The 57671-nt window shown below is 61.8% G+C and carries 52 protein-coding genes and 2 tRNA genes (1 of these 54 running past the window's edge); 35 read left to right on the top strand and 19 right to left on the bottom strand.

The genetic code is table 11. The features are described 5' to 3' along the window. The 8 genes from EAY64_RS03810 to rimP all read right to left on the bottom strand — a co-directional run. A protein-coding gene (locus EAY64_RS03810; RefSeq protein WP_103523463.1) for an aspartate aminotransferase family protein crosses the window boundary here: on the bottom strand, positions 1 to 686 show its 5' portion. It extends 529 nt beyond the left edge of the window; 686 of the gene's 1215 nt are visible here — the first part of the coding sequence; it begins with the start codon at positions 684 to 686; its stop codon lies beyond the left edge, outside the window. Between the two features lie 380 nt (positions 687 to 1066). Beyond that, a complete protein-coding gene (gene pnp, locus EAY64_RS03805; RefSeq protein WP_103523462.1) occupies positions 1067 to 3214 on the bottom strand; it encodes a polyribonucleotide nucleotidyltransferase in 2148 nt (715 codons plus the stop codon). A gap of 183 nt (positions 3215 to 3397) precedes the next feature. After that, entirely contained in the window at positions 3398 to 3667 is a 270-nt protein-coding gene (gene rpsO / locus EAY64_RS03800) for a 30S ribosomal protein S15 (RefSeq protein WP_103523461.1), read from the bottom strand. Positions 3668 to 3747: 80 nt separating this feature from the next. Further along, a complete protein-coding gene (truB, locus tag EAY64_RS03795) occupies positions 3748 to 4671 on the bottom strand; it encodes a tRNA pseudouridine(55) synthase TruB (protein WP_103523460.1) in 924 nt (307 codons plus the stop codon). Further along, the gene (gene rbfA, locus EAY64_RS03790) at positions 4668 to 5096 is read right to left on the bottom strand and encodes a 30S ribosome-binding factor RbfA (protein ID WP_103523484.1); all 429 of its coding nucleotides are present in this window, start codon (positions 5094 to 5096) and stop codon (positions 4668 to 4670) included. The genes truB and rbfA overlap by 4 nt, the downstream gene beginning before the upstream one ends. 135 nt (positions 5097 to 5231) lie before the next feature. Next, on the bottom strand, positions 5232 to 8174 hold the full coding sequence (gene infB, locus EAY64_RS03785) for a translation initiation factor IF-2 (protein ID WP_103523459.1): 2943 nt from the start codon (positions 8172 to 8174) through the stop codon (positions 5232 to 5234). 39 nt (positions 8175 to 8213) lie between these two features. Further along, positions 8214 to 9692 carry a transcription termination factor NusA gene (nusA, locus tag EAY64_RS03780; RefSeq protein WP_103523458.1) on the bottom strand — a complete coding sequence of 493 codons (1479 nt, stop codon included), beginning with the start codon at positions 9690 to 9692 and terminating at the stop codon, positions 8214 to 8216. Positions 9693 to 9743: 51 nt separating this feature from the next. Next, a complete protein-coding gene (rimP, locus tag EAY64_RS03775) occupies positions 9744 to 10172 on the bottom strand; it encodes a ribosome maturation factor RimP (RefSeq protein WP_103523457.1) in 429 nt (142 codons plus the stop codon). 307 nt (positions 10173 to 10479) lie between these two features. On the opposite strand from rimP, the gene EAY64_RS03770 reads away from it, so the two are divergent. The 4 genes from EAY64_RS03770 (at position 10480) to dapE (ending at position 14945) form a co-directional block, all read left to right on the top strand. Beyond that, a complete protein-coding gene (locus tag EAY64_RS03770; protein WP_103523456.1) occupies positions 10480 to 12159 on the top strand; it encodes a long-chain-fatty-acid--CoA ligase in 1680 nt (559 codons plus the stop codon). A 135-nt stretch (positions 12160 to 12294) separates the two neighbouring features. Then, positions 12295 to 13452 (top strand): PilT/PilU family type 4a pilus ATPase, encoded by a 1158-nt coding sequence (locus tag EAY64_RS03765; protein WP_103523455.1) that lies wholly within the window; start codon positions 12295 to 12297, stop codon positions 13450 to 13452. Positions 13453 to 13467: 15 nt separating this feature from the next. Beyond that, positions 13468 to 13818: an ArsC family reductase gene (locus EAY64_RS03760; RefSeq protein ID WP_103523454.1), complete on the top strand. Its 351-nt coding sequence runs from the start codon at positions 13468 to 13470 to the stop codon at positions 13816 to 13818. Then, positions 13815 to 14945 (top strand): succinyl-diaminopimelate desuccinylase, encoded by a 1131-nt coding sequence (dapE, locus tag EAY64_RS03755; protein WP_103523453.1) that lies wholly within the window; start codon positions 13815 to 13817, stop codon positions 14943 to 14945. The genes EAY64_RS03760 and dapE overlap by 4 nt, the downstream gene beginning before the upstream one ends. Positions 14946 to 14968: 23 nt before the next feature. Here the strand turns inward: dapE and EAY64_RS03750 are convergent, their stop codons facing one another. After that, a complete protein-coding gene (locus EAY64_RS03750; RefSeq protein ID WP_103523452.1) occupies positions 14969 to 15214 on the bottom strand; it encodes a hypothetical protein in 246 nt (81 codons plus the stop codon). A gap of 89 nt (positions 15215 to 15303) precedes the next feature. On the opposite strand from EAY64_RS03750, the gene EAY64_RS03745 reads away from it, so the two are divergent. The 7 genes from EAY64_RS03745 to EAY64_RS03715 all read left to right on the top strand — a co-directional run bounded on the left by EAY64_RS03745 (position 15304) and on the right by EAY64_RS03715 (position 24930). Next, on the top strand, positions 15304 to 17283 hold the full coding sequence (locus EAY64_RS03745) for an SPFH domain-containing protein (RefSeq protein ID WP_103523451.1): 1980 nt from the start codon (positions 15304 to 15306) through the stop codon (positions 17281 to 17283). A 10-nt stretch (positions 17284 to 17293) separates the two neighbouring features. Next, entirely contained in the window at positions 17294 to 18274 is a 981-nt protein-coding gene (locus tag EAY64_RS03740; RefSeq protein ID WP_199734380.1) for an SPFH domain-containing protein, read from the top strand. After that, positions 18274 to 19314 carry an SPFH domain-containing protein gene (locus EAY64_RS03735; protein WP_103523450.1) on the top strand — a complete coding sequence of 347 codons (1041 nt, stop codon included), beginning with the start codon at positions 18274 to 18276 and terminating at the stop codon, positions 19312 to 19314. Before EAY64_RS03740 ends, EAY64_RS03735 begins: the two co-directional genes overlap by 1 nt. Then, positions 19311 to 21236: a heavy metal translocating P-type ATPase gene (locus tag EAY64_RS03730; protein WP_103523449.1), complete on the top strand. Its 1926-nt coding sequence runs from the start codon at positions 19311 to 19313 to the stop codon at positions 21234 to 21236. The genes EAY64_RS03735 and EAY64_RS03730 overlap by 4 nt, the downstream gene beginning before the upstream one ends. A 92-nt stretch (positions 21237 to 21328) precedes the next feature. Beyond that, complete coding sequence (locus EAY64_RS03725; RefSeq protein WP_103523482.1) at positions 21329 to 21958, top strand: MarC family protein; 630 nt, start codon at positions 21329 to 21331, stop codon at positions 21956 to 21958. A 224-nt stretch (positions 21959 to 22182) separates the two neighbouring features. Further along, positions 22183 to 23523, top strand: a complete 1341-nt coding sequence (gene ccoG, locus EAY64_RS03720) for a cytochrome c oxidase accessory protein CcoG (protein WP_103523448.1) — start codon at positions 22183 to 22185, stop codon at positions 23521 to 23523. A gap of 27 nt (positions 23524 to 23550) precedes the next feature. Further along, the gene (locus EAY64_RS03715) at positions 23551 to 24930 is read left to right on the top strand and encodes an aminotransferase-like domain-containing protein (RefSeq protein WP_103523447.1); all 1380 of its coding nucleotides are present in this window, start codon (positions 23551 to 23553) and stop codon (positions 24928 to 24930) included. A gap of 5 nt (positions 24931 to 24935) precedes the next feature. Here the strand turns inward: EAY64_RS03715 and recR are convergent, their stop codons facing one another. The 6 genes from recR to hrcA form a co-directional block, all read right to left on the bottom strand. Next, positions 24936 to 25565, bottom strand: coding sequence for a recombination mediator RecR (gene recR / locus EAY64_RS03710; RefSeq protein ID WP_103523446.1), 630 nt, complete (start codon positions 25563 to 25565; stop codon positions 24936 to 24938). A 41-nt stretch (positions 25566 to 25606) separates the two neighbouring features. Then, positions 25607 to 26008, bottom strand: coding sequence for a GFA family protein (locus EAY64_RS03705; protein ID WP_103523445.1), 402 nt, complete (start codon positions 26006 to 26008; stop codon positions 25607 to 25609). 84 nt (positions 26009 to 26092) lie between these two features. Beyond that, positions 26093 to 26431 carry a YbaB/EbfC family nucleoid-associated protein gene (locus EAY64_RS03700; RefSeq protein ID WP_103523444.1) on the bottom strand — a complete coding sequence of 113 codons (339 nt, stop codon included), beginning with the start codon at positions 26429 to 26431 and terminating at the stop codon, positions 26093 to 26095. Position 26432: 1 nt separating this feature from the next. Continuing rightward, positions 26433 to 28409: a DNA polymerase III subunit gamma/tau gene (dnaX, locus tag EAY64_RS03695; RefSeq protein ID WP_103523443.1), complete on the bottom strand. Its 1977-nt coding sequence runs from the start codon at positions 28407 to 28409 to the stop codon at positions 26433 to 26435. Between the two features lie 75 nt (positions 28410 to 28484). After that, on the bottom strand, positions 28485 to 29534 hold the full coding sequence (gene mltB / locus EAY64_RS03690; protein ID WP_103523442.1) for a lytic murein transglycosylase B: 1050 nt from the start codon (positions 29532 to 29534) through the stop codon (positions 28485 to 28487). Between the two features lie 32 nt (positions 29535 to 29566). After that, a complete protein-coding gene (gene hrcA / locus EAY64_RS03685) occupies positions 29567 to 30580 on the bottom strand; it encodes a heat-inducible transcriptional repressor HrcA (RefSeq protein WP_324255871.1) in 1014 nt (337 codons plus the stop codon). A 163-nt stretch (positions 30581 to 30743) separates the two neighbouring features. On the opposite strand from hrcA, the gene recA reads away from it, so the two are divergent. The 19 genes from recA (at position 30744) to EAY64_RS03590 (ending at position 49744) form a co-directional block, all read left to right on the top strand. After that, positions 30744 to 31790, top strand: coding sequence for a recombinase RecA (recA, locus tag EAY64_RS03680; protein ID WP_103523440.1), 1047 nt, complete (start codon positions 30744 to 30746; stop codon positions 31788 to 31790). Beyond that, on the top strand, positions 31787 to 32269 hold the full coding sequence (recX, locus tag EAY64_RS03675) for a recombination regulator RecX (RefSeq protein WP_226034158.1): 483 nt from the start codon (positions 31787 to 31789) through the stop codon (positions 32267 to 32269). The genes recA and recX overlap by 4 nt, the downstream gene beginning before the upstream one ends. Before the next feature lie 112 nt (positions 32270 to 32381). Continuing rightward, positions 32382 to 35015, top strand: a complete 2634-nt coding sequence (gene alaS / locus EAY64_RS03670; protein ID WP_103523480.1) for an alanine--tRNA ligase — start codon at positions 32382 to 32384, stop codon at positions 35013 to 35015. A 195-nt stretch (positions 35016 to 35210) separates the two neighbouring features. Continuing rightward, positions 35211 to 35948 (top strand): substrate-binding periplasmic protein, encoded by a 738-nt coding sequence (locus tag EAY64_RS03665; protein ID WP_103523439.1) that lies wholly within the window; start codon positions 35211 to 35213, stop codon positions 35946 to 35948. A gap of 335 nt (positions 35949 to 36283) precedes the next feature. Beyond that, positions 36284 to 37051, top strand: a complete 768-nt coding sequence (locus EAY64_RS03660) for an oxygen-binding di-iron domain-containing protein (RefSeq protein WP_103523438.1) — start codon at positions 36284 to 36286, stop codon at positions 37049 to 37051. Between the two features lie 12 nt (positions 37052 to 37063). Further along, a complete protein-coding gene (locus EAY64_RS03655; protein WP_103523437.1) occupies positions 37064 to 38551 on the top strand; it encodes a hypothetical protein in 1488 nt (495 codons plus the stop codon). 11 nt (positions 38552 to 38562) lie between these two features. Then, the gene (locus tag EAY64_RS03650) at positions 38563 to 39981 is read left to right on the top strand and encodes a hypothetical protein (RefSeq protein WP_103523436.1); all 1419 of its coding nucleotides are present in this window, start codon (positions 38563 to 38565) and stop codon (positions 39979 to 39981) included. 18 nt (positions 39982 to 39999) lie between these two features. Beyond that, positions 40000 to 40542 carry a GTP-binding protein gene (locus EAY64_RS03645; RefSeq protein ID WP_103523435.1) on the top strand — a complete coding sequence of 181 codons (543 nt, stop codon included), beginning with the start codon at positions 40000 to 40002 and terminating at the stop codon, positions 40540 to 40542. Positions 40543 to 40544: 2 nt separating this feature from the next. Beyond that, on the top strand, positions 40545 to 41177 hold the full coding sequence (locus EAY64_RS03640; protein WP_103523434.1) for a hypothetical protein: 633 nt from the start codon (positions 40545 to 40547) through the stop codon (positions 41175 to 41177). Between the two features lie 49 nt (positions 41178 to 41226). After that, complete coding sequence (locus EAY64_RS03635) at positions 41227 to 41589, top strand: roadblock/LC7 domain-containing protein (protein ID WP_059284502.1); 363 nt, start codon at positions 41227 to 41229, stop codon at positions 41587 to 41589. 357 nt (positions 41590 to 41946) lie between these two features. Next, positions 41947 to 43392, top strand: a complete 1446-nt coding sequence (locus tag EAY64_RS03630) for a circularly permuted type 2 ATP-grasp protein (protein ID WP_103523433.1) — start codon at positions 41947 to 41949, stop codon at positions 43390 to 43392. Then, the gene (locus EAY64_RS03625; RefSeq protein WP_103523432.1) at positions 43386 to 44318 is read left to right on the top strand and encodes an alpha-E domain-containing protein; all 933 of its coding nucleotides are present in this window, start codon (positions 43386 to 43388) and stop codon (positions 44316 to 44318) included. The genes EAY64_RS03630 and EAY64_RS03625 overlap by 7 nt, the downstream gene beginning before the upstream one ends. 27 nt (positions 44319 to 44345) lie before the next feature. Then, on the top strand, positions 44346 to 45134 hold the full coding sequence (locus EAY64_RS03620; RefSeq protein WP_103523431.1) for a transglutaminase family protein: 789 nt from the start codon (positions 44346 to 44348) through the stop codon (positions 45132 to 45134). Positions 45135 to 45181: 47 nt separating this feature from the next. Continuing rightward, on the top strand, positions 45182 to 45916 hold the full coding sequence (locus EAY64_RS03615; RefSeq protein WP_103523430.1) for a proteasome-type protease: 735 nt from the start codon (positions 45182 to 45184) through the stop codon (positions 45914 to 45916). 76 nt (positions 45917 to 45992) lie between these two features. Further along, a complete protein-coding gene (locus EAY64_RS03610; protein WP_103523429.1) occupies positions 45993 to 46616 on the top strand; it encodes a YecA/YgfB family protein in 624 nt (207 codons plus the stop codon). 146 nt (positions 46617 to 46762) lie between these two features. Next, positions 46763 to 47818 (top strand): alginate lyase family protein, encoded by a 1056-nt coding sequence (locus EAY64_RS03605; RefSeq protein ID WP_103523428.1) that lies wholly within the window; start codon positions 46763 to 46765, stop codon positions 47816 to 47818. Positions 47819 to 47903: 85 nt separating this feature from the next. Then, positions 47904 to 48731 carry an undecaprenyl-diphosphate phosphatase gene (locus EAY64_RS03600; RefSeq protein WP_103523427.1) on the top strand — a complete coding sequence of 276 codons (828 nt, stop codon included), beginning with the start codon at positions 47904 to 47906 and terminating at the stop codon, positions 48729 to 48731. Positions 48732 to 48908: 177 nt separating this feature from the next. Continuing rightward, positions 48909 to 49382, top strand: coding sequence for an NUDIX hydrolase (locus tag EAY64_RS03595; protein ID WP_059284509.1), 474 nt, complete (start codon positions 48909 to 48911; stop codon positions 49380 to 49382). Between the two features lie 8 nt (positions 49383 to 49390). Next, positions 49391 to 49744 carry a thioredoxin family protein gene (locus tag EAY64_RS03590; protein ID WP_103523426.1) on the top strand — a complete coding sequence of 118 codons (354 nt, stop codon included), beginning with the start codon at positions 49391 to 49393 and terminating at the stop codon, positions 49742 to 49744. 2 nt (positions 49745 to 49746) lie between these two features. On the opposite strand, the gene EAY64_RS03585 is transcribed toward EAY64_RS03590, so the two are convergent. Beyond that, positions 49747 to 50523 carry a helix-turn-helix transcriptional regulator gene (locus EAY64_RS03585; protein ID WP_103523425.1) on the bottom strand — a complete coding sequence of 259 codons (777 nt, stop codon included), beginning with the start codon at positions 50521 to 50523 and terminating at the stop codon, positions 49747 to 49749. Positions 50524 to 50644: 121 nt separating this feature from the next. Here EAY64_RS03585 and EAY64_RS03580 point away from each other — a divergent pair, with 121 nt between their 5' ends. From EAY64_RS03580 to EAY64_RS03570, 3 genes are read left to right on the top strand one after another with little or no spacing between them, the layout of a single operon-like run. Next, complete coding sequence (locus EAY64_RS03580) at positions 50645 to 51739, top strand: polyamine ABC transporter substrate-binding protein (RefSeq protein ID WP_103523424.1); 1095 nt, start codon at positions 50645 to 50647, stop codon at positions 51737 to 51739. Positions 51740 to 51761: 22 nt separating this feature from the next. Further along, positions 51762 to 53165, top strand: a complete 1404-nt coding sequence (locus tag EAY64_RS03575) for a DUF3138 family protein (protein ID WP_103523423.1) — start codon at positions 51762 to 51764, stop codon at positions 53163 to 53165. Positions 53166 to 53182: 17 nt separating this feature from the next. Then, positions 53183 to 54616 (top strand): amidase, encoded by a 1434-nt coding sequence (locus tag EAY64_RS03570; protein WP_103523422.1) that lies wholly within the window; start codon positions 53183 to 53185, stop codon positions 54614 to 54616. A gap of 69 nt (positions 54617 to 54685) precedes the next feature. On the opposite strand, the gene EAY64_RS03565 is transcribed toward EAY64_RS03570, so the two are convergent. From EAY64_RS03565 to folD, 3 genes are all read right to left on the bottom strand, one after another. Next, a complete protein-coding gene (locus EAY64_RS03565; RefSeq protein ID WP_103523421.1) occupies positions 54686 to 55288 on the bottom strand; it encodes a hypothetical protein in 603 nt (200 codons plus the stop codon). Between the two features lie 9 nt (positions 55289 to 55297). Next, positions 55298 to 56161, bottom strand: a complete 864-nt coding sequence (gene purU / locus EAY64_RS03560) for a formyltetrahydrofolate deformylase (RefSeq protein ID WP_103523420.1) — start codon at positions 56159 to 56161, stop codon at positions 55298 to 55300. 152 nt (positions 56162 to 56313) lie between these two features. Further along, positions 56314 to 57165 (bottom strand): bifunctional methylenetetrahydrofolate dehydrogenase/methenyltetrahydrofolate cyclohydrolase FolD, encoded by an 852-nt coding sequence (gene folD, locus EAY64_RS03555; protein ID WP_103523419.1) that lies wholly within the window; start codon positions 57163 to 57165, stop codon positions 56314 to 56316. A gap of 261 nt (positions 57166 to 57426) precedes the next feature. Between folD and EAY64_RS03550 the strand changes: the two genes are divergently transcribed. Both EAY64_RS03550 and EAY64_RS03545 read left to right on the top strand, forming a co-directional pair. Then, positions 57427 to 57503, top strand: a tRNA-Pro gene (locus EAY64_RS03550). A gap of 19 nt (positions 57504 to 57522) precedes the next feature. Beyond that, positions 57523 to 57599: transfer RNA gene (locus EAY64_RS03545), tRNA-Arg, on the top strand. Positions 57600 to 57671 lie beyond the last annotated feature (72 nt).

Genomic DNA, 57671 nt, shown 5'->3' with positions numbered 1-57671 from the left:
ACGCCGGTTTGCACTTCATCAAAAATCAGCAGGGCATTGTGCTGGTCGCACAGTTCACGCGCGGCTTGCAGGAAAGCCTTGTCGGCCGGCAATACGCCGCCCTCGCCCTGTACCGGCTCGATGACCACGGCACAGGTCTTGTCGTTGATGGCGGCCTTGAGCGAATCGATATTATTGAATTCGAAGTGGCTGATGCCGGCCGGTACCGGGGCAAAGCCCTCGGTGTACTTGGGCTGGCCACCCACGCTTACCGTGAACAGGGTACGGCCGTGGAAGGAGTTCTTGCAGGAAATGATTTCATTCTTTTCCGGGCCGAAATGATCGGCGGCGTATTTGCGGGCCAGCTTGAAGCAGGCTTCATTGGCTTCGGCACCGGAGTTGCAGAAGAAGGCGCGGTCGGCAAAGGTGGCAGAGGTCAGCGCATGCGCCAGTTTCAGTACCGGCTCGTTGGTGAACACATTGGACACATGCCACAGCTTGCCGGCCTGTTCGGTCAGCGCAGCCACCAGCTCAGGGTGGCAATGGCCCAGCGAATTCACGGCGATACCACCGGCCAGATCGATGAATTCGCGACCATCCTGATCCCAGACGCGGGAGCCCAGGCCCTTGACCGGAATAAAAGCCGCCGGGCCGTAGTTGGGTACCATGACCTGGTCGAAATCAGCGCGGGTGATCGAATTGCTCATCTTTATAGTTCCCTTCCTGCAGAGTCCTCCGCTCCTGCCTGTGGTGCTGGGCAGAAAACGGCATTGTTATGATTTAATACGCTTGAAATGATTCTAATCGAATCACCAAGCCAACCCATATCCGGTTTGCGACATCAGCTTATAAAATTACTTGACCTATCTCAAAGCAGACAAGCCAGAACAATTTCCATCTTATTCAAAGACTTGCAGCAGATTGTAGCGTCAACAGCGGTGCAAGCAGCCCAGAATAGTCAATTTTCCCAGCTGGCACTGCGGCAATGGCGACATGCAACAACAGCTTGCCTGCCGGCAGGCTGACACACTACAGGCGTAAAAAAGCCCGCATCGCTGCGGGCTTTCTTGTTTCCGGCAAAGCGGAATTACTGCTGGGTCTTCAGACCGAAGGAGTCGGCGGTTTCGCGCGCTACCTTGGATTCGTCTTCCAGCAGGGCCTTGATCGACAGGCGGATACGGCCGCGATCATCCATTTCGATGGCCTTGACCTTAACGATCTGACCTTCCTTCAGGTAGTCGGACACATTCTTGATACGCTCGTTGGCGATCTGCGAGATATGAACCAGACCATCCTTGCCCGGCAGAATGGATACGATGGCGCCGACATTGTTGTCGAGAATCTTCACCACGGTACCTTCGTAGATCTTGCCTACTTCGACTTCAACGGTGATTTCCTCGATACGCTTCTTGGCAGCTTCGGCACCTTCGCCGGAGATGGAAGCGATGGTGATGGTGCCATCTTCATCGATGTTGATTTCGGTACCGGTGTCCTTGGTGATGGAGCGGATGGTTTCGCCACCCTTGCCAATCACTTCACGGATTTTCTCCGGATTGATCTTCATCACGTACAGACGCGGAGCGTGGGCGGACAGCTCTTGCGGGCCATCCACGGCTTCCTTCATCAGACCCAGGATATGCTCGCGGCCTTCCTTGGCTTGCGCCAGGGCAACCTGCATGATTTCCTTGGTGATGCCCTGGATCTTGATGTCCATCTGCAGTGCGGTGATGCCTTCGGCAGTACCAGCCACCTTGAAATCCATGTCGCCCAGGTGATCTTCATCACCCAGGATGTCGGTCAGCACGGCGAAACGGTTGCCTTCCAGGATCAGACCCATGGCGATACCAGCCACGTGCGCCTTCAGCGGCACACCGGCGGACAGCAGCGACAGGCAGCCGCCACATACCGAAGCCATGGAGGACGAACCGTTGGACTCGGTGATTTCCGATACCACGCGCATGGAGTAACCGAATTCGGTTTCCGGCGGCAGAACGGCGATCAGCGCGCGCTTGGCCAGACGGCCGTGGCCGATTTCACGACGCTTCGGCGGGCCCATGCGGCCGGCTTCACCGGTGGAGTACGGCGGGAAGTTGTAATGCAGCATGAAGCGCTCGGTGTATTCACCAGCCAGCGCGTCGATGATTTGCTCATCCTGCTTGGTACCCAGCGTGGTAACCACCAGACCTTGGGTTTCGCCACGGGTAAACAGGGCGGAACCGTGGGTACGCGGCAGCACGTTGCTGCGGATGCTGATCGGGCGGACGGTACGGGTGTCGCGACCGTCGATACGCGGTTCGCCAGCCAGAATCTGGCCACGGACGATTTCCGCTTCCAGACCCTTGAAGATGCCCTTGATCTCGTTAGCCTTCAGGGTGTCGGTTTCTTCATTGATCAGCGCAGCCTTCACGTCGCTCCAGGCTTCGTTGATGGCCACGGTACGGGCTTGCTTCTGACGCAGGCGGAAGGCATCAGCCAGCTTGGCACCGGCAATGCCACGCACCTGGGCGATCAGCTCTTCGTTTTGTACCGGAGCAGCCCAGTCAAACATCACCGGGTTGACTTCGTCAGCCAGTTCGTTGATGGCCTTGATGGCGGACTGCATTTGTTCGTGACCGAACACTACAGCACCCAGCATCACGGCTTCGGACAGTTCCTTGGCTTCGGATTCCACCATCAGCACGGCACGTTCGGTACCGGCCACCACCAGATCCATGGCGGAAGTCGCCAGTTCGGTCTTGGTCGGGTTCAGGATGTATTCGCCATTGGCGTAGCCCACGCGGGCAGCGCCGATCGGGCCGGCAAACGGCAGGCCGGAGATGGCCAGTGCAGCAGAAGCACCAATCATGGCCGGGATGTCGGAATCCACTTCCGGATTCAGCGACAGCACGGTGGCCACGATCTGTACGTCGTGGTAGAAGCCTTCCGGGAACAGCGGGCGGATCGGACGGTCGATCAGGCGGCTGGTCAGCACTTCCTTCTCGGACTGCTTGCCTTCGCGCTTGAAGAAGCCACCCGGGATTTTACCGGCAGCGTAGGTACGCTCCAGGTAGTCCACGGTCAACGGGAAGAAGTCCTGGCCCGGCTTGACATTTTTGCCACCAACAACGGCCACCAGAACCACGGTTTCATCAACGGATACAATAACGGAGCCGGAAGCCTGGCGCGCTACTTCGCCGGTTTCCAGGGTAACAGTCTGGTTACCATACTGAAACGATTTGGTAATTTTATTGAACACAGGGTATCCCTTAGTCAAAATATGTTTTTTCAAGCTGAAAACACAACGGGAACCCCTAAAAATTCAGACCGACCGCGATCAAAATTTCTAGAGGCTCCCCCCGTTGTCACAGTAATACAGCGTGCTTGAAGGCCAGCGTGAAAAAGTCGCAGACTTGCTGCGACTTTTTCAAACCTGAACCAATTACTTGCGCAGACCCAGACGGGCAATCACGGCGCGGTAGCTGTCAGCATCGGTGCGCTTGAGGTAGTCAAGCAGACGACGACGACGGCTAACCATTTTCAACAGACCACGACGGCTGTGGTGATCCTTGGTGTTGGCCTTGAAGTGCGGGGTCAGATCGTTGATACGAGCGGTCAGCAGTGCGATTTGCACTTCGGACGAACCGGTATCGCCTTCCTTGTGTTGGAAGTTTTTAACGATTTCTGCTTTTTGGGTGGCGGTCATTGCCATTTTGGGTAACTCCAAATCAGGTAAGGATCTTGCGATCCGACAAGTGCAGCGAGCCGGTTGCCCAACCCATCCGCACTTCGCTAGCAGGCTGCCTGTTTGACAGCCAGCAGTCTGATCGGGTGCAGCATGTCATCATCACGCACCTCGGCCAGACCAAGAAACTCCGCGTTTGCATCGCTGTAAACCCGGAAGCGCGTCATTTTCTCACAGTTGCCGGCAAAACGCACGGCCTGCCCATGAATAAAACGCCCGGCCATGGCTTCATCCAGCGTAGTAGCGGGAAAATGTTGCACCAACACATCGGCAGGCAGTAGCAAAGCCTCGCGCCCGGCCATGTCCAGCGCCTCGACGGCGGCCAGCGCGTGCGCGTCGGACAATTGAAAACCACCAGTAGTCGTACGGCGCAGGCCGGTCAAATGGGCTGCACAATCCAGTGCAATGGCAATGTCTTCGGCCAGAGTACGGATATAAGTACCCTTGCTGCACAGCACGTCGATTACTGCTTCCACACCATCAAAGCTGATCAGCTTGAGCGAGTGAATGGTGATGCGGCGTGGCTCGCGATGGATTTCAATGCCTTCGCGAGCATATTCATACAGCGGTTTGCCCTGGTGCTTGAGCGCCGAATACATTGGCGGCACCTGGCTGATCTCGCCGACGAACTGCTGCATCACCTGCAGCAGGCCCGCCTCATCAAATGCAATCGGACATTCCCGAATGACATCGCCTTCGATGTCACCGGTGGTAGTCGCCGCACCAAAGCGCACCGTGGCACGATAGCCCTTGTCGGCATCCAGCAGGTAAGAGGAGAACTTGGTGGCCTCCCCCAGGCACATCGGCAACAGGCCGGTGGCCAGCGGATCCAGCACGCCGGTATGGCCTGCCTTGGCAGCGTTCAGCAACCAACGCGCCTTTTGCAACGCGTTATTGCTGGAAATATCATAGGGCTTGTCGATCAGCAGCACGCCATCGATCTGGCGGCGGTTGCTGCGCGGCTTGCTCATTCCTCGCTACCTTCCTGCTCTTGCGCGGCCGTTGCGCCCTCGCCTTCAGCAGCGCTGAATTTTTCAGCGTCTTCACGCGCCACCTGATTGATCAGGCTGGTCATGTGCATGCCGCGCGATACCGACTCGTCGTAGACAAAGTGCAGTTGCGGCGTGGTAAACATCTTGATGCTGCGACCCAGCTCGGAGCGCAGGAAACCGGCGGAGTGATCAAGCGCCTCCTGGCTGACTTCGCGGGTCTTTTCGTCCATCACGGTGTAGAACACCTTGGCGTGCGAGTAGTCACGCGTCACCTGCACGGCGGTAATGGTGATCCAGCCCACGCGCGGGTCTTTCAGACCAGTGCGGACCAGTTCGGCCAACTCGCGCTGAATCTGCTCAGCAATGCGGTCGGAGCGGGAGAAACCTTTTCTGGCTTTGGCCATGATTTCCATCCTGTCGGTATAAAAGCGGCCAACAGCCAGCCGGGCAGATACCCGGCCTTGTGTCAGCCGCCTTGAATGCAAAAGGCGAGCGCCTTCGAGCCTGAGCCCGAAGCGCGCCCGCCGGTGAGCTGCCGCTTACAGCGAGCGAGCCACTTCCACGATTTCGAAAGCTTCCAGTTGGTCGCCTTCCTGGATGTCGTTGAAGTTCTTCAGCATCAGGCCACATTCGTAACCTTGCTTCACTTCCTTCACGTCGTCCTTGAAGCGCTTCAGCGAGTCCAGTTCGCCGGTGTGCACCACCACGTGGTTGCGGATCAGACGGATCGAAGCAGTACGCTTGATCAGGCCGTCAGTCACCATACAACCCGCGATATTGCCTACCTTCGACACCGGGATCACCTGACGGATCTCGACGGTACCCAGGATTTGTTCCTTCTTCTCCGGAGCCAGCATGCCGGACAGGGCTGCTTTCACTTCGTCCACAGCATCGTAAATGATGCTGTAGTAACGAATGTCCACGCCTTCGTTCTCGGCCAGCTTGCGCGCAGCAGCGTCGGAGCGGGTGTTGAAACCGATCACGATAGCCTTGGAAGCAATCGCCAGGTTGATGTCCGATTCCGAGATACCACCCACGCCGGAGTGCAGGATGCTGACACGCACTTCGTCGGTGGACAGCTTCTGCAGGCTGCCAGCCAGGGCTTCGTAGGAACCCTGTACGTCGGCCTTGATGATGATGGACAAGGTTTGCACCTCGCCACTGCCATCGGCCATCTGGGCGAACATGTTTTCCAGCTTGGCGGCTTGCTGCTTGGCTAGGCGAACGTCACGGAACTTACCCGCACGGAACAGGGCGATTTCACGCGCCTTGCGTTCGTCGGTCAGCACCATGGCGTCTTCACCGGCTTGCGGCACGTCGGACAGACCCAGAATTTCTACCGGGATGGCCGGGCCAGCGGTGTCGATGGCCTTGCCGTTTTCGTCCATCATGGCGCGAACGCGACCAAATGCCGTACCAGCCAGCACCACGTCGCCCTTCTTCAGGGTGCCGGACTGAACCAGCAGGGTGGCTACCGGGCCACGACCCTTGTCCAGACGGGCTTCCACGATGATGCCCTTGGCCGGGGCTTCGATCGGTGCATTCAGCTCCAGTACTTCGGCTTGCAGCAAGATGGCTTCCAGCAGTGCATCGATGTTGGTGCCTTGCTTGGCAGAAACTTCGATGAACTGGGTATCGCCACCCCAGTCTTCCGGCACCACTTCGTGCGAAACCAGTTCCTGACGGATGCGTTCTACATTGGCACCCATCTTGTCGATCTTGTTGACTGCCACCACCATCGGCACCTTGGCAGCCTTGGCATGGTGAATGGCTTCAATCGTCTGCGGCATCACGCCGTCATCGGCAGCCACGACCAGCACCACAATGTCGGTCGCCTTGGCACCACGAGCACGCATGGCGGTAAACGCTTCGTGACCCGGGGTATCCAGGAAGGTGATCATGCCGCGCGGAGTTTCCACGTGGTAAGCACCGATATGCTGGGTAATGCCACCGGCTTCGCCCGCAGCCACTTTGGCGCGACGAATGTAGTCCAGCAGCGAGGTCTTGCCGTGGTCGACGTGACCCATCACGGTCACTACCGGCGGACGCGGCAACACAGCCACTTCCACTTCTTCGCCTTCCGGCTTTTCCAGATAGGCTTCCGGATCATCCGCCTGCGCCGCACGCGGCTTGTGGCCCATTTCTTCCACCACGATCATGGCGGTTTCCTGGTCCAGCACCTGGTTGATGGTCACCATCATGCCCATCTTCATCAGGACCTTGATCACCTCAACAGCCTTGACGGCCATGCGGTGAGCCAGATCGGCCACGGAGATGGTTTCCGGCACCAGCACTTCATGAATGATGGGCTCGGTCGGGGCCTGGAAAGCATGCTGGTTGTTCTGCTTGTGCTTGCCCTTGCCACCGCGGGATTTCCAGTCGCTGCCGGCATCGCCACCCTTGGTCTTCAGACCACGGCCCTTCTTGCCTTCTTCCCAGCGCTCGTTACCCTTCTTGGCGCCGCCCTTCTTGGCATCCGGACGACCGGCTACCGTAGCAGGAACGACCGGGGCACCCGGCGCTGCAGCCGGACGCGGGCCGCGATTGTCGGCACCAGCCGGACGCGGACCACGGTTGTCGGCACCAGCCGGGCGCGGACCACGGTTGTCACCAGCCGGACGCGGGCCACGGTTGTCGCCAGCCGGGCGCGGGCCACGGTTGTCGCCAGCCGGACGCGGGCCACGGTTATCGGCACCAGCCGGACGCGGACCGCGCTCATCGCGGCGCTCGTCGCTGCGCGCCTCAACCGGCTTCGGTGCTTCAACCGGCTTGGGAGCCGGCGCCGGTGCGGGTTGCTGGGCAGCCAGACGAGCTGCCTGACGGCGCTCTTCGCGTTCGATCTTTTCGCGCATCAGCTCTTGCTGACGGGCACGGAAAGCAGCCTGACGCTTTTCTTCCGCTTCGCGGGAGGCTACTTCTTCCGGCGACAGAATGGAGGCCACGGTGCGTACCGGAGCCGGAGCCGGCTTGGCAGCAGGTGCAGCTTCCTTGGCCGGGGCTTCCGCAACCGGAGCTACCGGTGCGGCGGGCTTGGATTCCACCTTGGGTTCAACCTTTACTTGCGGTTCCGGCTTTGCTTCCGGCTTGACTTCCGCCGGCTTGGTCTCTGCCGCCGGAGCGGGGGCAGAAACAGGTTCGGCGGCCTTGGCTACCGGGGCGGCAGCCGGCGCAACTTCTGCCGGTGCAGCTGCCGGAGTGTCTTCCGGACGAACCACGACACGCTTCTTGCGCGTCTCCACTTTTACCGTACTACCGTCAGCGGTCTTGATTTCACTGGTGGACTTGCGGGTCAGCGTAATACGCGACTCATCACGGGCGCCATGCGAACGCTTCAGGTAGTCAAGAAGCTGGGATTTATCCTGCTCGGAGAGCGTATCATCCGGCGCGCGCTTGGCCACACCCGCTGCACGAAGCTGTTCCAGCAATCGTTCAGGCGTGAGGTTCAGCTCACCGGCAAACTGTTTTACATTCGTCAATACCATGCGTCTTCCCAAATTCCGTAAATACTTCCCGAAGAAGCCTTACTGGTTGAACCAGTGTTCGCGCGCTTTCATGATGATTGCACGTGCAGCTTCAGCTTCAATGCCGGTCATGTCCACCAGATCGTCGACGGCCAGATCGGCCAGATCATCTCGCGTGGACACGCCGTTTTCGGCCAACTTGCGAACCAGCTCGGCATCCAGACCCTCGATATCCTTCAGGTCTTCGGACACACCTTCGACTTTCTCTTCGGACGCAATGGCCTGGGTGAGGATGGCGTCACGTGCACGGCTACGCAGCTCATTCACCAACTCCTCGTCAAAACCGTCGATCTCCAGCATCTCGGCGATCGGCACATATGCCACCTCTTCCAGGGTGGCGAAACCCTCTTGCACCAGAACAGTGGCAGTTGCTTCATCCACGCTCAGGCACTTGACGAACAGATCACGCAATTGCGCGTCTTCCGCCTGGTGTTTCTCTTCCGCTTCGGTAACCGTCATGATGTTGAGGTACCAGCCAGTCAGCTCGGCAGCGAGCTTCACGTTCTGGCCGCTACGACCGATAGCCAGAGCCAGCTGGTCTTCCTCGACCACCACATCCATGCTGTGGTTGTCTTCATCGATCATGATGCGGTTGACTTCAGCCGGGGACAGTGCGTTGATCACGAACTGTGCCGGTTCCGGTGCCCACAACACGATATCGATACGCTCGCCAGCCAGTTCCTGGGTAACGGCCTGAACGCGGGAGCCGCGCATGCCGATGCAGGTACCTTGCGGATCGATACGGGCATCGTTGGCCTTGACGGCGATCTTGGCGCGCAGACCGGCATCGCGGACCGCTTCCTTGATCTCCAGCAGGCCTTCTTCGATTTCCGGCACTTCCAGCTCGAACAGCTTGATGATGAACTGGCTGGAAGTACGCGACAACACCAGCTGCGGACCACGACCCATGCGGTCGATGCGCAGCAGGAAGGCCTTGACGCGGTCGCCCACGCGCAGGTTTTCCTTCGGAATCATCTGATCGCGGGGCAGTACGGCTTCCAGCTTGCCGCATTCGATGATGGCATTGCCACGTTCGATGCGCTTGATGGTGCCACTGACCAGATGCTCGCGGCGCTGCAGGAACTCGTTCAGCAGCTGTTCGCGCTCGGCATCGCGGATGCGTTGCAGGATGACCTGCTTGGCGGTCTGCGCACCAATACGGCCGAATTCCACGGCTTCCATCGGCTGTTCGATCACGGCACCCACCTCGATGCGCGGATCATCATCACGCGCGTCGGTGATGGTCAGTTCACGGCTTTCGTTTTCGATCAGCTCGTTCTGCACCACCGTCCAGCGGCGGAAAGTCTGGTACTGCCCGGTATGGCGGTCGATTTCGACACGCACATCCATTTCGTCATCGGTAAACTTCTTTTTGGTTGCCGAAGCAAGCGCCATTTCAAGGGCGGAAAAGACCACGTCCTTGCTGACGTTCTTTTCGCTTGCCAGGGCATCAACCAGCAACAAAATCTCGCGACTCATGCATTCCTCCGAATTTTTGTCCTTATGCGTGGCGTCAGAGCCCGCCTCCGCTCAAAACTCAGGCTCTAGCCTGGCTTTGTCGATATTGGTCAGGGCAATTGCCACGATGCGGCCGCCTTCCACTTCCAGCTTGACGGCGCCATTTTCAACCCCGGCAAGACGACCGGCAAACTTCTTTTGCTGCTCGACCGGCATGCGCGTCTTGATCTTGGCAAGCTGTCCGGCAAAGCGCACGAAGTCGGCCTCTTTCTTGAGAGGACGATCCAGCCCCGGGGAGGAAACCTCGAGCCGTTCGTAATTAACGTTTTCAACCGTAAACAGACGGGTCAGGTGGTTGCTTACCAGCACACAGTCTTCCACCGTGATACCACCGGGCTTGTCCATAAACACGCGATAACCGCCACCCTGGGTCATTTCGAAATCGACCAGCTCATAGCCTAGACCTGGCAGGGTGTTTTCCAGCAGCAAACGAACATCCATTGCTTCTTTCCACAAATAAAAAATGGGCGAAACGCCCATCCCTAAACATCGCGATTGTAACCCATTCCCGCGAAAAAGAAAACCGAAGCCTGTCAAGCCCCTACCCACCGCCGCCGCGCACAGGTTCTGCGCTTTGCGCGAGTTTTTCACATACTGTAAATTACCCGCAACCCGACGGAGTGCGGGTATATAAGAACGGGCGCAATGCCCGGTCGAAAATTCAGAAACAAATATATAGAAGACGCTCGCCAGCACGACCAGCGCCGGCGCGGCACTCTCGAATCAGCACGATGGAGAAACCCTAGATATGGAAAAGGTTTGGCTAAAGAATTACCAGCCGGGGGTAGCACACGAGATCGACATCAATCAGTTCCAGTCGATTGTCGAGGTGTTTGATCGCAGTGTAACGAAGTTCCGCGACCGGCCAGCCATGGCCAATATGGACAAGGTGCTGAGCTATGGCGAGCTGCAAGCGCTGACCGTGCAGTTTGCGTCCTTCCTGCAGAACACGCTGAAGCTGCAAAAGGGCGACCGCGTGGCCGTGATGATGCCCAATCTGCTGCAGTACCCGGTAGCGGTGTTCGGCACCCTGCGCGCCGGCGGTACCGTGGTCAACGTCAATCCGCTGTACACTCCGCGCGAACTGGAGCACCAGCTCAACGATTCCGGTGCCGAAACCATCGTCATCCTGGAGAATTTCGCCAATGTGCTGCAAGACGTGATTGGCCGCACCAAGGTCAAGAACGTCATCATTGCCTCGATTGGCGACATGCTGGGCTTCCCCAAGCGGCTGCTGGTGAACTTTGTGGTGCGCAACATCAAGAAGATGGTGCCCGCATGGCAACTACCCGGCCATATCCGCTTCAACGACGCCCTCGCAGCGGGTGCATCGCACAGCTTCAAGCCGGTAGAGATCGGCCATGAGGATATCGCCTTCCTGCAATACACCGGCGGCACCACCGGCATCTCCAAGGGGGCCATGCTGGTCCATCGCAACATCATTGCCAACATGCTGCAGGCCGGCAGCTGGGTGAAGGCGGTGGCGCGCGAGGGGCAGGAGGTCATCATCACCGCCCTGCCGCTGTACCATATCTTTTCACTGACGGCCAATCTGATGGTGTTCACCGAACTGGGGGCACTGAATATCCTGATCACCAATCCGCGCGACATCCCCGGCTTCGTCAAGGAAATCAAGAAATACCGTGTCACCGCCATGACCGGGGTGAATACCCTGTTCAACGCACTGCTGCATAATCCGGACTTCCTGACGGTCGACTTCTCCAGCTGGCGCCTGGCGCTGGGTGGCGGTATGGCGGTGCAGAAAGCCGTGGCCGACAAGTGGAAGCAGGTTACCGGCGTGACGCTGGCCGAAGCCTATGGCCTGACCGAAACCAGCCCGGCGGCCTGCATCAACCCGCTGGATATCAAGGCCTATAACGGCACCATCGGCCTGCCGGTTCCCTCCACCGACATCGAGATTCGCGGTGCGGATGGCCAGGCACTGCCGCAAGGTGAGCAGGGCGAGCTGTGCATCAAGGGCCCGCAAGTGATGAAGGGCTACTGGAACCGTCCGGACGAAACCGCCAAGGTCATCGACGAGCGCGGCTTCCTGGCCACCGGCGACATGGCCATGGTGACACCGGAAGGCTTCGTCAAGCTGGTGGACCGCAAGAAGGACATGATTCTGGTATCCGGCTTCAATGTTTACCCCAATGAAGTGGAAGACATCATCGCCAGCCACCCCGGCGTGCTGGAAGTCGCCTGCATCGGCGTGCCAGACGAGAAGTCCGGCGAGGTAGTCAAGGTATTCGTGGTGAAGAAAGACCCGGCCCTGACAGAAAAAGATGTCATCCACCATTGCCGCGAAAACCTGACCGGCTACAAGGTACCGAAGATGGTGGAGTTCCGCAGCGAACTGCCCAAGACCAATGTCGGCAAAATCCTGCGCCGCGCCCTGCGCGACCAGGAAGTCGGCAAACAGGCCTGAGCCAGCCAAGCCCGCGCAAGCGGGCTTTTTTCTTGCCTGCTGTCGCTCGGCGCCGACTGCAGGCACAATACGGCTATAACAAGGACAGCGTGCTGTCCGCCACAACAAATCTCTTGCATATCGGGAATACCAACCATGCTGATGCTGCCGTTCTTCAAGCTGATGGCCGACAAACAGGCCAGCGACATCTTTTTCACCGCTGACGCACCGCCACAGATCAAGATCGACGGCGTGACCCTGCCCATCAACGACAAGCCGCTGTCCGCCGACATCGTGCGCCAGCTGGCCTACAGCCTGATGAACGAGGTGGAAATCGCCACCTTCGAGCGCGAACTGGAAATGAACTTCGGCCGCCTGGTCGACACCCTGGGCAACTATCGCGTCAACATCTTCAAGCAACGCGGCACAGTAGCCATGGTGGTGCGCTTCATCCGCCCGAGGATTCCGTCGCTGGCCGAGCTGAACCTGCCGGATACACTGCAGGAACTGGTCCTGCAAAAGCGCGGCCTGATTATCGTGGTGGGTGCCACCGGCAGCGGTAAAAGCTCGACCGTGGCGTCCTTGCTGGAGCATCGCAACCAGACCCAGTCCGGCCACATCCTGACCGTGGAAGATCCGATCGAATTCGTCTACCGCCATCAGAAATCCATCGTCAACCAGCGTGAAATCGGCGTGGATACCTTCTCCTACCAGAACGCCCTGAAGAACGCCATGCGCGAGGCTCCGGACGTACTGATGATCGGTGAAGTACGTGATGCGGAGACCATGACCCACGCCATCAATTACGCACAGTCCGGCCACCTGTGCCTGAGCACCCTGCACGCCAACAACAGCTATCACATGCTCAACCGCGTCATCAGCATGTTCCCGACGGAAAGCCGCAATGCCTTGCTGATGGACCTGTCGGTCTCCTTGCGCGCGGTGATCTCCCAGCGGCTGATTCCCACCAAGGACGGCAAGCAGATTCCGGCACTGGAAATCCTGATCAATACCCCGCACATTGCCGAGTTGATCCGCAACGGCGAGGTGGACCAGATCAAGGAAGCCATCGAAAACAGCATGAGCGAAGGCGCGCAGACATTCGAACAATCCCTGTTCCGGCTCTACCAGCAAGACCGCATTCTGCTGGACGATGCCTTGAAAAATGCCGACTCGCCCACCAATCTGTACTGGCTGATCAACCATGCGCAGAACAAGCAGGCCGAAGCGCAAACCGCCAGCAAACAACAGCAGGAGCGGCAAGACAGCGACAAGACCGCCACCAGCTTTGACGGATTCACCCTGGATTTATAAAGCAAGCACACACACATGATCACCCTCTACGGCATCCCCAATTGCAATACGGTCAAGAAAGCCCGCCAGTGGCTGACCGAACAGCAGATCGACTACGTATTCCACGATTTCAAGAAACAGGGCGTCAGCGCTGCGCAATTACAAGGCTGGATAGACGCCATCGGCCTGGACAAGCTGATCAACCGCCAGGGCACCACCTGGCGTGGCCTGTCTGAAGAACTCAAAGCCCAGGCGGCCACGCCGGCCGGGGCCATCGCCGTGCTGCAGGCGCAGCCCTCCATCATCAAGCGTCCGGTGCTGGAGCGCCCGGACAGGGTCAGCGTAGGCTTCAACGAAGCGCAATGGGCCGAGGAGTTCGGCGCATGAGCAAGACACTGGACCTTACCTGCGAACTGATCCGCCGCGACTCGGTCACCCCGCGTGATGCCGGCTGCCAGCCACTGTTGGCCGAGCGCCTGCAGGCGCTGGGCTTTGTCATTGAAAACATGCGTTTTGGCGAGGTGGACAATCTGTGGGCACGCCGCGGCAGTAGCGGCCCGCTGCTGTGCTTTGCCGGCCATACCGACGTGGTGCCGAGCGGCCCGACCGAGCAGTGGGACAGCCCGCCATTCGAGCCGCGCCAACGCAACGGCCTGTTGTACGGCCGTGGCGCAGCTGACATGAAAGCCTCGCTGGCTGCCTTCATCACCGCCATCGAAGCCTTTGTGGCCGATCACCCGCAGCACAGCGGCAGCATTGCCCTGCTACTGACTTCGGATGAAGAAGGCGTGGCGACGGATGGTTCGGTCAAGGTGGTGGATACGCTGGAAGCACGCGGTGAGCTGATTGATTACTGCATCGTCGGTGAGCCCACCTCGGACCAGCAACTGGGCGACACCATCAAGAACGGCCGCCGTGGCTCCTTGTCCGGCCGGCTGGTAATCCACGGCATCCAGGGCCACATTGCCTACCCGCATCTGGCCAAGAATCCGGTGCACCTGATGGCCCCGGCACTGGCCGAGCTGGCCAGCACCGAATGGGACCAGGGCAATGCATTCTTCCCGCCCACCAGCTGGCAGGTGTCCAATATCCACGCCGGCACCGGCGCGGTGAACATCATTCCCGGCCTGTGTGAAATCCGCTTCAATTTCCGTTTCAGCCCGGAAAGTACGGTGGAATCGCTGAAAGACCGCGTGCACGCCATTCTGGATCGTCACGGTCTGGGCTATGAACTGCACTGGTCGCTGTCCGGCCTGCCCTTCATCACCGCCCCTGGTGCACTGACCGATGCCCTGAGCAGCGCCATCCATCAGGTCACCGGGCAGAGCGCAGTCCTCTCCACCACCGGAGGTACTTCGGATGGCCGCTTCATCAAGCGCATCGCGCGCGAGCTGGTGGAGTTCGGCCCGGTCAACGCCACCATTCACAAACTGAACGAATGCGTGGAAGTCGCCCACCTGGAACCGCTGGCGGAAATCTACCAGCGCACACTGCAACAGCTGCTGCCGGACTGAAGCCTCTCCCGCTCGCCATTGGCCTATGGCTGTGGCCCGGCGGGATAGCACTGCGGGCAAGCCGGATTACCGCATTTCAGCGCGTACTTGCCCAGCAGCCGGTGCAACTGGCCGGAAGGATCGAGACATTGATATTGTCCGGCCGGCACCGGCTGCACCGCTGCGGCAGGCTCGGCCTGCTGTGGCGGCTGTGCCGCAGGCAGGCTGGCCGCATATGCGCCACCTGCCAGCAGCAGGAATGACACGCTGAGGTAGTGCGCCTGTGTCATGATTTGCTCACCTTTTATTCGGCCTATCATCCTGGCCAGTGTAGCATTGCCGACACAGCCAGACGCACTGATCGCCCCGAACCCGGAACATGAAGACGCCAGCCACTCTCCCATCCGTTTCTGCCGACTGCCACCACGAGCGGTACAGCCGTTGCTGCAGCCTGCTGGCCATGCTGGCGGCACTGGCTTGCCTGCTGTGCAGCCTGCTGCTGGCCGAGTGGCCGGCACGTCTGTTGTGGCTGAGTTACGCCGCCACACTGGGCCTGCTGGCTGGCCTGCTCAATGCGGTAGCTAGCCGGGCGGGCTGGCGCCGTCGCCGCCACGGGCTTGCCGCGCTGCCGCTGCTGCCCTTCACCCTGCCAGCCTGGCTAGTCATTCGCCCGCGCCGCAGCCGCGCTGCCTACCAGCAGAACCAGCCGCTGCGCCGCCTCTTGCTATGGCCACGACTGCGACGACTGATCGGCCGCCACACCGGCTGGCCAGTGATCTGGCAGGCCTTGGGCAGCCTGCTGGCACTTTTGCTGTCTGTGCTGCTGGTGCAGGCCGATCTGAGTGCCGGCAGCACCAGCGGCATCAGCCGCCAGCCCTTGTTGCTGCCAGCGCTGTGTGGACTGCTGGCCGCTTTCGGCTGCCTGCTGCTGGAGCGCAGGCTGGCACAAGAAAACGCGACCGAGTGGCCGGAGGCCCCGCTGCTGCTCAAGCTGACACGCGCCATCATTCTCGCCCTGCTACTGCCTGCGCTGTGCGGATTCGGCCTGATGCTGGGCCTGGACTGGCTATTGCCCGGCCTGCCGCTAGCCGGCTACTGGCTGCTGCTGCTCAGCGCCGAACTACTGCTACGCGCGCAGCTCAGCGGATTCCGCCCCTATCACCGGCAGCAGGCAAGCCCGCCGGCCTTCAACAGCCTGCTGGCCTCGCTGATGCAGCGCAGCAACCCGGCACTGCGGCTGCGCCAGCAGTTGCAACAGGGACTGGGCCTGGAATTGCGCCACAGCTGGGCTTTGCGCTTTCTCGGCAGTGCGCTGCGCCCGCTGGCCGTCGGCTTGCTGTTGTGCGGCTGGCTGCTGAGCAGCCTCAGCATCATCGGTACCGCGCAGCGCGGCATCTATCAGCGCTTTGGCGCCGCCGTGGCGGTGTGGCAACCCGGCCTGCACCTTGGTTTGCCGTGGCCGCTGGGCCGCGTCAGTTATATCGAGAATGGTCAGGTCCATCAGCAGGCCAGTACCCTGCTGCAAAACGAAGACGATGGTGGACAGAATGCCAGCGCCAGCAATAACCGGCTGTGGGATGGCCAGCACCGCGCCGAGAGCATGCAGCTGATTGCCAGTGGCCGTGGCAGCAGCCAGTCCCTCCAGTTGATGGGGCTGGATGTGCGGCTGGTCTACCGCCAGGGCTTGCGCGATGCAGACGCACTGGCGCTGTACCGGCTGGCCGATGCGCCGGCACTGCTGCACAGCCTGGCCGAACAGACCATGCTGCATTACTTTGCCGGCCAGCAACTGGATCAGCTGCTGGGCGAGGGGCTGTCAGCCACCGCGCTGCAACTGCGCAACCGCATTCAGCAGCAGCTGGACCGCTCCGCCGCCGGCATCGAGCTGCTGGCGGTGGTGATTCAGGCCATCCATCCGCCAGCCGCTGCCGCCAATGCCTATCATGGCGTGCAGGCCGCGCAGATTCAGGCCCAGGCCAATGTGGCGGCCGAGCGTGCCCAGGCGGTGCGCAGCCACAGTGCCGCCGTGCAGACCGCCCTGCGCCAGAGCGCCGCCGCCAGTGCCGCCGCCGCCGAACAACTAGCCGCCAGCCGCGCCGATGCCATTGCCTTTCAGGCCGACCAGCAGGCATACCAGCTGGCGGGCCAGACCTTTTTGCTGGAACGCTACCTGCATGCACTGGCACACGGGCTGAGTCACACCCGACCGCTGATCATCGACCACCGCATCAAGGCCGCCGAGCTGCCCACCATAGACCTGCGGCCAGCCGGCAGTACGCCGACGCTGCCCGGCGTCGAAGTCAAGCCGCCGCCCATTGCTACCGAGCCTGCCGCCCGTGCGGCGGTGCCGCGCCCCTGAGGAGTCCGTGTTGGACCATTCCGCTCACCATCACCACACAAGCACGCCACCCCTGCCACGCCGCAGCCTGCTATGGCGACAGCTGGCTGCCGTGGCCGTGCTGTTGCTGGCTGCCCTGGCCTGCTGCCTGCTGCAAGTTCACTCTGGCGAAGCCGTGGTCATTACCCGTTTTGGCGACCCGGTACGCGTACTGCTGCAACCGGGCCTGGCATGGCGACTGCCGCCACCGCTGGAAAGCGCCATCCCGGTTGACCTGCGCCTGCGCACCACGTCCAGCGGCCTGCAAGATGTCGGCACCCGCGATGGTTTGCGCGTCATCATGCAAAGCTATGTGGCCTGGCAAGTACCAGCCGATGCCACCCACATCACCCGCTTCTTGCGGGCAGTACAAAACCAGCCGGAAGAAGCCTCGCGCCAGATTGCCACCTTTGCCGGCTCGGCCATGGAAACCGGCAGCAGCAGTTTTGCCCTGTCCAGCCTGGTGAATACCGATGCCAGCCAGCTGCGCATCAGCCAGCTCGAACAGCGGCTGCGCCAGCAACTGGCCCCGCAGCTGCTGACCAGTTATGGCGTGCGGGTGGTGGATGTCGGACTGGAGCGGCTGACGCTGCCTGCCGTCACGCTGGATGCCACCGTGGCACGCATGCGTGCCGAGCGCGACACCATCGCAGCGGAACGCACGGCCAGCGGCAATGAAGAAGCCGCTGCCATCCGCGCCAATGCAGCACGCGATGCCCGCATCCGCCAGGCCGATGCCAGTGTGGCGGCAGCGCAGATCGAAGCCGGTTCACGGGTGGAAGCAGCCCGCATCTACGCCGAGGCCTACCAGCGCGCACCGGAGCTATACAAGACACTGCGCTCACTGGATACCCTCAACGGTGTGGTCAACAACTCGACCCAGCTGGTATTGCGCACCGATGCAGCCCCCTTCCGCGCCCTGGTGGATGGCCCGCCAGGGCTGACGGCACCCAAGAGTACAAAGAGCCGCTGATGCCGAGCACCGAACACACCGCCAGCCCGCTGGAACAATCGCTGCGCCTGAGCTACCGCCTGCTGCTGGGCGTGACGCTGCTGGCCGGCCTGGCCTGGCTGTTTGGCCATGTGCGACCGATACCGGCCGACAGCCAGGCCGTCGTCCTGCGCTTTGGCGCGGTCGAGCGGGTTCAGCATGCCGGGCTGTTGCTGGCCTGGCCCAGCCCGATCGAGGAAGTCCTGCTGCTGCCCGCTGGCGAACGGTTGCAGCAGCGCCAGATCACCGGGCTGGCCCGCAACGCGCATGCGCTGGCACTGGATGGTGCCGGCACCGCCCTGCGCCAGATGGGCGACGAGCTGGCGGGTTCGGGTTATCTGCTCAGCGGCGATCTGGGCGTGGTACAGCTGAATGCCACCGTCTACTACCAGATTGACGATGCCATGGCCTATGCCGTGCAGGGCGAGCAGGCACTGCCGGCGCTGGACCGGCTGGTCAGTGCCGCCGCCCTGCAACTGAGTGCCGGACGTGATCTGGACAGCATCCTGGTCAGCCGTGGCAGTACTGCCTCTGGCCAACTGGCCATACAACGCGAACGACTGCGCGCCGAACTGGTGGCGGCCGCCAACCAGCGCCTGCAAGCACTACGCCAACGAGGCGTGGCGCTGGGTATCCGCATCGTGCGCATCGACCTGCTATCGAGCCTGCCACACCAGGCCCAGGCCGCCTTTGATGCGGTGCTGACCGCCGACCAGACTGTGGAACGGCAGCTGGCACTGGCGCGCACTGCCGCTGCCCAGCAGCAGCAGCAGGCCAGTGCCGCCGTCAGCACCCTGCTCAACAACGCCCACGCCCGCGCCAATGAACGACTGGCACTGGCCCGCAGCGAAACCACAGAAATCAGCGCACTGGCCAGCCACATGCAACAGCCAGACGGGCCAGAGCTGCTGCGCCAGCTCTACCGCAACCGGATACAGGGCGTGCTGGCCAAGGCTGGCCAGCTCAGCACCATCGCGCCGGACAGCAGTAGCCGGCTGATCCTGCCCGGAGTACGACCATGAGCTTGTGCTGCACCCCCGGTGGCAAGGGCCTGCTCAGCCCGGCCGAACAACAAGGACTGGGCCGGCAACTACTGCTGGCCATGAGCGCCGTCGGCCTGTTGCTGCTGGCGGCGTACTGGCAGTTTGCCGTGGACAATGGCAGCGCGCTGGCGCAATGGCTGACTGCGGCCGCCGCCCTGCTGATGGCCGGGCCGGCCTTGCGTGCGGCCTGGCGCAGCCTGCAGCATCCCGATCTGCATGGCCTGACCGACCTGCTGGTGGCGCTGGCCATCATCGGCGCCTGGGCCAGTGGCGACCTGCTCAGCGCCGCCCTGCTACCCATCCTGATGGTGCTGGGCCATGTACTGGAAGAACGCAGCCTGCTGGGTTCGCAAGAGGCCATCCAGGCACTGTCCACGCTCACCCGCAGCCGCAGCCGCCGCCTGCTGGCCGATGGCCGCCACGAGGACGTCGACAACAGCCAGCTGCGTAGCGGCGACTGTGTGGAAGTCCGCCCCGGCGACCGCATCCCGGCCGACGGCATGGTGCGCCAGGGCCACTCCAGCCTGGACACCTCGGCCATCACCGGCGAATCCCTGCCGCAAGATGTGACCAGCGGCAGTCAGGTGTATGCCGGGGCAGTCAATCTGCAAGGGCTGCTGCAGGTGGAAATCAGCCAGGTGGGGGAGCAGTCGGCCCTGGGCCGCATCACGGCCTTGATGCGCGAGGCCGAAATGGCCAAGCCGCCAATCACCCGGCTGGTGGAAGGCCATGCCGGCGCTTATCTCGGCCTGGTGCTGGCGCTGGCAGCGCTCAGCTGGTTTATCAGCCGTGATACCCAGGCCATGCTGGCGGTGCTGGTGGCCGCCTGCCCCTGTGCGCTGGTGCTGGCCACACCGGCTGCAGCCGTCGCCGGCGTGGCAGTGGCGGCGCGCCATGGCATCCTGATTCGTGGCACGGCTTTTCTGGAAGAACTGGCCGATGTCTCCGCGCTGGTCATCGACAAAACCGGCACCCTCACCAGCGGTCAGCTCAGCCTGCAGCGGGTGGAAGTGCTCGACGCCGGCCCGGGGCCGGACATCCAGCTGCTGGCAGCCAGCCTGGGAGCCAGCAGCAGCCACCCGGTCAGCCGGGCGCTGGCCACGCTGGCCGGCACACAGCCGCTGCTGCCACTGACTGCCGTGCAGGAGATGGCCGGCATGGGCTTGCAGGCCGGCACCGCCTGGGGGCAGGCCGTACTGGGCCGGCCGGCGCTGCTGCAGCAGATGGGCATCAGCCATCTGCCACCGGCGCGTGGCGCGGCTTCGCTGGTCGGGCTGGCACTCGATGGCCGCTTGCTGGCCTGGTTTCATCTGGCGGACACCCCGCGCCCGGAAGCGGCAGAAGCCATGCAGCAGCTACGGCAGCTGGGCCTGCAACGCCAGCTCTTGCTGACCGGCGATCACGCCGCAGCAGCCGAGCCGCTGGCGCAGGCGCTGGGTATAGAACGCGTAGTCGCCCAGGTATTGCCAGCCGGCAAGCTGGCCGCGGTACAGGCGGAAATCAACGCCGGCTACCGCCCGCTGGTGGTGGGCGATGGCATCAATGACTCGCTGGCGCTCAAGGCCGGTGCCGTCGGCATTGCCATGGGCGCGCAGGCGGCCGATATCGCGGTGGCTGCGGCCGACGTGGTGCTGATCAGCAAGGATCTGCGCCGGCTGGCCACCGCCATCCGCCTGAGCCGGCAGTGTCGCCGCACCCTGTCGCTCAATGTGGCACTCGGCCTGGGCTGGACCGCCCTGCTCACCCTGCTGGCGGCGCTGGGCCTGCTTGGTTCGGCCGGGGTCTTGCTGGCGGCACTGCTGCATAACCTGAGCAGCCTGCTGGTGATGGCCAATGCCGGACGGCTGCTGCGCTTTCAGGACCGACTGCCCGCGCTGGCGGCCCCAGCCGGCAAGACATGAACACCGGGCACCCGGCCACTGGCGCAAGCCTGCAGCTTTGCGTCCCGGGCGTGAATGCCAACCCTCTCCCGCTGACTTACCATAAGGCCACCATGGAACTCGAAATCGCCAAAATCTTCATTGCCCTGCTGGTGCTGGTTAATCCGCTGGGGGCCATTCCCATCTTCATCAGCCTGACGCCCAACGCCAACCAGCTGGAGCGCAAGCGCATTGCCAAAACCACCACGCTGGCGGTGGCAGTGGTGCTCTGCCTGTTTGCCGTGGTGGGCGAAACCCTGCTGCATTTTCTGGGCATCAGCATTGGTTCTTTCCAGGTGGGGGGCGGCTTGCTGGTGATGCTGATTGCCATCGCCCTGATGAACGCGCAGCCGGCACCCACCAAGACCACCAAGGAAGAACAGTCGGAAGCCGAAGCGAAGACCAATATCGCGGTCGTGCCCCTGGCCATTCCGCTGCTCACCGGCCCAGGCACCATTTCCACCGTCATCATTTATGCCTCCACGGCCCACTCCTGGGTGCAGGTGGTGTATCTGCTGATCAGCAGCCTGCTGGTGGCCGTCACCTGCTATGGCGCGCTGGTACTGGCCTCGCCCATCAGCCGCCTGCTGGGTCAGACCGGCATCAATATCGTTAACCGGGTGATGGGCATGCTGCTGGCTGCGGTATCGGTGGAGATCATTGTTGACGGGCTGTACCGGCTGTTTCCGCAGCTGTCACGCTAAAGTGCCCGCCAGATTGGCCGCATCTGGCGCACTTGATCTGGCGCAAACCATCTGTATCGAATCTGTCATTACCCGGCCATGAGCAGACTTTGGCATAACAGATCAACTCATTGATATATAAAGAACATCTGGCATCTGTACACACAAACAGACAGACAACTGTGCATTGTCTGTCATGGTGACAGCGCCTACAAAGTGCGGGTTATCTTTCCGGACCCCGCACCATGACCCAGCCCGTTCCCATCAAGATTTATCCGCGCCTGACCAGTGGCCGCTTCAACACTATCCGCGTGGCACTGGTTGTCCTGACCCAACTGGTTTTCCTCGGCCTGCCCTGGCTGCGCTGGAATGAGCGCCAGGCGGTGCTGTTTGATCTGGATCGCCACCAGTTTTTCATCTTCGGTGCCAGCTTCTGGCCGCAGGATTTCGTGTATCTGGCAGCCTTGCTGGTGCTGTGCGCGCTGGGCTTGTTCTGGTGGACTACGCTAGCCGGGCGATTGTGGTGTGGTTATTCCTGTCCGCAAACGGTCTACACCCAGATCATGCTGTGGCTGGAGCGGCTGGTCTTGGGCGACCACAAAGCAAGGCGCAAGCTGGACGCTGCCCCCAACAGCGCCGGCAAACTCACGAAAAAAGGGCTGGCCCACGGCCTGATGCTGCTGTTTTCACTGTGGACCGGCTTTTCGCTGGTGGCCTACTTCACCCCGGCCAACCAGCTGGCAGGCAGCCTGTGGCAGGGAACGCTGGGGCCGTGGGAAAGCTTCTGGATCTTGTTCTACGCCGCGTTTACCTATCTGCTGGCCGGGCAACTACGGGAAAAAGTGTGCACACACATGTGCCCGTATGCCCGCTTCCAGGGTGCGATGTTCGACCGCGACACGCTGATCATCTCCTACGACAGCCAGCGCGGCGAACCACGCGGCAAGCAGGCAGACAAGTCCGCCGGCGGCTGCATCGACTGCGGCATCTGCGTGCAGGTTTGCCCCACTGGCATCGACATTCGCAATGGCCTGCAATACGAATGCATTGGCTGCGCCGCCTGCATCGATGCCTGCGATCAGGTGATGGACCAGCTGCATGCCCCGCGTGGGCTGATCCGCTACACCAGCGCTGCGGCACTTGAAGGCCAGACTGACATCAAGCCGGCCTGGCGGCGTCCACGCGTGCTGTTTTACAGCGGTCTGCTGCTGGGCATCAGCGTGCTGTCCGTGGTGAGCTTTCTCAACCGCATTCCGTTCAAGGCCGACATCCTGCGCGACCGCGCCACCCTGGTGCGGGAAACCGACGATGGCTGGCTGGAAAACAGTTACAGTGTGCGGCTGATCAACAGCAGCGAGCTGCCGCAACGCTTCGTCATCAGCGTGGAAGGCCTGCCGGGCATCCGCCTGGCGACTGCCAACCGGCCGGTGGCTCTGGCAGCTACCGCCACCGAAACCATAGGCTTGCGAGTGCAGGTAGAGCCGCAGTACGCTGCCAGGGGCGCGCATGACATCCGTTTTGTCATCCGCTCGCTCGACCAGCCCGGCCATGTGCTGCAGGAAAAAAGCAGCTTTATCGGCGACTGAGCCCCACACCATGCGAGTCCTTCATTCATGAGCAAAACCCTGCAGCTGGCACAATTGTTCCGCCATGCCATCGAACAGGGCCAGCTGCGCGCCGGCGACCGCCTGCCCTCGCTGCGCCGGCTGTGCCAGGATCATGGCGTCAGCCTCACCACCGCCCAGCGCGCCTATGCCGAACTGGAGAGACAGGGCTTGCTGCAAGCCCTGCCCCGCTCCGGTTTTCGCGTCTGTACACCGGCGGCCGCCTTGCGCCCGGCCGAACCGGCCAGCGACGGTGTGCTGCGCATGGAGCACCTGACCACCGCCCTGCCCATGCCCTGGGGCTGCCCCTTCATCAACCCGGCACTGATCAACACCACCCAGATGAACCGTGCCCTCAGCCGCGCGCTGCAAGACTACCGCGCCGCGCTGTCCAGCACGCCGATAGAAGGCTTCGAGGGCTTGCGCCGTGAACTGGGCCTGCATTATCTGAGCCAGGGCATCACCCTGGCCGGTGATGAGTTGCTGATTACCTGCGGCGGCATGGAAGCACTGACGCTGGCCATGCGCGCAGCGGTCAGCGCCTCTGGCAGCCACAGCATGGTGGTGGTGACACCGGCTTTTCCGGCGGCGCTGGAGCAGCTACGCCACCTGGGTATCAGCATGCTGCCACTGGCTTTGTCCGAGCAGGGCTGCCTGGATCTGGAGGCGCTGGACAAGCTGCTGCAACAGCAACGCCCGGCCGGCATCGTGCTGATGGCCAATTTCCAGCACCCCACCGGGCTGCTGCTGCCGGAAACACAAAAACGTGCACTGGTGGCACTGGCCGAGCGCCATCGCGTGTGCATCATCGAGGACGACACCTACCGCGAACTGTACTTCGGCACACAGGGCGTAGCGCCGTTAAAGGCTTACGACCGCAGCGGCACGGTGCTGCACTGTTCGTCCTTCAGCAAATCGCTGGCACCGGGCTACCGGGTGGGCTGGATCGCCGCCGGGCGGCTGAGCAATACCGTGCGCGGGCTGAAACTGTGCAGCTCGCTCGGCACGCCGCTACCCAGCCAGATGGCACTGGCGCGGCTGCTGGCCTCCGGCCAGCACGGCGACATGCTGACACGGCTGCGCGCCAGCCTGCGCAGCCGGCGCGATGCCATGCAGGAGCAGATAAAGGAGAGTTTTCCAGCCGGCAGCCGGCTATTGCAGCCGGAGGGTGGTTACTTTCAGTGGGTGATCCTGCCCGAGGGGCTGGATTGCGCAGCGCTACTGCCCATGGCTATCGAGCAAGGCATTCACTACGCGCCATCAACGCTGTTCTACCCGCAGCACGGGCCAAGCAATGCGCTGCGGCTGAACTTCAGCTTTTTCGATCCACTGCATCAGCGCGAGGGCGTGGCGCTGCTGGGGGCTCTGCTGCGCCAGGCACAGGAATAAACCGCTCAGCCCGGCTGGGCAGACGGATCAGCCGGCGGAGTCAGCGATTTGCGTTCGTATACCGCCTGCGCCAGCGTGCTCAGGTCGACATATTCCAGCTCGCCACCCACCGGCATGCCACGGGCAATGCGTGACACCTTGGGGCCACGCTCTTTCAGCAGTTCGGCAATCATATGGGCGGTGACCTCACCCTCGGCGGTAAAGTTGGTGGCAATCACCACCTCCTCCACTACCTCATCCAGCGCCCGCACCATCAGCTTGTCCAGATTGACATCCTTGGGGCCGATATTGTCCAGCGGCGAGATACGGCCCATCAGCACGAAATACAGGCCCTGATAGCATTTGGCCTGCTCCAGCGTCATCAGATCAGCCGGCATTTCCACCACGCACAGCTGATCCGGCCGGCGTTCCGGATCGGCACAGATACTGCACAGCGGGGTTTCACTAAAGGTATTGCAGCGTTCGCAATGGGTCAGCTTGGTCAAGGCCCTATCCAGCGCCCGTGCCAGCTTGTCGGCGCCTGCCTTGTCCCGTTGCAGCAAATGGAAGGCCATGCGCTGGGCGGTTTTGGGGCCGACACCGGGTAATACCTTGAGGGCGGCAATCAACTGGTCGAGCGCGGGTGGGTTTTTCATCGGCAAACAGGCAGGAAAGGATAAGGAAAGGTAAGCCGGCTTCAGTCCGGCCCGCCCTGTGGATAACGCGGCAAGGCATCGTCAAGGTGAAACCAGGGAATGGCGCTGTCGGTCCATTCGTGGCAATCAGGCGGCAGCGACGCCGGCTGCTCCAGCGTGGCGACGGTTATTTCCAGCCGCTGGCTGCCATCGGTGCATTCATAAAACAGGGTGCTGCCACAGACCGGGCAGAAATGCCGCAGGCCAAGTGGCGAGGAGCGATAGGCCGTGGTCGCACCTTGCCAGCGGACTGCCTGGCGGAGAAACAACGCCCCCAGATAAACCGGTGCACCGGCTGCCAGCTGGCAGGTCTTGCAATAGCAGTAAGACACGCCAAGAGGCCGGCCCTGGCACTGGTACCGTACCGCGCCACACAGGCAATGGCCATGCAATACCTGTTCCATCACGGCTCCCTGGCTGCAGCAGGGCCGTCAGGCCCCGCCATGGGTCACGACCGGGCCGCAATGCGGCTGGTCGTGCGGGCTGGATTAGAAGGGCAGTTTCATACCAGCCGGCAGATTCAGGCCATTGGTGAAACCGGACATCTTTTCCTGGGAAGTGGCTTCTACCTTGCGTACCGCGTCGTTGACGGCGGCGGCGATCAGGTCTTCCAGCATTTCCTTGTCTTCCTTGGCATCGTCCAGCAGGCTGTCGTCGATGGACACGCGCTTTACATCGTGGCCGCAGGTCATGACGATTTTCACCAGGCCGGCACCGGATTGGCCTTCCACTTCCACCGTGGCCAGCTCTTCCTGGGCCTTCTTCATGTTTTCCTGCATTTGCTGGGCTTGCTTCATCAGACCAGCGATACCGTTTTTACCGAACATTTCACAACTCCTGAACAGGTTGAATCGTTTCAGCGATCAGCGTAGCGCCCATATCGCGCACCAGTTGCTGAATCACCGGATCGTTTTCCAGGCAAATCCGGGCCTGGGCCAATTGTTCCTGGCGGTGGCGAGCGCCCTGCATGGCCGGTGTTTCCAGCCCCAGTTCCTCTATGGTCACCACCAGTTCCACCGTATGGCCAAATTGCTCGGCCAGTGCGGTCTTGAGTTTTTCCTGATAATCACGGGTGGCCATGTGACGGAAGCTATCCGGCACGGCCAGTTCCAGCCGCGACTGGCTCCAGCCCTTGAGCACGGCATTGTGCGCCAGCATACGCGAGGCCCCCAGACGGGTGCCCAGCTGCGTGACCAGCCCGCCCCAGTCACCATCAAACTGATAAGGCGCTGCATCCACCGCCGTGGACTCTTCGGCCATGGCGTAGGCCGGCATGGCTTCTTCTGCCTCGGTCTCATCCCACGGAGCGGTATTGTCGAGCTCGGTCTCATCCTCGTCGTCGCGCTCGTCGTCATCTGCGGCGACAGACGGGGCAGCCTGTGCAATGACTGCCGGAGCTGGCGCAGTCACCACTGGCTCGGCTGGCGCAACAGCTACAGCAGATACAGCAGATACAGCAGGCGTGACAGGCTGCGCTGGCGCAGGAGCGGCTAGCGGCGCGGGTGCAGCAGGTTCGGGTTCGGCGTCAGCCGCCGTGCCAGGCTCTTGCGCAGCTGGTCGGCTGGCTGGCTTGCGATTCCCCAGGCCAGCCAACAAGGCGCGGGCGGCAGCCGAACCATCCACCCCGGCATCGGGCTGTGCCGGCATCGCCACTGGCGCTGGCCGAGTGGCTGCCGCAGCAGTATTACTGCGCGGCGCGGCTACGCTGTCGGGCTGGGCATGGGCCGGATGAAAGGCCAGCATGCGCAGCAAGGTCATGTTGAAGCCAGCATGCTCATCGGGTGCCAGCGCCAGATCCTTGCGGCCATGAATGGCGATCTGGTAGTACAACTGCACATCTTGCGGTGCGATCAGGCTGGCCAGTGCAAACAGCGCTTCGCGCTCCGGCTCGTCATCGGCAATGGCCGCAGGCACGGTCTGCGCCATGGCCAGTTGCTGCAGCAGCACGGCCATTTCGGCCAATACGCTGTCAAAACCGATACCGCGCTGTGCCAGCTGTTCCGCCTCGGCCATCAGGCGCGGGCCATCTGCGGCCGCCAGCGCGTCCAGCAGCACGAACAGATAGCGGCGATCCACCGCACCCAGCATGGCACGCACGCCCTCTTCCCGGACCTCGCCCATGCCATAGGCAATGGCCTGGTCCAGCAGCGACAGCGCATCGCGCATCGAGCCGGCAGCGGCACGGCCGAGCAAGGCCAATGCCGCCGGTTCGAAGCTTTGCTGCTCCACTTCCAGCACATGCGCCAGATGGCCTGCCACCTGCTGTGGCGTCATGTTGCGCAGGGAAAACTGCAGGCAGCGCGACAATACCGTGACCGGAACTTTTTGCGGATCGGTGGTGGCCAGGATGAACTTGACGTGGGCCGGCGGCTCTTCCAGCGTCTTCAGCATGGCGTTGAAGGCACTCTTGGACAGCATGTGCACTTCGTCGATGATGTAGACCTTGAAACGGCCGGAGGTGGGCGCGTACTGGGCGTTTTCCAGCACCTCGCGGATATTGTCGATGCCGGTATTGGAGGCGGCGTCGATTTCCAGCAGGTCGACAAAGCGGCCGGCGTCGATCTGGCGACAGGCCGAACACTCGCCGCAAGGCTCGGCGGTGGTGCCGGTTTCGCAGTTGAGGCTCTTGGCCAGAATGCGTGCGATGGTGGTCTTGCCCACCCCGCGCGTGCCGGTCAGCAGATAGGCGTGGTGCAGCCGCTCTTCATTCAGGGCATTGGAGAGGGCGCGCACCACGTGCTCCTGACCGACCAGATCGGCAAAGCGTTTGGGGCGCCACTTGCGGGCAAGGACTTGATAGCTCATGGGGGCGGATTTTAATGGCAATTGGCCGGCAAGGCGACTCCTTTTGGCTGGAGCCGCCTGCCGGCTGGCCCGGCCTTACGGGGCCGGGGTCGGCTCTGCTGCCGTGGCAGCCGGCTGGGCCGCTTGCAGCGCCTGGGCATTGAGATAACGCAGGCGCAATTCGGCGGCCAGTTCCTGTGCCACCTTGGCATACAGGGTGCTCTTGTTATAGCGGGTGATGACGTAGAAGTTGTTCAGCCCCAGCCAGTATTCGGTGACACCCGGCGCAGTTTCCAGCGGCACCAGCACCGCCTGCACATTGTCCGCCACCTGGGCCTGCGGCAACACGCCCCGCGCCTTGAGTTCGCCCACGGTCAGGTGCAGATTGAATTTGTCGGCCACCAGCCCGCTGACATCCACCCCCGGCTGCACTGCCGCCGGAATGATGATGTCGTCGCCATGGCGCCAGCCTTGCAGCTGGAAGTAATGCGCCACGCTGCCGATGGCATCGTCGACGTTGTTCCAGATGTCGCGATGGCCGCTGCCGTCAAAATCCACCGCCCATTTGCGGAAGCTGGACGGCATGAATTGCGGCAGGCCCATCGCCCCGGCGTAAGAGCCTTTCAGCGACAGCGGGTCGATACCTTCTTCCTTGGCCAGCTTGAGGAATTCGGTCAGCTCGCCGCGAAAATACTCGGCGCGGCGCGGGTAGTTGAAGGCAATGGTGGACAGGGCATCGGCCAGGCGGAAGCTGCCGGTATTGCGGCCATAATTGGTTTCGATGCCCAGAATGGCCACCACCATTTCCGGCGGTACGCCATATACCTGCTCGGCGCGCTGCAAGGCGGCGGCATGCTGCTGCCAGAAGGCCACGCCGCTCTTCAGCAGGCGTTCGTTATAAAAGCTGGAACGGAACTGGTACCACGGCCGCGAAGTGGACGGCTTGTCGAGAATGGCGATGATATTGGGCTTGATTTCCACATTGGCAAACACCGCTTCCAGCTCCGGGCGATTGAACACGCCGCTGGCTACCTGCTCGTCGATATAGCGCTGTACATCGGGACGGGCCAGAAAAGCCGCATCGGCTTGCGCCAGAGAAGACATCACACCGCCGGCAAGGGCGGCGGCCATCAACAATCGTTTCATCAGGGGTTTCCGTTAGGTGCCGTCGTGGCGGCTTAATAGGAGAGCGCACTGGAGACCAGTCTGGCGGTGATGTCCACGATGGGAATCACCCGCTCATAGGCCATGCGGGTGGGGCCGACCACACCCAGTGTACCGACCACCAGGCCATTGATGCGATAAGGCGCAGTCACCACCGAACACTCGTCCAGCGTCATCACACCAGACTCTTCGCCGATGAAAATGTTCACACCCTGGGCTTCCTGGCCCTGGTTCAGCAGCTTCAGCAGTTCGGTCTTGCGCTCGAAAGTGGCAAACAGCTCGCGCAGGCGCGACAGGTCTTCCGACAGGTCGCGCACATTCAGCAGATTCATGCCGCCGGCAATCACCACCGCATCACTGGGGCTCCCCAGCGAGTTCTGACCAAAGCGTACGGCAGCGGCCATCAGCTCGGTGATATTGCCCTGCAGTTCGCGCAGTTCGCTGGCCACCAGGCTGGCAATCGCGCCAAGGCCCTGGCCGGCGTAATGCTGGCTGATGAAATTGCCGGCTTCGATCAGCTCGCTGGGGCTGTAGTCGCGCTCGGTGGACAGCAGGTGGTTCTGTACATCGCCATCCAGCGTCACCAGAATCATCAGGATGCGCCGCTCGGACAGCCGCAGGAATTCGATCTGGCGGAAGGCCACGTCGGAACGCTGCGGCGTCACCACCACCCCGGCAAAGTGGGTAAGGTCGGACAGCAAGGTAGACGCCGCCTGGGCAATGCGCTGCGGACTGTCCGGCTGCAGGCTGCTTTGCAGCTCGCGCATGGCCAGTTCTTCCAGCGGCTGGATGGTGAGCAGGTGATCGACAAACAGGCGATAGCCCTTGGCCGTGGGAATGCGTCCGGCCGAAGTGTGCGGCGAGGCAATCAGCCCCATGCCTTCCAGATCGGCCAGGATGTTGCGGATGGACGCGGACGACAGCTCCATGCCGGACAGCATGGACAGGGTTTTCGATCCCACCGGCTGACCATCGGCAATATAGCGTTCGATCAGCGTTTTCAGCAGACGTTGTGCGCGCTCGTTCATCATGCTCTCATTTTACCTGACCAGGCGATTCCGGCCAGCCTCTCCATCAATACCATGTTGCGCGTGTTGGCGTCATTTCAAGCTGCCATTCGCATTTGTCGGCTCTTGGCTTTGTGCGATAATCCCCCATCTATTGGTCCCACCACACGCAATTGGAGACAGCATGGCGTCAGAAGACAAGAGCCGCGCATTGGCGGCTGCCCTTGCCCAGATCGAAAAGCAGTTCGGCAAGGGGTCGATCATGCGGATGAGCGACAACCAGATCAATGAAAACCTGCAGGTGGTATCCACCGGCTCGCTGGGCCTGGACCTGGCGCTGGGTATCGGCGGTCTGCCGCGTGGCCGTGTCGTGGAAATCTACGGCCCGGAATCTTCCGGTAAAACCACGCTGTGTCTGCAGGCCGTGGCCGAAGCACAGAAGCTGGGCGGCACCTGCGCCTATATCGACGCAGAAAACGCACTGGACCCGATCTACGCCCAGAAGCTAGGTGTAAAAGTGGAAGACCTGCTGATTTCCCAGCCGGACACCGGCGAGCAGGCCCTGGAAATCTGCGACATGCTGGTCCGTTCCAGCGGCGTGGACGTGATCGTGATCGACTCGGTGGCTGCCCTGGTACCCAAGGCGGAAATCGAAGGCGAAATGGGCGACAGCCACGTTGGCCTGCAAGCCCGCCTGATGAGCCAGGCCCTGCGCAAGCTGACCGCCAACATCAAGCGCACCAACACCCTGGTGATCTTCATCAACCAGATCCGCATGAAGATCGGCGTGATGTTCGGCAACCCGGAAACCACCACCGGTGGTAACGCGCTGAAGTTCTACGCCTCGGTGCGTCTGGACATCCGCCGCGTTGGCGGCATCAAGAAGGGTGACGAAGTCATCGGCAACGAAACCCGCGTCAAGGTGGTGAAGAACAAGGTATCGCCCCCGTTCCGCCAGGCTGATTTCGACATCCTGTACGGCGAAGGCATCAGCCGCGAAGGCGAAATCATCGAGCTGGGCGTCAAGCATGGCTTTGTTGACAAGTCCGGCGCCTGGTATGCCTACAACGGCCAGAAAATCGGCCAGGGCAAGGACAATACCCGCGAATGGCTGAAATCCAACCCGGCCATTGCCCAGGAAATCGAAGCCAAGATCCGTGACGCCGTCGGCATCAAGGTAGAAATTACCGAGAACGACGAAGAGCTGGCCGACGACATGCTGGACGCGTGAAACGCACCGGCTTGTCGATGGAAAAAAGCCTGAAGGCGCGAGCCGTCGATCTCCTGTCCCGCCGGGAATACACCCGGCGGGAACTGGAGCGGCGGCTCGCGCCGTTTGCCGAAAGCACGGAACAACTCGCCACCCTGCTGGACGAGCTGGCCGAGCGCAACTGGCAGTCAGATAGCCGTTTTGCCCAGCAGTTTGCCGACATCAAGGGCCAGAAATACGGTAGCCGCCGCCTGCAGCAGGAAATGCGCCAGCGCGGCGTGGGCAAGGAAGACATTGCCCAGGTACTGGAAGATCGCGACGACCTGAGCCTGGCCCGCAGCCAGTGGGAAAGAAAATTCGGCAGCGTAGCCGACACCCCGCAGGAAAGAGCCCGCCAGATGCGTTTTCTGGCCGCGCGCGGCTTTGGCATGGACATCATCCGCCAGGTGATGGCAGGCAGCCCCATGGATGAAGATTTTCCGCCAAACAACGCAGACTGAGCGTGGCCGGAGCCGAAGCCCTTGCCAGCCTTGTTGCGGCTTGACACAATCCAGCATGCTCAGCATCAGCCCCCACGCCGATGCCAACGAATTCAATCTCGACGAAAACGACATGAAAACCTCAGAAATTCGCCAGAAATTCCTGGATTTCTTCGCCTCCAAAGGCCACCAGGTAGTAGCTTCCAGTTCGCTGGTACCGTGGGAAGACCCCACCCTGCTGTTTACCAATGCCGGCATGAACCAGTTCAAGGACGTGTTCCTCGGCTTTGACAAGCGCCCCTACAGCCGCGCCACCACCAGCCAGAAATGCGTACGCGCCGGCGGCAAGCACAACGACCTGGAAAACGTCGGCTATACCGCACGTCACCATACCTTCTTCGAAATGCTGGGCAACTTCAGCTTCGGCGACTACTTCAAGCGCGACGCCATCCACTTCGCCTGGGAATTCCTCACCGGCGAACAATGGCTGGCACTGCCGAAGGACAAGCTGATGGTGACGGTATACGCCACCGACGACGAAGCCTTCGACATCTGGAACAAGGAAATCGGCGTTCCGGCCGACAAGATCGTCCGCATCGGCGACAACAAGGGCGCGCCCTACGCCTCGGACAACTTCTGGCAGATGGGCGACACCGGCCCCTGCGGCCCGTGTACCGAAATCTTCTACGATCACGGCGCCCACATCTGGGGCGGCCCGCCGGGAAGCCCGGAAGAAGACGGTGACCGCTTCATCGAAATCTGGAACAACGTGTTCATGCAGTTCAACCGTGACGAGTCCGGCACCATGCACCCGCTGCCCAAGCCGTCGGTGGACACCGGCATGGGCCTGGAGCGTATCTCGGCCGTGCTGCAACACGTACACGCCAACTACGAGATCGACCTGTTCCAGAACCTGCTGAAAGCTGCTGCCCGCGAAACCGGCGTGGCCTTCAGCATGGATATCCCCTCGCTCAAGGTGATTGCCGACCACATCCGCGCCTGTTCCTTCCTGATTGCCGATGGCGTGATCCCGTCCAACGACGGCCGTGGCTATGTGCTGCGTCGCATTATCCGCCGCGCCATCCGCCACGGTTACAAACTGGGCCAGAAAGGGCTCTTCTTCCACAAGCTGGTAGCCGATCTGGCCGCGGAAATGGGCGATGCCTATCCGGAGCTGCGTCAGAAGCAGGCCGAAATCGAAGACAGCCTGCGCCAGGAAGAACTGCGCTTTGCCGAAACCCTGGACAAGGGCATGGCCCTGCTGGAAACCGCACTGGCGGCCAACAGCAAGGTGCTGGATGGCGAAACCGCCTTCAAGCTGTACGACACCTTCGGCTTCCCGCTGGACCTGACCGCCGACATCTGCCGCGAACGCGAAGTGGAAGTGGATCAGGACGGCTTCGACAAGGCGATGGAAGCCCAGCGTGAACGCGCCCGTGCCGCCTCGTCCTTCAAGATGGCCGGCAATGTCGATTACAGCGGCGCCGACACCGTATTCAACGGCTACGAATCCACCAGCGTGGATGCCAAGGTACTGGCACTGTACAAGGGCAATGAAGCCGTACAGCAACTGGAAGCCGGCGACGAAGGCATCGTGGTGCTGGACAACACCGCCTTCTACGCCGAAGGCGGTGGTCAGGTAGGCGATGTGGGTGAAATCTCCGCCCAGGGCGGCGTGGCTGCACTGTTCGACGTGGCCGACACCCAGAAAGTACAAGCCGCCGTATTCGGTCACAAAGGCCGTCTGGCCCGTGGCCACCTGAAGGTGGGCGACAGCGTGACCGCCACCATCGACCTGCACCAGCGCGCAGCCACCGCACGCAACCACTCGGCCACCCACTTGCTGCATGCCGCCCTGCGCCATGTCCTGGGTGAACACGTGGCGCAGAAGGGTTCGCTGGTGAACCCGGAGCGTGCCCGCTTCGACTTCGCCCACAACGAGCCGGTTTCCGCCGAGCAAATCGCCGAAGTGGAGCGCATCGTCAACCGCGTGGTCATCCACAATGTGGAAGTCAGCGTGGGCCACATGTCCTACGACGACGCCATCAAGGCCGGGGCGATTGCCCTGTTCGGCGAAAAGTATGGCGACACCGTACGCGTACTGAAGATGGGCGACTTCTCCACCGAACTGTGTGGTGGTACTCACGTCAAGCGCACCGGTGACATCGGCCTGTTCAAGATCATCGCCGAAACCGGCGTGGCTGCTGGCGTGCGCCGTATCGAAGCCGTTACCGGCGAAGGCGCCGTGGCCCTGGTACAGGCACAGGATGGCGAACTGAAAGCTGCTGCCGCCATCGCCCAGGCCCAGCCGGGTGAACTGCTGTCCAAGCTGGAAAAACTGCAGGCGGAACTGAAGGCCGCGCAGAAACAGGCACAGCAGCTGAAGGGCCAACTGGCGCTGGGTCAGCTCGACCAGCTGCTGGCCAGCCAGCAGCAAAGCATCAAGGGCGTGTCCTGCCTGATCAGCAAGATCGAGGATATCGATGCTGCCACCCTGCGCGACATGAGCGACAAGCTGATGGACAAGCTGGAAAGCGGCGTGGCCCTGCTGGCCTGCGTGGCCGATGGCAAGGTAAGCCTGATTGCCCGCGTCTCCAAGGATCTGACCGGCAAGGTCAAGGCCGGTGAGCTGGTGAATCAGGTGGCCCTGCAAGTAGGTGGCAAGGGTGGTGGTCGTCCGGACATGGCCCAGGCTGGCGGTACGCAGCCGGAGAACCTGGCTGCCGCGCTGGAAGGCCTGCCGGCCTGGCTGGACGGCAAGCTGTAAGCAGCCGACTGCCTGCAAGAATAAAGCCGCGGGGGCCTACCCTGCGGCTTTTGTCATTTGCAGCGTTTATACTTTGTTACACACCAAGCGCGGCGAACAAAATAGCGCACCCCCCTGGCGCAAGGCCTGCCGACAAAGACAGCACCAGGGGTTTTGTTAGCTGCTCGCAATGAGCGATCACCGGAGAGCCTGACCATGACCAACTGCCGCTCACCCCTTGCCCGGCTCTGCCACGCGTTGCTGCTGGCGCTGTGCTTCTGCCTGCCTGGCACGGCCATGGCTGACGGCAAGCTGCTGGTGGTGACCGAAAACTCGTCCTGGCTCAGCACCATCGATGCCCAGGGCAATGTCGCCGGGCGCAATACCCAGCTGGTCAAGGACATTCTGGCGCATGCCGGGCTGAAGGCTGATATCCAGGTCCTGCCCTGGGCCAGGGCCTACCGCATGGCCGCGACCCGTCCTAATACCCTGATTTACTCCATTGCCCGCACCAGCACCCGCGAAAAGCAGTTTGTCTGGCTGGGCCCCCTTGGCCACATGCAACGGATTTTCTATCGGCTGAGCAGCGAAACCACGGTGGCCCCGCAGTCGCTGGAGCAGGTGAAAAGCTGCTGCAAGGTCTGCGTCGGCAATCACGACGTGCAGGAAGAATTCCTGATCAAGGCCGGCTTCGTGCAAAACAGCCAGTTCCTCACCACCAATAGTCAGCAGGAGTGCCCGCGACTGTTGCTGAGCGGTGCCGCGCAGCTGTTGATTGCCGACCCCGAGCAGCTACGCAGCCAGCTGGCGCGCCTCAAGCTACCGGACGAGCAATTCCAGCCGGTACTGAGCATGCCGCAAGGCGAGGAACTATACCTGGCGGCCAATCCGCAGTCCGATCCGGCCATCGTCCGGGCCATCACCGAGGCCATGCGCCAGCTGAAAATCCGTTAGCCAGCTGCCGCCGCCCCGGTGGCCAGCTGCCTGCGCTCCTCATGCCAGCGGCAAAGCCACGCAGCGGGTCGCGGTGAGCCGCCTTGTCAGAAGCCCCTGATATTCAATGCACATTTGCTCTGCTGCGCAAAACTTATATTCCAAATGAATATTCAGCCTGCATTTCCGCCATCCTTGACTCATATCAAAACGATTTATATCGAAATGAAAATAATAAACACCTTCTCACAAGTATTGATGACAGCGGACAGCAGACTCTAGCCGGGTCGGGCCGCGTCAGCAGAATTGCCTGCAGGATTTCCCTGCTGCCGGCAATTTTCACGCAAGGAACAGCCATGGCTCTGGTGCTTTACGATGATGGCAATCACAAATGCGTCGCCTTTACCGAACTGGTACAGGGTGAAGGCATCCAGTCCAACCAGTTCGCCATCATCGACAAGGGTGACGGCATGTTGCTGGACCCCGGTGGCAACCTCACCTACAAGCACCTGATCGCCGAACTGGCCGATTACTTCCTGCCCTCGCACACCCGCTATATTTTCGCCTCGCACCAGGACCCGGACATCATTGCTTCGGCCAATGGCTGGCTGCTGATCACCGATGCGCAAATCATCATCGCCCAGGAATGGGTGCGCTTTTTGCCGCACTTCTGCATTCGCGGCGTGACCGAAGGCCGGCTGATTCCCATTCCGCCGCGCGGCATGAATGTCACGCTGGGCGAATCCACCCTCAAGGTCGTACCGGCCCACTATCTGCATACCGTCGGCTTCTTCCAGGTGTACGACCCCATCAGCAAGATCCTGTTTTCCGGCGACATCGGTGCTTCGCTGATGGATGGCCACGAAGCCGGCAAACCGGTCAGCGATTTCGACGCCCACCTGATCGACAGCCACATGCTGGGCTTTCACAAGCGCTACATGACCAATAACAAGGCCTGCCGACTGTGGGTGCAGATGGTGCGCCAGCTGGATGTGGAGTGGATCGTGCCGCAGCACGGTGGCTCGTTCAAGGGCAAGGACATGGTCAAGCGCTTCCTCGACTGGTTTGAAACCCTGGAGTGTGGCACCGATCTGATCACCGCCGCCGACTTCACCCTGGATTGAGCGGCGACCCGCATGAACAGTTTCGCCCCCTTGCTTGATCAACTGAGCGCCTCGCCCGAGGCGCTGGCCGCCGTGGCCGTCTTGCTGCTGCTCATCGGCATGATGCTGCGCACCTTGCTGCGTCGCCAACCCGGCAGCAGCACCATGCCGCGCCGACCGGATCTGCTGCCCGAAGCCGTCATCCGTCAGCCCCCCCGCCCGGTCAGCCAGCCGCAAACCACGGTCAGCACCCCGGTCAGCGCCCCTGCCGAGACCGAAGACAGCGAAGACCAGACCCTGTCCTACGAGGTGGACGACCTGGATGCCCTGGCCGAAATCGAAGTGTTTCTTGAATTCGGCTATCTGGAACAGGCCGCCCTCGCCCTGCGCACCTATGTCGATGGCCCGTCCAGCAATGCACCGGCCCACATCCGCCGCCTGGCCGAACTCTATCTGCAACTGCACTGGATAGACGACTACAGCGACATGCTGGAGCGCCTGCACGAACGCAGCCTGCTGGACCGCCAGCAACTGACCGAGGCGGTATTCACCGGCCTGCAGCAGGATCCGCAAAACCTGGCACTGCGCGTACTGGCAGAAAGCCGGCTGGGGCTGGGCATCGAAGAAGTGAACCGGCAGCTGGGCGATCAACTGCCCGCAGCAAACAACGAAGACCTGCTGCTGCGCACCGTGATGCAAACCCCGGGCCAGCCGGCTGTGAGTGCGGATGAGGCCGTGCAGCTGGCCAGCCAGATGCAGCGGGTAGCGCTGCTGGAGGGCCAGGCCGAACTGGCACCGCTGAGCAAACGTGAAATCGACCTGCTGACCAGCTTGCTGCCGGCAGATCGCCAAGCGCGCATCCTGCTGGCCTGCCACCAGCCCGCCGCAGCCCTGCCCGCCCTGCAACAGCTGGCCAGCGCACCGGACGCCGCGCTGTCACGGCTGATCGACACCCTGCGCGCCTGCTATATGACGCGCAATCTGCCGCTGTTCTGCCGCTACCTGTGGCAGTTCCATGTCAGCGTGGGCAATTTTGGTCATCAACTGAAACAGCAACTGCTGCAGCTGGGCTGCCAGCTGGGTCAGCACCCGCTGCTGCTGGCGCTGGAAGCGCAGCCGGACCGGCTGGCACTGGAAGAACTGGGCCGCCGCTTCGCCTACATCCCGCCGGCCAGCACCCCGCCGCAGTGGCGAGCACTGGTGACGGCGGATCACTCCCCGTCCACGGCCAGCCCGCTGGACAATGCGCTGAGCGAGGCCGAGCAGTTCATCGAATTCGGCCAGATCGACATGGCCATCCAGACCCTGGAGATGGCCATTCTCGCCAGCCCGGCCGAGGCCCAGCTGTATCCACCACTACTGAAACTGTACGAACACCTGGGCGACCTGGCCCGCTTCACCTGGCTGGCCAGACAAATACGGGACCGGCTGGCCACGCCGCCGGAAGAAATCACCGGCATGCTCGGCCGCTTCGTCCAGACCATGCAACAACGCCTCAACCAGCACCGGCTTGCGGCCTGAGAAACCGGATCATGATGCTCAGCAACGCACCCCAACCACAGCTCATCACCGTCATGCCGGTGGGCATGGACCCGCGCAAGCTATCGGTATTCCGCATGGCCTTTCGCATGCACCACTCGCACCAGCTGTACCAGCTGCTGGACGAAGCCCCCGGCCATGTACCGGACCTGGCGATTGTCGATGTCGACAGCGTGGACGGCTGGAATGCCTGGCATGATTTCCGCGCCAGCCACCCGCATCTGCCGGCGCTGATTGTCACCACCACCCCACCCCGTGCCGGCGAAGCACCGGCGGCCGTGCTGCGCAAGCCGGTGCGCATCGAAACCCTGTTCCCGCAAATGCGCGAACTGCTGGCCAATGGCCGCACACCAGCCATCCGGCTCAGTGCAACGGTGCTGCCGGCCGCGCCAGCAGCACCGCCAGTTGCCACCGCACCTGCCGCCATGGTGGCGGCTCCTGCCAGTGCCGCCAGCGACCACAGCGCGGCGGCCGCCTATGTGGCCAGCGTGGCACCAACGCTGGATGAGGTCATCAGCCAGTCACAGCAAGCCCACCGTGCCGCTGCAGCCGCCCAGCAACAACAGCAAAGCCCGGCCCCGTCCGATCTGCCGCAGCTGATGGACCTGCCAGACCCCGTCCCGGAGGCCGAGCACGACACAGCAGCCGCCGCCAGCGTGGTGCGCAGCATGCTGCCGGAAAACCAGAGCACCCCGGCCAGCGCTGGCGGCAAGATCAGCTTCGAACGCTTCGACCCCAGCGCCGGCCTGTTCGGCCTGGTGGCGCGCCTGCTGCGCCAGCGCACTGCAGCGGTGATCCGGGTGCGCGAAGTCCCGGTACTGATATTGCTGCCGGCACAGGACAAGGCGCTGCTGTTGCAGCCACTGGAAACCCTGCAGCCGCTGTGCAGCGCCCCCAGTCACGAAGTGGACCAGCAGCCGTATGCCAATAGCCCGGTCAACGCAGCCCAGCAGGAAATCCGCCCGCAAACCCTGGCCTGGCAGCTGGCCATCTGGACTTGCCGTGGCCGGCTGATGCGCGGCATCGCCACCGATACCCCGATCCGGCTGCGCTACTGGCCCAACCTGACACGGCTGCCACCCATTCCGGAGGCCATGCGCATCACGGCTTTTCTGACCCGCACACCGGTCAACCTGAAGCTGATTACCCGCCTGCTCAAAGTGCCGCCGGAAGATCTTTTCAACTATCTGGCAGCGGCCTACGGCATCGGCATTCTCGACCTGCCCAGCCGCAGCCCCCAGCTGTCGGTCATTTCCACCGAGCCGGTACGCCCCGGCAGCAAAGTGGAAACGGTGGCAGCACCCAGCCGCCCGCAGAACACCAGCCCGGCACCAGCCCCCAGTCCGGCCAAGCCGGCGCAGGGCAGCGGCAGACTGCTGTCGCGCCTGCTGAAAAAGGTCATTGGCCTGTAACCAGGAATACGGAATCCCATGCGCGCTTACGATAACAAGATCATCTTCGCCGGCCCGGTTGGCGCCGGAAAAACCACCGCCATCGGTGCCATCAGCGATATCGCACCGGTGACCACCGATGCCCGCGCCTCCGACATGACGCTGAACCGCAAGGACACTACCACGGTGGCGCTGGACTACGGCGTGCTGATGCTGGACGAGAATACCAAGGTGCACCTGTACGGCACGCCGGGACAGGAACGCTTCGACTTCATGTGGGACATCCTCAGCCAGGGCGGCATCGGCCTGATCCTGCTGCTGGACAATACCCGCAACAATCCGGTGAAGGACTTGCAGTTTTTCCTCAATGCCTTCCGCGACATGCTCAAGGCCGCACCGCTGGTGATCGGCGTCACCAAGACCGATCTGCGCGCCAGCCCCAGCATTGAAACCTATGCCGCGCTGCTGGAAAAATTCGACATGCGCCCACCCATTTTCGAAATCGATGCCCGCTCGCGCGAGGACGTGAAAAAGCTGGTACTGGCCTTGCTGTTCTCCATCGACCCCGGGCTGGAAAGCTGATCATGTCAGACCACCTTTCGCTCAAGGACACGCTCTACCCCATCGCCAGCCCTGCCGGTGCCTACTATGCCGTGTCCAGCCCGGAGCAGGACGCCGCACGCGTGCTGCTGACCCAGATCCTGCGGCTGGGCCATTCCGTACCGCTGACCGAGGCCCTGCTGGAAGAATGGAGCGGCAACGACCTGAGCAAAGGGCTGGAAACACTGTACCGGCTGCAGCGGCTGGAGTTTGTGCACGGCACCGAACAGCCACGCCCGCCGCTGGCCATCAATCTGGAAAGCCAGCTGCCCACGCTGCTGGCGGCGCTGTCCGGCAACGGCCGCGCCCTGCTGGCCGACGACAATGGCCTGTATTACGCCACCGCCGGCTTTCATCATGAGTCGGCCGAGGAAATCGCCGCTCTGGCCGGCGACATCATTTCGCTCAATCGCCGCCATGCCCTGCTGCTGAAAAACAACCTCAATATCAGCAACCTGGCCTGGGCCATCAGTAATCCGGCCGGCCACAGCGAGCTGGCGTTTTACCCGCTGCATGTCGGGCAGCAATCCTTCGTGCTGGTGATCGGTGGCACACCTCGCCTGCAAGACGAACATTTCGTGACGCTGATCGAGCTGCTCAGTCGTCGTTACGCTTGAACAAGAAGCAGCCCGCCGCGCGGGCCAAGAATACCCACTGGAGAAAACCATGCGTGAACAGATGCTCAAGTCCATTCTGAGTGACCTTAATGGCGCATCAGCCGATATCGAAGCGTCGGCCATCATTTCATCCGACGGCCTGACCATGGCCGCCCTGCTGCCGCAGGATGTGGACGAAGACCGCGTCGGTGCCATGGCCGCCGCCATGCTGTCGCTGGGCGAACGCACCGCCAAGGAACTGGCACGCGGCGAACTGGAACAGGTGATGGTGAAGGGCGACAACGGCTACATCCTGATGAGCTATGCCGGCCGCGATGCCGTGCTCACGGTGATTGCCCGCCGCGAAGCCAAGCTGGGGCTGATTTTCCTCGATGCCAAGCGCGCCGCGCGCAATATCGCCGAAATCCTGTAAGCCGCGCCCTTACGGTATGCACCACGGCAGGCGGTTCTCACGCGCCGCCTGTCCGACACTCCTGCCAGCGGCCAATCGGCCTGCACCATTCTCAAGCCCGCCACGCACCAGCGCAGACCGGCCCGGTTCAATCCGGTGCATAGCCGGCAGTTGATGCAGTACGTCAATCCTGTATTAAGCAATACTTATAAAATAAAGCGGACCCGCCCGTGCCATCACGCTATCGTGCGCACAGTCCCGCCCTGCCTCGTTTCCATCCGTCCCCGTCTGTCGCGCCATGCAACAGCAGCCTATTGCCAGCGGCTGGGCATGCTTATTGCGTAGTGTTCAGCACAAGCCACCAAGGGGGAATGCGCGATGCACCAGATCACACCGCTAGACCACACCCACTACGACGAGATGCTGGCTGCCGGACAGGAAGTCCGTCCGTCCTACCAGCATTTTGCCAGCTGGCTGAACCAGGCAACACCCGACTGGCTGCGCAACAAGCAGGCCGAGGCCGACACCCTGTTTCGCCGCGTCGGCATCACTTTTGCCGTCTACGGCGACGAAAGCGGGGCCGAACGGCTGATTCCTTTCGACACCATTCCACGCATCATTTCCGCCGCCGAATGGAAAACCCTGGAAGCAGGCTGCATCCAGCGCGTCACCGCGCTCAACCGCTTCCTGCACGACATCTACCACGAGCAGGACATCCTCAAGGCCGGCATCATTCCGGCAGAGCAAATCCTCACCAATGCCGGCTACCAGCTGGCCATGCAGGGCATAGACCTGCCGCGCCAGGTGTACGCCCACATCGCCGGGGTGGACATCATCCGCCACAGCGATGGCGGCTTCTATGTGCTGGAGGACAATCTGCGCACCCCGTCCGGCGTGAGCTATATGCTGGAAAACCGCAAGATGATGATGCGGCTGTTCCCCGAGCTGTTTGCCAGCCACGACATCACCCCGGTGGAGCATTACCCCAATATGCTGCTGGACACCCTGCGTTCGGTATCACCGCCCGAGGTGGACAACCCCACCGTGGTGGTGCTCACCCCCGGCCAGTACAACAGCGCCTATTTCGAACACGCCTTCCTCGCCAGCCAGATGGGGGTGGAGCTGGTGGAAGGACAGGATCTGTTCGTCAAGAACGGCCATGTCTACATGCGCACCACTTCCGGCCCGCAGCGGGTGGATGTGATCTACCGCCGGCTGGACGATGCCTACCTGGACCCGCTGGCCTTCAATGCCGGCTCCATGCTGGGCGTGCCGGGGCTGATGTCGGTGTATCGCGAAGGCCGCGTCAGCGTGTGCAATGCGGTGGGTACCGGCGTGGCGGACGACAAGTCCATCTACCCCTATGTGCCGGACATGATCCGCTTCTATCTGGGCGAAGAACCCATCCTGCACAATGTGCCCACCTGGCAGCTGCGCAAGCCGGACGATCTGGCCTATGTGCTCGATCACCTGCCCGAGCTGGTGGTAAAGGAAGTCCACGGAGCCGGCGGCTACGGCATGCTGGTGGGACCGGCAGCAACAACGGAGGAAATCGCCGCCTACCGTCTGCGCATTCTGGAAGACCCGGCCAATTTCATCGCCCAGCCCACGCTGTCGCTGTCCACCTGCCCCACTTTTGTCGAGGCCGGCATTGCGCCGCGCCATATCGACCTGCGCCCCTTCGTGCTGTCCGGCAAGAAAGTGCAGCTGGTGGCTGGCGGCCTCACCCGCGTTGCCCTGCGCGAAGGCTCGCTGGTGGTCAACTCATCGCAAGGCGGCGGTACCAAGGACACCTGGATTCTGAAGGAGGACATCACATGCTGAGCCGAATGGCAGGGTGCCTGTACTGGATGGCACGCAATATGGAACGCGCCGAAAACACCGCGCGCTTGCTGGATGTCAGCCTGCAAATGTCCTTGCTGCACGCCTCGTCGCAGGATGATTTGCTGGTGCCGCTGGATGTCACCGGCAGCACCGCCGACTTTCTGCAGCGCCACCACACGCCCACTCCGCAGGCGGTGCTGCACTATCTGGCGCTGGATGGCGACAACCCCGGCAGCATCTACAACTGCATGCGCAGCGCCCGCGAAAACGCCCACGTGGTGCGGGTGAAAATCACTTCGGAAATGTGGGAGCAGGTCAACGGCACCTGGCTGGAAATGCGCGAGTGGCAACGGCGCGGGCTGGATACCCGCAGCGCCTCGACCTTTCTGGAATGGGTACGCGAACGCTCGCACCTGTTTCGCGGCGCCGGTTACGGCACCATGCTGCGCAACGACACCTTCCATTTCTCCCGGCTGGGGACGTTTCTGGAGCGTGCCGACAACACCGCACGCATCCTCAACGTGAAAACCAAGCAGATCAGCGACAACGAGCCGGAAGCGGAAAACATCCTCGACTACTACCAATGGGCCGCGCTGCTGCGCTCGGTGTCCGGCTTTGAAGCCTACCGCGACATCTACCGCGACAGCATCACCCCGCAACGGGTGGCCGAGCTGCTGATCCTGCGCAACGACATGCCGCGCAGCCTGCGTGCCTGCTTTGGTGAAATCAACAAGGTGCTGGCACGCATCGAAGGCCAGGCCGGCCGTGCCGCACGTCGCCGCGCCAGCGAAATCCAGGCCCGGCTGACCTACAGCAGCATCGAGGACATCTTTGCCGATGGACTGGAGCAAACCCTGGACAGCCTGATCGACGACATCAATCTGCTGGGCAAGCTGATTCACCACAGCTACCTGGAAACCGCCTGATACCAGGCACCGCCAAAGGATATGGTCATGAGACTCGCCATCAGTCATGAAACGCTGTACCGCTACGACAGCCCGGTGCGTCACAGCACCCAGTATCTGCGCCTGACCCCGCAGGGCGGCAATGGCCTGCGCATTCTGGACTGGCAGCTGGAGCTGCCGGAGTCGGCCCATCGCAGTACCGACAGCTACGGCAATATCCTGCACGTGCTGACGCTGGACTATCCGCATCAGGAAATCCGCATCAAGGTCAGCGGCACGGTGGAAACCGAAGATACCGCGCCCGTGTGCGACACCCTGCCGCCGCTGTTTTTCCTGCGCCAGACCGAGCTGACCACTCCGGACGAAGCGCTGCGCCAGTTTGCTGCCGGCTATCGCCAGCCGACGCCCAGCCTGAACCAGCTGCAAAGCCTGGTAGAAGGCATACGCGAACACATGCCCTTCCTGCCCGGCGAAACCCAGAGCCACACCCCGGCGGCCGATGCCTTTGCCAAGGGCGCTGGCGTCTGCCAGGACCATACCCACGTATTTCTCAGCTGCGCCCGCCAGCTGGGCATCCCGGCGCGCTATGTCAGTGGCTATGTCTACTCGCCGGCCCACGCCGCCGACCATGTTTCCAGCCATGCCTGGGCCGAAGCCTGGGTGGATGGGGCCTGGCACAGCTTTGACGTGGCCAATGCGGTGGCCGCCAACGAGCATCACCTCAAGCTGGCCATCGGCATGGACTACCTGGATGCCTGCCCGGTACGCGGCGTACGCTTTGGCGGCGGTACCGAAAGCATGACCGCCCAGGCGCGCGTCTGGCTGGACGGACAGTAACAAGCCAGCTAGATTGCGTTTAACTCCACCACACAAGTAGCCGCATCATGACTTACTGCGTCGCCATGAATCTGGCATCCGGCATGCTGTTTGCCTCGGACTCCCGCACCAACGCCGGGGTGGACCATGTGTCCACCTTTCGCAAAATGCAGTTTTTCCAGCAGCCGGACGAGCGGCTGCTGGTGCTGCTGTCCGCCGGCAACCTGGCCACCACCCAGAGCGTGGTCAGCCTGCTGCGCCAGCGCGCCAGTGCCGGGCGGGACGAGCAGAACATCCTCAACGTCCCCTCCATGTACGATGCCGCCTGCCTGGTGGGCGACACCCTGCGTGAAATCGCCGAGCGCGACGGCCCGGCGCTGAGCCAGTCCAAGATCGAAGTGGGCTGTTCCTTCCTCTTGGGCGGACAGATTCGCGGCGAGGCTCCGCGCCTGTTCAATATCTACCCGCAGGGCAATTTCATCGAAGCCACCCAGGACACGCCCTACTTCCAGATCGGCGAAGCCAAATACGGCAAGCCCATCATCGACCGCGTGGTCAACTACCACACCCCGGTGGAAGACGCCGCCAAGTGCGCCTTGATCAGCTTTGACTCCACCATGAAGAGCAATCTGTCGGTCGGCCTGCCCATCGACATGCTGGTGTACGACAAGGACGACTTCGGCCCCGGCATCCACCAGCGCATCACCGAGCAGGACCCCTACTTCCAGCAATTGCACACCGGCTGGGGCCAGGCCTTGCGCGAAGCCTTCGCCGCCTTGCCGCCCATGCGCTGGAAGGAATGAGCCGCAAAGAATTGAGATTGGTCAGCCGCATGGCCTATCGGCGATAATGCGCCATTGCCACTGAAAGATGCCGCCGATGAAACACGCACCGCTGACGGATAACGATTACCAGCGCCTGTCCGCTACCCTGCAACGCTTCCAGCGCCTGCAGTGCATGAACCTGGAAAAACTGGATGGCTTCTTCACCGCCCTGCTGTGCGGCCCGGAAGCCATCAAGCCCACCGAATGCCTGCCCTTGATTCTGGGCGAGGCCTTTGATGACGAACAGGCCTTCCGCAGCGAAAAGGATCTGGAAAAATTCGTGGCGCTGCTGATGGGCCACTGGCTGGACATCGCCCACACCCTGCAACAGGCTGCCGAGTTCCAGCCCTGGCTGGATGCCGACGCGCAAGGCGTGGTGCATGGCAATGACTGGGCCGAAGGCTTTGTCGAGGGCATGCAGCTGCAACAGGACGACTGGAACCTGCTGTTTGACGATGCCGAACATGCCGGCGCCCTGACGGCCATCATGGCACTGGCTTTCGAACGCCACCCCGACCCGGAAATGCGTCCTTATATCGACAGCACAGACCGCAGCCAGCGCGAACAATGGCTGGCCGCCATTTCGCCGGCCGTGCAGGAAATCCACCAGTTTTTTGCCACCATCCGTGCCCAGATGGAAGCCGAGCTGGAACAGGACGAGGCAGACGATCAACGCTAGGCGCTCGCCACTGCGGCATTGTCAAGTGAACGCTTAGACAGCAAACGGGTTTGATTTGAAGTAGACTCAACAGATCGACTGCTTCATTTCCTTTACCCCACCGCGCTGACCTACCTGCTCTTGTTGGCGTGCCGGACCTCTGCGCCATGTTGACCACGCTACCGCACCTGCCAGTCAGGTTGCTGTTCATGCTATTGCTGGGCCTGGGCTGGAGCGCCAGCACCCCGGGCCGTGACATGGGCAACTGGTGCAGCCCCCAGCCCGGACTCCCCGCTGCCATTTCGCTGCAACAGCGGGCCAGCCGCCAGCTGGATATCCCGCCGGCACCGCTTGCCCACATTCACACCGAAGGCAGCCTGCCGCATCAGGGCATCTTCGACCAGAGCGTCAAGGCCAAGCGTGACTGGGAACACATGCGCGACTTTGCCCTCGCCTGGCAGGCCAGTGCCGACCCGCGCTGGCTGACCGCCCTGGCCCGCTACCTGGATGCCTGGACGGAAAGCTACCAGGTCTCGTTCAACCCCATCGACGAAACCGACCTCGACGCGCTGATCGACAGCTACGCCATTACCGCGCGCAGCCTGCCCGCCACCACCCGGCAGCAAACCGCCACTTTCCTGCGCAATATGGCCAAGGGCTATATCCAGCGCATCCGCCAGGCCAAGACACCGCTCAGCGGCACCTTCATCAATAACTGGAACAGCCACCGCATCAAGCTGATCACCCTCAGCGCCGTGGCCCTGCAGGATGAGGCCATGCTGAAAACCGCCAGCGAACTGTATTTGCAACATATCGCCAACAATATCGATGCCCAGGGCGAAACCTGGGACTTCCAGGAAAGAGACGCCCTGCACTACGTCACCTATGATCTGGAACCACTGGTACGCGCGGCCATTGCCGCCCGCCAGGCCGGCGAACAGTGGCTGGAGCGCAAAGGCCGCCAGGGTGGCAGCCTGCAGCAAGCACTGGACTGGCTGCGCCCCTATGCCGAAGGCAGGCTGCAGCACCAGGAGTTCGTCAACTCACGCGTCCGCTTCGATTATGTGCGCCGCGAAGCCGGCCTGCCCGGCTTTGCAGGTAGCTGGCAACCCGCCACCAGCCGCCATCTTTATGCCCTGGCAGCCCGCCTGTCACCCGCCTACCGCAGCCCGGTGCTGACCGGCGGCATCACCCCGGACTGGATTGCACAATGCTGGCCATGAGCACAAAACGATGACATGTCATCAAATTGCCATCATGCCGTGCTAAAACGCTGCTTTTATTTCTTATCCGCCACCGGCCCACACCATGAATCCGATTGAAGCCCTTCTGTTTGCCGTCATCCAAGGCGTCAGCGAACTGTTCCCCATCAGCAGCCTGGGACATGGCATCCTGATTCCGGACTGGCTGCACTGGTCGCTCAACCGCAGCAATCCGGACTTTCTGCCCTTCATGGTCATGCTGCACCTGGGGACGGCCATTGCCCTGCTGCTGTACTTCCACCGCGACTGGCAGCAACTGATCGGTGGCTTTCTGCGTGCACGCGGCCGGGCAGACAATGCCGAGGCACGGCTGATGTGGCGCCTGATCGCCGGTACCATACCGGCCGGCCTGATCGGCCTGCTGCTGGAAAAGCAGCTGCGCGTGCTGTTCAGCAGCGCCACCGCCGTGCTGGTTTTCCTGACACTGAACGGCCTGTTGCTGCTATGGGGTGAGCGACTGGGCAAGCGCCAACCGCACAAGGACCTGGACCAATTGACGATACTGGGGGCCATCAAGATCGGCAGCGGCCAGGCGCTGGCACTGCTGCCGGGCATTTCCCGCTCGGGGGTCACCCTGCTCAGCGGTCTGGCGCATGGGCTGGATCATGCCTCGGCTGCGCGCTTTTCCTTTTTGCTGGCAACCCCCATCATCGCGGCTGCCGGCGTGCTGGAAATCCCCAAACTGGCCCATGCAGGCCATGCCCAGCCCTGGGGTCTGCTGCTGGCCTGTGGCGCGCTCGCCGGCCTGTGCGCCTATGCCAGCACCTGGTTTCTGATGCGCTATTTCAAGAAAACCGAAATCGAATCGCTGCGCCCATTCGGCCTGTACTGCCTGGCGCTGGGGATTGGCGGCCTGCTGATGAAATTTTTTTGATTTAAACTATTACAAAAATAAATTAACAAATAAAGCAACTTTGGTATGATTAACGCTTATTTAACTGCCATCTGACATAAAGAAGCATTGACTGTTTGTTCCTGCCAGTTCCTTCAATTAGAATAGATTACAGAAAAGGGCCGCCATTTTGCGGCCCGTATCTGTTAATAGAGACGAATGAGAACTTTGGACGACAAAAAACCGGATCAACGGCTGCCGGCTGATCTGGCAAGACGCGCTACCGCCATCATCGAGCTGCCGGATGGCGTTCTGGTCACGGCGGCACGCGGCGGTCGCTACAATCTGCCAGGTGGCAAAGCCAGCCGCGGCGAGCTGCGCTCCCAGGCCCTGATTCGCGAAATCCGCGAAGAAACCGGCCTGCGCATCAACTCCATGCTCTACCTGTTTGACCACATCACCCCGCATAACGCCCACAAGGTTTACCTGTGCATCGCCCAGGGCCAACCCAAGCCGCAAGGGGAAATCGAACGCATTGCCCTGGTATCTTCTCCAGATACCGATGTCGACCTGTTTGTCGAAGGCCGTGCCATCCTGCGGCGCTATGCACGGCTGCGCGGCGAGGAAACCGCCAAGGGCCAGGCCCTGCGTGCCATCCTCGGGCTGGCGCGCTACATCGCCAAGGTAGACTGAACACGATCATGTCAGCCAGCACCCCCGCCTGGCTGACGCTGGACGAATTCGACTTTCATCACCGCCTGCCAGCCTTGCCCGGCAACACGCTGGTGCTGTTCGGCCAGCCAGGCTGCGCCGCCTGTCGCAGCTGGCGGCAGGCATTGAGCCAGTGGCAGCCGGCTGCGCTGCAACAACTGGCCTATGTCGATGTGCAGCAATGCATGGCGCTGGCGCACCAGTACGACATCTTCTACCTGCCCACTTTATTGCTGTTTGTGGATGGCCATTACCACGGCCAGCTGCACAGCCCGCTGCAGGCACAGGCCCTCATGCAGGCGCTGGACACGCTATTGGCCAGCCCGGCCGCCGAAGAACCCTAAGCTTACACACAGGCCAGACACCAGCCATACAGCTGGGCCTTGCTTTTGACTCCCAGCTTGAGAAAAGCGCGATCGATATAAGTCTTGCCGCTGGACTCCTTGACCCCCAGCTGAGCCGCAGCGCTCTGCGCCGACATGCCTTGCAGCAGGCAATGACACATCGCCTGCTCGCGTGGCGACAGGCGAATCCCGGTGGTGGCCAGCCGCTTGTCAAACAGATGGGGCAAGGATGGCAGCTGAGAGCGGCGCAGCGACACCGTCAGGCGCGCATGCTGCACCAGCAAGGGCAATAGCAAGGCCACCAGTCGCCGCAACAAGGCCAGCTCCTCCAGCGCAAACGGCGGCTGATCACGCTGCCGGTACAGCGCCAGGGCATACACGCCATCAGCCGCCCGCCCCAGCAGATTGCACTCGGCGCTGATCTGGTGTCGGCGAAACACATCATCGACATAATCCTGGGCTGCGATGTCCTCATGCCGGATCAACACCAGCTGCGGGTCCTGCAAGGGGGTGATGTGGGACAGCAGCGGATCCTGCCGCCAGTGCTTTTCCAGATAGCTCAGCAAGGCCGGCTCACTGTCCTGCACCCCATCCGCGCTGCGGGAAAACAGCCAGTCCACCGACTGCACCAGCGCATCCGCCGCCGGCTGGTTGAAGCGGGCCGCGCTCAGATGACACAGGGGGATCTGCGCATGCAGCCATTGCCATAGCTTGTGTGGAAAATCTGCCCCGCCCAGACTGGCCACCAGCTCCGCCGCGGTCTCCAGCGGTATGTGCATCACTGCGCTCAATGCTGCCTCCCCTCTTGCTGTTGTTGTTCTTGTCCCCCCAAGCAGGGACAGCCAGCTCCCCGCCTGCTCTGCGACAGTAAGTCTGTCATCAAGCTGTCACGGAGCCAACATGTCACACGCCATCCTGTCACGCGCACTAGTCATCGCCACTTGCACCCTGGGTGCCGGCAGTGCCTCGGCAAGCGAAACACTCAACTTCTTTAACTGGGCGGATTATGCCGGTAAAAACACCGTCAGCGGTTTTGAACGGGAAACCGGCATCAAGGTACGCTACGACCCTTTCGACAGCGAGGAAACCCTGCAAGCCAAAATGCTGGTGGGGCATTCTGCTTATGATGTGGTCGTGCCATCCTCCGGCTTCCTGCGCAACCAGTTGCAGGCCGGGCTGTATCAGAAGCTGGACAAGAGCCGCCTGCCCAACTGGAAAAACCTCGACCCGCAGCTGATGCAGAAGCTGGAAAACGTCGACCCGGGCAACCAGTATGCCATTCCCTGGACCTGGGGCACGACCGGCCTGGCCATCAACAGCAAGGCACGCCAGCTGCTGGGCACGGGCGCACCGCTGGACAGCTGGGCAGTACTGCTGAATCCGCAATATCTGTCGCGGCTGCAAAACTGCGGCGTGGGCATGCTCGACTCGCCGGCCGACATCGCCGCCATCGCCCTGCGCTACCTGCACAAGGACATCAACAAGGCCAGCAGCAAAGACCTGCAAGAGGCCTTCGAGCTACTCAAGGGCATTCGTCCCTACATTACCCAGTTCAACAGCAACAGCTATGTCAGTGATCTGGCACTGGGCGACCTGTGTATCGCCGTCGGCTGGTCCGGCGATGTACAGCAAGCCAGGCTGCAAGCCCGCAGCAGCAAGAAATCCTTCCAGATCGACTACATCATCCCCAAAGAAGGCTCGGTGATCTGGTTCGATGTCATGGCCATTCCCAAGGACGCACCCAATCTGAACGCCGCCTACAAATGGCTCAACTACATCGAAAAGCCGGAAGTCCACGCCGACATCAGCAACAGCACGTTTTACCTGAGCGCCAACAAGCCGGCCAATGCCCTGGTCAAGGCCGAGATTCGTGACGACCCGGCGGTCAATCCGGACAACGCCACTCTGCAGCGGCTGACTGCCGTACAAGGCCTGCCACCGGAGCTGATGCGCCAGCTCAATCGGCTGTGGGCCAACTTCAAGACCGGCCGTTAAGCAGAACCCCGAGGACCCTACCATGCGCACCATCACCACCTGCTGGCTGGGAGCCAGCCTGCTGAGCAGCCTGCCCTTACTGGCACAGGCAGATGAACTGGACACGCTGAAAGCCAGCATCACCCACATGCAGCAGCAATTGCAGCAACTGCAGCAGCAGCTACAACAGAGCGCGTCAGCCAGTCCTGCCGCACAGGCCGAGGATGCTGCTGCCGACACACAGCAGCTTCTGAACAAGATGGCCATGAAACTGGACAAGCTGAGCGATGCCGCAGAAAACGGCCCACTGGCCAATCTGTCGATCAGCGGCTATCTGGACCCGCTCTACGTCTTCAATCGCCAGCAACACCGCAGCGGCTTCAGCTTCGTCAACCACGACGCGCATTACGCCTATGACACTGCCAACCTGGGTGATGTCTATCTGGATATCAAGAAAGGTTTTGGCAGCGGCCCGATGGCCCCCTATGCCGAAATCACCATCCAGCCCAATCGCGGTAGCGGCGTCACCACCTCGTGGAATGCCAGCAGCGCCAACGACAGCATCATCAACAGCGCCCAGCTGGTGATTCCGCTCGACCAGCACTGGCAGGTATTTGCCGGGCAGATTCCCTCCTTTGCCGGCTATGAATACGCCACCAGTCCGCAAACGCTGACCATCAGCCACAACCTGCTATATGACTTCAGCGAACCGGCCTTCTTTGTCGGCGGCGGGGCGCAGTGGACATCCGGCCAGTGGCTATGGAAGGGTATGCTGGGCAATGAGGCCGGCCGCACCGAGGTCGCCCAGGTCGGACAGCGCCGCAACAACACGCCCTCCTTCAGCTGGCGCATGGATTACCAGTACACCAATAACATCGACATCGGCTGGTCAGGACTGATCGGTCGCGCCACCGCCGCCAATTACAGCGGCAATGCCGCTGCCTTCCAGCCGGTGTTCTACAGCGAGCTGGATATCAGCAACAACAGCCTGTACGACACCATCAATGCCCAGCTCGATTACGGCAGCGCCGGCGGCAGCGCGCTCAATGGCGGCCGTGCCCAGTGGTGGGGCCTGTCCTTGCTGCGGCATCACCGCTTTGATTCTGCCTGGCTGGGCAAGATGGGCTGGACACTGCGCTACGACTACCTGGACAACAGCAAAAACGGCGGCGGCACCCCCAATCTGGCGCTGGGCAGTAGCGGCAATGATGGTGCCAATGGCTTTGGCAGCGACCCGGCCTGTGTCGCTGCCAATGGTGTGGCCGGCTGTAGTGGCGCAAAACGGCAGGACATTACCGCCGCCTTGCTGTTCTATCCCAGCGAGCAACTGCAGCTGAAGCTGGAATACCGCCACGACATCGCCAGCCAGGCCACCTTTGATAACAACAGCGGCGGCACCGGCAAGCACAACGATGTGCTGAGTGCCCAGGCTGTCTACAGCTTCTAACACCGAAAGTCATCTGCATGAAACAAGATCTCTACTACCTGTCGGCCAGCGATGCCCTGCGCCAGTTCCGCAACGGCAGCCTGTCGCCGGTCACCCTGATGCAGGCCCTGCTGGAACGGGCTGCGCGGCAACAGCACACCATTAACGCCACCACCCGCATCCTGCACGACAGCGCCATGCGCCAGGCCGAGCTGGCAGCCGAGCGTTACCGCCTGGGCACGGCACGGCCGCTGGAGGGCATACCGGTGGCGGTAAAAGAAGAAACCGATGTCGCCGGCTGGCAAAACACCGTGGGTTCGCTGGCCATCGAGGACTACATCCCCGACCACAACCACCCCATCATCGACAAGCTGCTACAGGCAGGGGCGATTCTGCATCTGCAGACCACCAATCCGGAATTCTGCTGCCTGGGCCAGACCTGGAGCCGGCGCTGGGGAGTAACACGCAATCCGTGGAATCCGCGTTACACCTGCTCCGGCTCCAGCGGTGGCAGCGCTGCCGTGCTGGCCGCGGGCCTGGCCCCGCTGGCCACCGGCAGCGATATGGCCGGCTCCACCCGCCTGCCTGCTGCCTTCCAGGGACTGTATGGCTACAAGCCGCCGTTTGGCCGGCTGCCCAGCGCCGCTGGCGAAGAGCTGTTTGCCTTCGCCGCAGAAGGACCGCTAGCACGCCACTTCGATGATCTGGTACTGATGCAGAACATTCTGGCCGGCCCGCACCCGGACAGCTATGCCACCCTGCCCTACCAGCCCTTGCCCAGCCAGTATGCCGACCTCAGCGGCTGGAAAATCGCCTGGCATCCCACGCTGGGCAGCCCGGCGGTGTGTCCGCAGGTACGGCACAATCTGGAGCAGGCCGTGGCAGGCTTGCGCCGGCGCGGTGCGGTGGTGGAGCAGGTAGACATCTGCTGGGACATGCTGGAAATTTCGCAGGTCTTGCTGGAGGGCATCTTCGGGCTGTTTTTCAGCGAATACCTGCAGGAACTGCCAGAGGCTGCCTATCCGCAACTAAGCAGCTATATACAGCAGCTGTGGCGCGACTTCCGTGGCAAGCCGGCCTCGGTCTCCCGCGCAGCGGAACTGGCCGGCCGGCTGCATCAGGACATGCAGCAAAAGGTATGGAGCCAGGGCTATCAGGCCTTCCTCTGCCCGACCAGTTTCACCACCGAGCTGGAGGCCGATCTGGACCCCACAGTGCAAAACAGCATTCTGGTGGACGGGGTGGCGCTGGACAGCTATCTGGGCTGGGCGGCCACCCCGCCGTTCAATCTGCTCAGCCGCTACCCGGCACTATCCGTCCCCACCGGACTGGCGGCAAACGGCGTGCCCACCGGCATGCAGATCATTGCCCCGCCATATCAGGATGAAGTCGCCTTCCAGGTGGCATATAACCACGAACAAGCCGCCCGGCACGGCTTGTATCGCCAGTGTTTCCCGCCGCTGGCCGACTAACCTTGCCACGCGACAAGGGCAGCCCGCGGGCTGCCCTTGTTGTCGATACGCATCCGGCAATGCCGGGGTTTACAGATCGCTCTTGCCGCCCTCGGCCGGTGCATCGGCCGCTGGCGCAGTCGCCTCGCTCACCGAGCTGAGCATGTCTTGCGGAATGCTCACCCAACCCAGCGACGCAGACAGCTGCAAACTCATGGCCAGTGTCAGCATGGCCACCGGTGCAAACAGCATCACGCCCAGTAGCACCCGTATCCGCCCGACCCCGGACACCACCGCCAGGCTGTTGACCAGCAAGGCAATGGTGAGCAGTGACAGCGCCAGATCAGCCCCCAGCGCAGCATCGTCCGGCAGCCAGCTGGTGAGCGGCTCGAAAAACTGCAGGCTGTTGCACAGCACGATCAGCCCGAACAGCGGAGCCGTCGGCTGCCATTTGGCCAGTCGCAGCCAGATGGTCATGAACTGGGTGAACAGCAGCGTTTCCAGCCAGGTGAACAGCAGCATGAAACCCATGCGCCCGGCAATATCATTGCCCAGCTCAGCGGTGCCGCCGCTGGCCACCAGGCCCAGCACGGTCAGCAGCAGTGCCGGCAACCAGCGCGGATACTGGTATTGCTCCAGCGGGCCGACACGGAAGCGCAGCAGGCTGATGAAATCATCAATCAGACGATGCATGATGCCGGCTCAGTCGAAAACGACGGTTTTGTTGGAGTAGGACAGGATACGGTCATCCACATGCCAGCGTACGGCGCGTGACAACACCACTTTTTCCAGATCGCGGCCTTTCTGGATCAGGTCTTCCACATCGTCGCGGTGCGAGATGCGCGTGACTTCCTGCTCGATGATCGGACCTTCGTCCAGATCCTCGGTGACATAGTGACTGGTGGCACCAATCAGCTTCACGCCACGGGCAAAGGCGCGGTGATAAGGCTTGGCGCCATCGAATGCCGGCAAAAAGCTGTGGTGGATGTTGATCACCCGGTCCGGATAGCGTTTGACGAACTCACCGGACAACACCTGCATATAGCGCGCCAGCACGATGAAATCGACACCCGCCTCTTCCAGCAGGCGGAACTGCTCGGCCTCGGCCTCGGCCTTGTTGTCACGCGTTACCGGGACCACGTGGAAGGGAATGCCGTTGAATTCCACCAGGCGGCGGCAGTCTTCATGATTGGCAATCACCAGCGGGATGTCGCAATTCAGCTCGCCAATACGCCAGCGGTGCAAGAGATCCACCAGGCAGTGCTCGTACTTGGACACAAAAATGGCCATGCGCGGCTTGCGGCTGGACAGCGACACCTTCCAGGTCATGTTGTGCTCGGCTGCAATCGGCTGAAACGCTGCGGCAAAATCCTCCATCGGCAGGGTAAAGCCATCCAGCTCCCACTGGATGCGCATCAGGAACAGGTTTTCACTGGTGTCCTGATGCTGGTCGGCATGCATGATGTTGGCGTTATAAGTCATCAAGAAATTGGCCAGGGCCGCTACCAGGCCCTTCTTGTCCGGTGCGCTGATCAGCAGCGTGGCCGATTGTCGGGTATTGCTCATTATCCAGTCTCTTTTCTTTACATAATCAACGGCGGCCAACTGGCCGCCACTTGCAAATACGGTTGGTCCGCGCCACCTGCAAAATGACAAACGCCACACGCCGCAGGGAAACTGCCCCTGCCGCCTGTGGCGCTGCTTGCCGGTAATCGGGATCAGGCGTTCAGATTGGCCGAATCCAGCGTATTCTGCAACAGCGTTGCCACGGTCATCGGGCCCACACCACCCGGCACCGGGGTGATGAAGCTGGCGCGTTCGGCCGCAGCGGCGAACTCCACATCGCCCACCAGCTTGCCGGTATCCAGACGATTGATGCCCACATCGATCACCACCGCACCCGGCTTGATCCATTCACCCTTGATAAAGCCGGGCATGCCCACGGCAGCCACCACGATGTCCGCCTCGCCCACTTCGCGCGCCAGATCCTGGGTAGCGCTGTGGCATACCGTCACCGTGGCGCGAGCCATCAGCATCTCCAGTGCCTGCGGGCGGCCCACGATATTGGATGCGCCGACGATAACGGCCTTCTTGCCCTTGGGGTCGATGCCATATTCTTCCAGCAGCGTCATCACGCCACGCGGCGTGCAAGGACGCAGCAGCGGCATCTTGATGGCCAGACGGCCCATATTATAGGGGTGGAAGCCGTCCACATCCTTTTTCGGATCGATACGCTCGATCACCGCTTGCGGGTCGATCTGCTTGGGCAGCGGCAGCTGCACCAGAATACCATCCACCGTGGCATCGGCATTCAGGGTATCGATAATGTCCAGCAGCTCCTGCTGGCTGGTTTCAGCCGGCAGATCATAAGCCACCGAGCGGATGCCGGCTTTTTCGCAGGAGCGCTTCTTGCTGCCTACATACACGCTGGAAGCAGGATCGCTGCCCACCAGGATCACCGCCAGAGCCGGTACCCGCTTGCCTGCCGCCACACGGGCCTGCACTCCTTCGCCAACCTTGGCGATGAGTTGTTCTGCTACTGCCTTACCATCAATGAGTTGCGCTGCCATGCCTGATTCCGTATGGAACTTGAAAAGAGGCGGCAATTTTCTCATTTTTTGGGTTTTTACGAAACCACAAAAATACATTAGGAATAATTTCACGTAAAGCAAAATTCACAAAATAAGCATCTATATATCATGTAGTTACTAGCCAGCCCGTGACAGCCGGCTAGCGCAACCGGCCCAGACCAGCCAGCCGCCCTGCAAAAAAAATTGCAACACAGTGTTGACAGCTTCAAGTCCAATCCGTATATTTGCGTTCTCTGTCGTCGGGGCGTAGCGCAGCCTGGTAGCGCACCTGATTTGGGATCAGGGGGTCGCGAGTTCGAATCCCGCCGCCCCGACCAGACAAAGCCCGATATGTGAGTGCCCGTAGCTCAACCGGATAGAGCACCGGCCTTCTAAGCCGGGGGTTACAGGTTCGATTCCTGTCGGGCGCACCAGTAGCCGAAGTTGTTGTAGAATGCAGTACCCTGTGGTGGATGTAGCTCAGTTGGTAGAGTCCAGGATTGTGA

It is taken from the genome of Aquitalea palustris, assembly GCF_003693445.1.
GTDB classification, from domain to species: Bacteria; Pseudomonadota; Gammaproteobacteria; order Burkholderiales; family Chromobacteriaceae; genus Aquitalea; species Aquitalea palustris.
This window is presented reverse-complemented; position numbering and strand designations above follow the sequence as displayed.

Excerpts from the sequence above, each read along its gene's own strand:
- rpsO (WP_103523461.1), bottom strand. The coding sequence starts at position 3,667 with ATGGCAATGACCGCCACCCAAAAAGCAGAAATCGTTAAAAACTTCCAA.
- truB (WP_103523460.1), bottom strand. The coding sequence starts at position 4,671 with ATGAGCAAGCCGCGCAGCAACCGCCGCCAGATCGATGGCGTGCTGCTG.
- rbfA (WP_103523484.1), bottom strand. The coding sequence starts at position 5,096 with ATGGCCAAAGCCAGAAAAGGTTTCTCCCGCTCCGACCGCATTGCTGAG.
- infB (WP_103523459.1), bottom strand. The coding sequence starts at position 8,174 with ATGGTATTGACGAATGTAAAACAGTTTGCCGGTGAGCTGAACCTCACG.
- nusA (WP_103523458.1), bottom strand. The coding sequence starts at position 9,692 with ATGAGTCGCGAGATTTTGTTGCTGGTTGATGCCCTGGCAAGCGAAAAG.
- rimP (WP_103523457.1), bottom strand. The coding sequence starts at position 10,172 with ATGGATGTTCGTTTGCTGCTGGAAAACACCCTGCCAGGTCTAGGCTAT.
- EAY64_RS03770 (WP_103523456.1), top strand. The coding sequence starts at position 10,480 with ATGGAAAAGGTTTGGCTAAAGAATTACCAGCCGGGGGTAGCACACGAG.
- EAY64_RS03765 (WP_103523455.1), top strand. The coding sequence starts at position 12,295 with ATGCTGATGCTGCCGTTCTTCAAGCTGATGGCCGACAAACAGGCCAGC.
- EAY64_RS03760 (WP_103523454.1), top strand. The coding sequence starts at position 13,468 with ATGATCACCCTCTACGGCATCCCCAATTGCAATACGGTCAAGAAAGCC.
- dapE (WP_103523453.1), top strand. The coding sequence starts at position 13,815 with ATGAGCAAGACACTGGACCTTACCTGCGAACTGATCCGCCGCGACTCG.
- EAY64_RS03750 (WP_103523452.1), bottom strand. The coding sequence starts at position 15,214 with ATGACACAGGCGCACTACCTCAGCGTGTCATTCCTGCTGCTGGCAGGT.
- EAY64_RS03745 (WP_103523451.1), top strand. The coding sequence starts at position 15,304 with ATGAAGACGCCAGCCACTCTCCCATCCGTTTCTGCCGACTGCCACCAC.
- EAY64_RS03735 (WP_103523450.1), top strand. The coding sequence starts at position 18,274 with ATGCCGAGCACCGAACACACCGCCAGCCCGCTGGAACAATCGCTGCGC.
- EAY64_RS03730 (WP_103523449.1), top strand. The coding sequence starts at position 19,311 with ATGAGCTTGTGCTGCACCCCCGGTGGCAAGGGCCTGCTCAGCCCGGCC.
- EAY64_RS03725 (WP_103523482.1), top strand. The coding sequence starts at position 21,329 with ATGGAACTCGAAATCGCCAAAATCTTCATTGCCCTGCTGGTGCTGGTT.
- ccoG (WP_103523448.1), top strand. The coding sequence starts at position 22,183 with ATGACCCAGCCCGTTCCCATCAAGATTTATCCGCGCCTGACCAGTGGC.
- EAY64_RS03715 (WP_103523447.1), top strand. The coding sequence starts at position 23,551 with ATGAGCAAAACCCTGCAGCTGGCACAATTGTTCCGCCATGCCATCGAA.
- recR (WP_103523446.1), bottom strand. The coding sequence starts at position 25,565 with ATGAAAAACCCACCCGCGCTCGACCAGTTGATTGCCGCCCTCAAGGTA.
- EAY64_RS03705 (WP_103523445.1), bottom strand. The coding sequence starts at position 26,008 with ATGGAACAGGTATTGCATGGCCATTGCCTGTGTGGCGCGGTACGGTAC.
- EAY64_RS03700 (WP_103523444.1), bottom strand. The coding sequence starts at position 26,431 with ATGTTCGGTAAAAACGGTATCGCTGGTCTGATGAAGCAAGCCCAGCAA.
- dnaX (WP_103523443.1), bottom strand. The coding sequence starts at position 28,409 with ATGAGCTATCAAGTCCTTGCCCGCAAGTGGCGCCCCAAACGCTTTGCC.
- mltB (WP_103523442.1), bottom strand. The coding sequence starts at position 29,534 with ATGAAACGATTGTTGATGGCCGCCGCCCTTGCCGGCGGTGTGATGTCT.
- hrcA (WP_324255871.1), bottom strand. The coding sequence starts at position 30,580 with ATGAACGAGCGCGCACAACGTCTGCTGAAAACGCTGATCGAACGCTAT.
- recA (WP_103523440.1), top strand. The coding sequence starts at position 30,744 with ATGGCGTCAGAAGACAAGAGCCGCGCATTGGCGGCTGCCCTTGCCCAG.
- alaS (WP_103523480.1), top strand. The coding sequence starts at position 32,382 with ATGAAAACCTCAGAAATTCGCCAGAAATTCCTGGATTTCTTCGCCTCC.
- EAY64_RS03665 (WP_103523439.1), top strand. The coding sequence starts at position 35,211 with ATGACCAACTGCCGCTCACCCCTTGCCCGGCTCTGCCACGCGTTGCTG.
- EAY64_RS03660 (WP_103523438.1), top strand. The coding sequence starts at position 36,284 with ATGGCTCTGGTGCTTTACGATGATGGCAATCACAAATGCGTCGCCTTT.
- EAY64_RS03655 (WP_103523437.1), top strand. The coding sequence starts at position 37,064 with ATGAACAGTTTCGCCCCCTTGCTTGATCAACTGAGCGCCTCGCCCGAG.
- EAY64_RS03650 (WP_103523436.1), top strand. The coding sequence starts at position 38,563 with ATGATGCTCAGCAACGCACCCCAACCACAGCTCATCACCGTCATGCCG.
- EAY64_RS03645 (WP_103523435.1), top strand. The coding sequence starts at position 40,000 with ATGCGCGCTTACGATAACAAGATCATCTTCGCCGGCCCGGTTGGCGCC.
- EAY64_RS03640 (WP_103523434.1), top strand. The coding sequence starts at position 40,545 with ATGTCAGACCACCTTTCGCTCAAGGACACGCTCTACCCCATCGCCAGC.
- EAY64_RS03635 (WP_059284502.1), top strand. The coding sequence starts at position 41,227 with ATGCGTGAACAGATGCTCAAGTCCATTCTGAGTGACCTTAATGGCGCA.
- EAY64_RS03630 (WP_103523433.1), top strand. The coding sequence starts at position 41,947 with ATGCACCAGATCACACCGCTAGACCACACCCACTACGACGAGATGCTG.
- EAY64_RS03625 (WP_103523432.1), top strand. The coding sequence starts at position 43,386 with ATGCTGAGCCGAATGGCAGGGTGCCTGTACTGGATGGCACGCAATATG.
- EAY64_RS03620 (WP_103523431.1), top strand. The coding sequence starts at position 44,346 with ATGAGACTCGCCATCAGTCATGAAACGCTGTACCGCTACGACAGCCCG.
- EAY64_RS03615 (WP_103523430.1), top strand. The coding sequence starts at position 45,182 with ATGACTTACTGCGTCGCCATGAATCTGGCATCCGGCATGCTGTTTGCC.
- EAY64_RS03610 (WP_103523429.1), top strand. The coding sequence starts at position 45,993 with ATGAAACACGCACCGCTGACGGATAACGATTACCAGCGCCTGTCCGCT.
- EAY64_RS03605 (WP_103523428.1), top strand. The coding sequence starts at position 46,763 with ATGTTGACCACGCTACCGCACCTGCCAGTCAGGTTGCTGTTCATGCTA.
- EAY64_RS03600 (WP_103523427.1), top strand. The coding sequence starts at position 47,904 with ATGAATCCGATTGAAGCCCTTCTGTTTGCCGTCATCCAAGGCGTCAGC.
- EAY64_RS03595 (WP_059284509.1), top strand. The coding sequence starts at position 48,909 with ATGAGAACTTTGGACGACAAAAAACCGGATCAACGGCTGCCGGCTGAT.
- EAY64_RS03590 (WP_103523426.1), top strand. The coding sequence starts at position 49,391 with ATGTCAGCCAGCACCCCCGCCTGGCTGACGCTGGACGAATTCGACTTT.
- EAY64_RS03585 (WP_103523425.1), bottom strand. The coding sequence starts at position 50,523 with ATGCACATACCGCTGGAGACCGCGGCGGAGCTGGTGGCCAGTCTGGGC.
- EAY64_RS03580 (WP_103523424.1), top strand. The coding sequence starts at position 50,645 with ATGTCACACGCCATCCTGTCACGCGCACTAGTCATCGCCACTTGCACC.
- EAY64_RS03575 (WP_103523423.1), top strand. The coding sequence starts at position 51,762 with ATGCGCACCATCACCACCTGCTGGCTGGGAGCCAGCCTGCTGAGCAGC.
- EAY64_RS03570 (WP_103523422.1), top strand. The coding sequence starts at position 53,183 with ATGAAACAAGATCTCTACTACCTGTCGGCCAGCGATGCCCTGCGCCAG.
- EAY64_RS03565 (WP_103523421.1), bottom strand. The coding sequence starts at position 55,288 with ATGCATCGTCTGATTGATGATTTCATCAGCCTGCTGCGCTTCCGTGTC.
- purU (WP_103523420.1), bottom strand. The coding sequence starts at position 56,161 with ATGAGCAATACCCGACAATCGGCCACGCTGCTGATCAGCGCACCGGAC.
- folD (WP_103523419.1), bottom strand. The coding sequence starts at position 57,165 with ATGGCAGCGCAACTCATTGATGGTAAGGCAGTAGCAGAACAACTCATC.